General features: G+C 57.9%; 57 protein-coding genes and 1 tRNA gene (1 of these 58 running past the window's edge). 25 read left to right on the plus strand and 33 right to left on the minus strand.

All coding sequences use genetic code 11. The features are described 5' to 3' along the window. Positions 1–53: 53 nt before the first annotated feature. Positions 54–989, minus strand: a complete 936-nt coding sequence (locus tag SHIM_RS09335; protein WP_054002383.1) for a hypothetical protein — start codon at positions 987–989, stop codon at positions 54–56. A 180-nt stretch (positions 990–1,169) separates the two neighbouring features. Here SHIM_RS09335 and SHIM_RS09340 point away from each other — a divergent pair, with 180 nt between their 5' ends. Next, positions 1,170–2,045 carry a haloalkane dehalogenase gene (locus SHIM_RS09340; RefSeq protein WP_054002384.1) on the plus strand — a complete coding sequence of 292 codons (876 nt, stop codon included), beginning with the start codon at positions 1,170–1,172 and terminating at the stop codon, positions 2,043–2,045. A 77-nt stretch (positions 2,046–2,122) separates the two neighbouring features. Here the strand turns inward: SHIM_RS09340 and SHIM_RS09345 are convergent, their stop codons facing one another. Next, positions 2,123–4,597, minus strand: coding sequence for a hypothetical protein (locus SHIM_RS09345; protein ID WP_054002385.1), 2,475 nt, complete (start codon positions 4,595–4,597; stop codon positions 2,123–2,125). A 165-nt stretch (positions 4,598–4,762) separates the two neighbouring features. On the opposite strand from SHIM_RS09345, the gene SHIM_RS09350 reads away from it, so the two are divergent. Further along, positions 4,763–5,452, plus strand: a complete 690-nt coding sequence (locus SHIM_RS09350) for an SIMPL domain-containing protein (RefSeq protein WP_193749898.1) — start codon at positions 4,763–4,765, stop codon at positions 5,450–5,452. A gap of 69 nt (positions 5,453–5,521) precedes the next feature. Here SHIM_RS09350 and SHIM_RS09355 read toward each other — a convergent pair whose 3' ends face one another. Beyond that, positions 5,522–6,814: an O-acetylhomoserine aminocarboxypropyltransferase/cysteine synthase family protein gene (locus SHIM_RS09355; RefSeq protein ID WP_054002387.1), complete on the minus strand. Its 1,293-nt coding sequence runs from the start codon at positions 6,812–6,814 to the stop codon at positions 5,522–5,524. A 154-nt stretch (positions 6,815–6,968) separates the two neighbouring features. Continuing rightward, the gene (locus SHIM_RS09360) at positions 6,969–7,973 is read right to left on the minus strand and encodes a hypothetical protein (RefSeq protein WP_054002388.1); all 1,005 of its coding nucleotides are present in this window, start codon (positions 7,971–7,973) and stop codon (positions 6,969–6,971) included. Positions 7,974–8,073: 100 nt separating this feature from the next. On the opposite strand from SHIM_RS09360, the gene SHIM_RS09365 reads away from it, so the two are divergent. Then, the gene (locus tag SHIM_RS09365) at positions 8,074–8,520 is read left to right on the plus strand and encodes a hypothetical protein (RefSeq protein WP_054002389.1); all 447 of its coding nucleotides are present in this window, start codon (positions 8,074–8,076) and stop codon (positions 8,518–8,520) included. Here SHIM_RS09365 and SHIM_RS09370 read toward each other — a convergent pair. Further along, positions 8,517–9,134, minus strand: a complete 618-nt coding sequence (locus tag SHIM_RS09370) for a TetR/AcrR family transcriptional regulator (RefSeq protein ID WP_241488826.1) — start codon at positions 9,132–9,134, stop codon at positions 8,517–8,519. The two genes, SHIM_RS09365 and SHIM_RS09370, sit on opposite strands and share 4 nt — an antisense overlap. A 120-nt stretch (positions 9,135–9,254) precedes the next feature. Here SHIM_RS09370 and SHIM_RS09375 point away from each other — a divergent pair, with 120 nt between their 5' ends. Genes SHIM_RS09375 through SHIM_RS09390 form a run of 4 tightly spaced genes read left to right on the plus strand, consistent with a single transcriptional unit; the run spans position 9,255 to position 13,178 of the window. Next, the gene (locus SHIM_RS09375) at positions 9,255–10,574 is read left to right on the plus strand and encodes a flavin-containing monooxygenase (protein ID WP_241488827.1); all 1,320 of its coding nucleotides are present in this window, start codon (positions 9,255–9,257) and stop codon (positions 10,572–10,574) included. After that, a complete protein-coding gene (locus tag SHIM_RS09380; RefSeq protein WP_054002392.1) occupies positions 10,571–11,488 on the plus strand; it encodes a bile acid:sodium symporter family protein in 918 nt (305 codons plus the stop codon). The genes SHIM_RS09375 and SHIM_RS09380 overlap by 4 nt, the downstream gene beginning before the upstream one ends. After that, positions 11,485–12,423 (plus strand): SDR family oxidoreductase, encoded by a 939-nt coding sequence (locus SHIM_RS09385; RefSeq protein WP_054002393.1) that lies wholly within the window; start codon positions 11,485–11,487, stop codon positions 12,421–12,423. The genes SHIM_RS09380 and SHIM_RS09385 overlap by 4 nt, the downstream gene beginning before the upstream one ends. Then, positions 12,420–13,178 (plus strand): SDR family NAD(P)-dependent oxidoreductase, encoded by a 759-nt coding sequence (locus SHIM_RS09390; RefSeq protein ID WP_054002394.1) that lies wholly within the window; start codon positions 12,420–12,422, stop codon positions 13,176–13,178. The genes SHIM_RS09385 and SHIM_RS09390 overlap by 4 nt, the downstream gene beginning before the upstream one ends. A 105-nt stretch (positions 13,179–13,283) precedes the next feature. On the opposite strand, the gene SHIM_RS20170 is transcribed toward SHIM_RS09390, so the two are convergent. Further along, a tRNA-Tyr gene (locus SHIM_RS20170) sits at positions 13,284–13,367 on the minus strand. Between the two features lie 136 nt (positions 13,368–13,503). On the opposite strand from SHIM_RS20170, the gene rlmB reads away from it, so the two are divergent. The 3 genes from rlmB to SHIM_RS09405 all read left to right on the plus strand — a co-directional run bounded on the left by rlmB (position 13,504) and on the right by SHIM_RS09405 (position 15,219). Then, the gene (gene rlmB, locus SHIM_RS09395) at positions 13,504–14,283 is read left to right on the plus strand and encodes a 23S rRNA (guanosine(2251)-2'-O)-methyltransferase RlmB (RefSeq protein ID WP_054002466.1); all 780 of its coding nucleotides are present in this window, start codon (positions 13,504–13,506) and stop codon (positions 14,281–14,283) included. Positions 14,284–14,381: 98 nt separating this feature from the next. Then, the gene (locus tag SHIM_RS09400; protein ID WP_152926504.1) at positions 14,382–14,636 is read left to right on the plus strand and encodes a hypothetical protein; all 255 of its coding nucleotides are present in this window, start codon (positions 14,382–14,384) and stop codon (positions 14,634–14,636) included. A gap of 115 nt (positions 14,637–14,751) precedes the next feature. After that, positions 14,752–15,219 carry a CoA-binding protein gene (locus SHIM_RS09405; protein WP_054002396.1) on the plus strand — a complete coding sequence of 156 codons (468 nt, stop codon included), beginning with the start codon at positions 14,752–14,754 and terminating at the stop codon, positions 15,217–15,219. Here SHIM_RS09405 and SHIM_RS09410 read toward each other — a convergent pair. The 8 genes from SHIM_RS09410 to hisA form a co-directional block, all read right to left on the minus strand. After that, complete coding sequence (locus SHIM_RS09410; protein ID WP_193749899.1) at positions 15,153–16,835, minus strand: ATP-binding protein; 1,683 nt, start codon at positions 16,833–16,835, stop codon at positions 15,153–15,155. The genes SHIM_RS09405 and SHIM_RS09410 overlap by 67 nt on opposite strands. A 216-nt stretch (positions 16,836–17,051) precedes the next feature. Further along, the gene (locus SHIM_RS09415; RefSeq protein ID WP_054002398.1) at positions 17,052–17,585 is read right to left on the minus strand and encodes a hypothetical protein; all 534 of its coding nucleotides are present in this window, start codon (positions 17,583–17,585) and stop codon (positions 17,052–17,054) included. 66 nt (positions 17,586–17,651) lie between these two features. Continuing rightward, entirely contained in the window at positions 17,652–17,966 is a 315-nt protein-coding gene (locus tag SHIM_RS09420; protein ID WP_054002399.1) for a phosphoribosyl-ATP diphosphatase, read from the minus strand. Further along, positions 17,963–18,760, minus strand: coding sequence for an imidazole glycerol phosphate synthase subunit HisF (gene hisF / locus SHIM_RS09425; RefSeq protein ID WP_054002400.1), 798 nt, complete (start codon positions 18,758–18,760; stop codon positions 17,963–17,965). Before hisF ends, SHIM_RS09420 begins: the two co-directional genes overlap by 4 nt. Before the next feature lie 38 nt (positions 18,761–18,798). Then, positions 18,799–19,263, minus strand: a complete 465-nt coding sequence (locus SHIM_RS09430) for a DUF2867 domain-containing protein (RefSeq protein WP_054002401.1) — start codon at positions 19,261–19,263, stop codon at positions 18,799–18,801. Between the two features lie 70 nt (positions 19,264–19,333). After that, positions 19,334–19,621 carry a hypothetical protein gene (locus SHIM_RS09435; protein WP_152926505.1) on the minus strand — a complete coding sequence of 96 codons (288 nt, stop codon included), beginning with the start codon at positions 19,619–19,621 and terminating at the stop codon, positions 19,334–19,336. A gap of 19 nt (positions 19,622–19,640) precedes the next feature. Then, on the minus strand, positions 19,641–19,943 hold the full coding sequence (locus tag SHIM_RS09440; RefSeq protein ID WP_054002403.1) for a hypothetical protein: 303 nt from the start codon (positions 19,941–19,943) through the stop codon (positions 19,641–19,643). Continuing rightward, the gene (gene hisA / locus SHIM_RS09445) at positions 19,940–20,662 is read right to left on the minus strand and encodes a 1-(5-phosphoribosyl)-5-[(5-phosphoribosylamino)methylideneamino]imidazole-4-carboxamide isomerase (RefSeq protein WP_054002467.1); all 723 of its coding nucleotides are present in this window, start codon (positions 20,660–20,662) and stop codon (positions 19,940–19,942) included. Before hisA ends, SHIM_RS09440 begins: the two co-directional genes overlap by 4 nt. Before the next feature lie 136 nt (positions 20,663–20,798). Between hisA and SHIM_RS09450 the strand changes: the two genes are divergently transcribed. After that, positions 20,799–21,191: a DUF2147 domain-containing protein gene (locus SHIM_RS09450; RefSeq protein WP_054002404.1), complete on the plus strand. Its 393-nt coding sequence runs from the start codon at positions 20,799–20,801 to the stop codon at positions 21,189–21,191. A 70-nt stretch (positions 21,192–21,261) separates the two neighbouring features. On the opposite strand, the gene SHIM_RS09455 is transcribed toward SHIM_RS09450, so the two are convergent. Then, positions 21,262–21,801: a peroxiredoxin-like family protein gene (locus SHIM_RS09455; protein WP_054002405.1), complete on the minus strand. Its 540-nt coding sequence runs from the start codon at positions 21,799–21,801 to the stop codon at positions 21,262–21,264. 106 nt (positions 21,802–21,907) lie between these two features. On the opposite strand from SHIM_RS09455, the gene SHIM_RS09460 reads away from it, so the two are divergent. Next, positions 21,908–22,633, plus strand: coding sequence for an AraC family transcriptional regulator (locus SHIM_RS09460; RefSeq protein WP_054002406.1), 726 nt, complete (start codon positions 21,908–21,910; stop codon positions 22,631–22,633). 72 nt (positions 22,634–22,705) lie between these two features. Here SHIM_RS09460 and SHIM_RS09465 read toward each other — a convergent pair whose 3' ends face one another. The 3 genes from SHIM_RS09465 to SHIM_RS09475 all read right to left on the minus strand — a co-directional run bounded on the left by SHIM_RS09465 (position 22,706) and on the right by SHIM_RS09475 (position 26,271). Further along, positions 22,706–24,490, minus strand: a complete 1,785-nt coding sequence (locus tag SHIM_RS09465; RefSeq protein ID WP_054002407.1) for an SLC13 family permease — start codon at positions 24,488–24,490, stop codon at positions 22,706–22,708. Between the two features lie 85 nt (positions 24,491–24,575). Next, positions 24,576–25,451, minus strand: a complete 876-nt coding sequence (locus SHIM_RS09470; RefSeq protein WP_054002408.1) for a DMT family transporter — start codon at positions 25,449–25,451, stop codon at positions 24,576–24,578. Position 25,452: 1 nt separating this feature from the next. Then, positions 25,453–26,271: a TIGR00282 family metallophosphoesterase gene (locus SHIM_RS09475; RefSeq protein ID WP_054002409.1), complete on the minus strand. Its 819-nt coding sequence runs from the start codon at positions 26,269–26,271 to the stop codon at positions 25,453–25,455. Positions 26,272–26,494: 223 nt separating this feature from the next. Here SHIM_RS09475 and SHIM_RS09485 point away from each other — a divergent pair, with 223 nt between their 5' ends. Then, positions 26,495–27,286: an alpha/beta fold hydrolase gene (locus SHIM_RS09485; protein ID WP_054002411.1), complete on the plus strand. Its 792-nt coding sequence runs from the start codon at positions 26,495–26,497 to the stop codon at positions 27,284–27,286. A gap of 55 nt (positions 27,287–27,341) precedes the next feature. Here the strand turns inward: SHIM_RS09485 and SHIM_RS09490 are convergent, their stop codons facing one another. After that, a complete protein-coding gene (locus tag SHIM_RS09490) occupies positions 27,342–27,905 on the minus strand; it encodes a 5-formyltetrahydrofolate cyclo-ligase (RefSeq protein ID WP_054002412.1) in 564 nt (187 codons plus the stop codon). A gap of 6 nt (positions 27,906–27,911) precedes the next feature. After that, positions 27,912–29,306: a magnesium transporter gene (mgtE, locus tag SHIM_RS09495; RefSeq protein ID WP_054002468.1), complete on the minus strand. Its 1,395-nt coding sequence runs from the start codon at positions 29,304–29,306 to the stop codon at positions 27,912–27,914. 149 nt (positions 29,307–29,455) lie between these two features. On the opposite strand from mgtE, the gene guaD reads away from it, so the two are divergent. Further along, entirely contained in the window at positions 29,456–30,751 is a 1,296-nt protein-coding gene (gene guaD, locus SHIM_RS09500; RefSeq protein ID WP_054002413.1) for a guanine deaminase, read from the plus strand. Here guaD and SHIM_RS09505 read toward each other — a convergent pair whose 3' ends face one another. After that, positions 30,752–31,132 carry a nuclear transport factor 2 family protein gene (locus tag SHIM_RS09505; protein WP_054002414.1) on the minus strand — a complete coding sequence of 127 codons (381 nt, stop codon included), beginning with the start codon at positions 31,130–31,132 and terminating at the stop codon, positions 30,752–30,754. A gap of 21 nt (positions 31,133–31,153) precedes the next feature. Then, on the minus strand, positions 31,154–31,393 hold the full coding sequence (locus tag SHIM_RS09510) for an Lrp/AsnC ligand binding domain-containing protein (protein ID WP_054002415.1): 240 nt from the start codon (positions 31,391–31,393) through the stop codon (positions 31,154–31,156). A gap of 147 nt (positions 31,394–31,540) precedes the next feature. Here SHIM_RS09510 and hisB point away from each other — a divergent pair, with 147 nt between their 5' ends. Further along, entirely contained in the window at positions 31,541–32,128 is a 588-nt protein-coding gene (gene hisB / locus SHIM_RS09515; protein ID WP_054002416.1) for an imidazoleglycerol-phosphate dehydratase HisB, read from the plus strand. On the opposite strand, the gene SHIM_RS09520 is transcribed toward hisB, so the two are convergent. Then, a complete protein-coding gene (locus SHIM_RS09520; RefSeq protein ID WP_054002417.1) occupies positions 32,125–32,742 on the minus strand; it encodes a DUF2306 domain-containing protein in 618 nt (205 codons plus the stop codon). The two genes, hisB and SHIM_RS09520, sit on opposite strands and share 4 nt — an antisense overlap. Positions 32,743–32,838: 96 nt before the next feature. Here SHIM_RS09520 and SHIM_RS09525 point away from each other — a divergent pair, with 96 nt between their 5' ends. Both SHIM_RS09525 and hisH read left to right on the plus strand, forming a co-directional pair. Further along, positions 32,839–33,450 (plus strand): TetR/AcrR family transcriptional regulator, encoded by a 612-nt coding sequence (locus SHIM_RS09525; RefSeq protein ID WP_054002418.1) that lies wholly within the window; start codon positions 32,839–32,841, stop codon positions 33,448–33,450. Positions 33,451–33,508: 58 nt separating this feature from the next. After that, complete coding sequence (gene hisH, locus SHIM_RS09530) at positions 33,509–34,147, plus strand: imidazole glycerol phosphate synthase subunit HisH (protein WP_054002419.1); 639 nt, start codon at positions 33,509–33,511, stop codon at positions 34,145–34,147. Positions 34,148–34,434: 287 nt separating this feature from the next. Here the strand turns inward: hisH and lpdA are convergent, their stop codons facing one another. From lpdA to puuE, 6 genes are all read right to left on the minus strand, one after another. Further along, positions 34,435–36,168: a dihydrolipoyl dehydrogenase gene (gene lpdA, locus SHIM_RS09535; RefSeq protein WP_082358347.1), complete on the minus strand. Its 1,734-nt coding sequence runs from the start codon at positions 36,166–36,168 to the stop codon at positions 34,435–34,437. Between the two features lie 11 nt (positions 36,169–36,179). Continuing rightward, on the minus strand, positions 36,180–37,433 hold the full coding sequence (locus tag SHIM_RS09540) for a 2-oxo acid dehydrogenase subunit E2 (RefSeq protein WP_054002421.1): 1,254 nt from the start codon (positions 37,431–37,433) through the stop codon (positions 36,180–36,182). Positions 37,434–37,457: 24 nt separating this feature from the next. After that, complete coding sequence (gene aceE, locus SHIM_RS09545; RefSeq protein WP_054002422.1) at positions 37,458–40,112, minus strand: pyruvate dehydrogenase (acetyl-transferring), homodimeric type; 2,655 nt, start codon at positions 40,110–40,112, stop codon at positions 37,458–37,460. A gap of 189 nt (positions 40,113–40,301) precedes the next feature. Then, positions 40,302–41,627 carry a uracil-xanthine permease family protein gene (locus SHIM_RS09550; RefSeq protein WP_054002423.1) on the minus strand — a complete coding sequence of 442 codons (1,326 nt, stop codon included), beginning with the start codon at positions 41,625–41,627 and terminating at the stop codon, positions 40,302–40,304. Between the two features lie 83 nt (positions 41,628–41,710). After that, positions 41,711–42,196, minus strand: coding sequence for an ureidoglycolate lyase (locus SHIM_RS09555; protein WP_054002424.1), 486 nt, complete (start codon positions 42,194–42,196; stop codon positions 41,711–41,713). Then, the gene (gene puuE / locus SHIM_RS09560) at positions 42,193–43,608 is read right to left on the minus strand and encodes an allantoinase PuuE (protein WP_054002469.1); all 1,416 of its coding nucleotides are present in this window, start codon (positions 43,606–43,608) and stop codon (positions 42,193–42,195) included. Before puuE ends, SHIM_RS09555 begins: the two co-directional genes overlap by 4 nt. Before the next feature lie 160 nt (positions 43,609–43,768). Between puuE and uraH the strand changes: the two genes are divergently transcribed. Continuing rightward, positions 43,769–44,122 (plus strand): hydroxyisourate hydrolase, encoded by a 354-nt coding sequence (gene uraH / locus SHIM_RS09565; protein WP_054002470.1) that lies wholly within the window; start codon positions 43,769–43,771, stop codon positions 44,120–44,122. Here the strand turns inward: uraH and SHIM_RS09570 are convergent. Continuing rightward, positions 44,119–45,045: a LysR family transcriptional regulator gene (locus SHIM_RS09570; RefSeq protein ID WP_054002425.1), complete on the minus strand. Its 927-nt coding sequence runs from the start codon at positions 45,043–45,045 to the stop codon at positions 44,119–44,121. The genes uraH and SHIM_RS09570 overlap by 4 nt on opposite strands. 114 nt (positions 45,046–45,159) lie before the next feature. On the opposite strand from SHIM_RS09570, the gene SHIM_RS09575 reads away from it, so the two are divergent. The 4 genes from SHIM_RS09575 (at position 45,160) to SHIM_RS09590 (ending at position 49,636) form a co-directional block, all read left to right on the plus strand. Continuing rightward, complete coding sequence (locus SHIM_RS09575) at positions 45,160–46,392, plus strand: urate hydroxylase PuuD (RefSeq protein ID WP_054002426.1); 1,233 nt, start codon at positions 45,160–45,162, stop codon at positions 46,390–46,392. A gap of 23 nt (positions 46,393–46,415) precedes the next feature. After that, positions 46,416–47,075 (plus strand): phosphoglycolate phosphatase, encoded by a 660-nt coding sequence (gph, locus tag SHIM_RS09580; RefSeq protein ID WP_054002427.1) that lies wholly within the window; start codon positions 46,416–46,418, stop codon positions 47,073–47,075. Positions 47,076–47,166: 91 nt separating this feature from the next. Then, positions 47,167–47,742 carry a PA14 domain-containing protein gene (locus SHIM_RS09585; protein ID WP_054002428.1) on the plus strand — a complete coding sequence of 192 codons (576 nt, stop codon included), beginning with the start codon at positions 47,167–47,169 and terminating at the stop codon, positions 47,740–47,742. A 256-nt stretch (positions 47,743–47,998) separates the two neighbouring features. Then, positions 47,999–49,636 carry a SulP family inorganic anion transporter gene (locus tag SHIM_RS09590; protein ID WP_054002429.1) on the plus strand — a complete coding sequence of 546 codons (1,638 nt, stop codon included), beginning with the start codon at positions 47,999–48,001 and terminating at the stop codon, positions 49,634–49,636. Between the two features lie 209 nt (positions 49,637–49,845). Here SHIM_RS09590 and SHIM_RS09595 read toward each other — a convergent pair whose 3' ends face one another. Continuing rightward, positions 49,846–50,364 carry an NADAR family protein gene (locus SHIM_RS09595; protein ID WP_054002430.1) on the minus strand — a complete coding sequence of 173 codons (519 nt, stop codon included), beginning with the start codon at positions 50,362–50,364 and terminating at the stop codon, positions 49,846–49,848. Between the two features lie 566 nt (positions 50,365–50,930). On the opposite strand from SHIM_RS09595, the gene SHIM_RS09605 reads away from it, so the two are divergent. Next, positions 50,931–51,842: an AEC family transporter gene (locus SHIM_RS09605; protein WP_054002432.1), complete on the plus strand. Its 912-nt coding sequence runs from the start codon at positions 50,931–50,933 to the stop codon at positions 51,840–51,842. 54 nt (positions 51,843–51,896) lie between these two features. Here SHIM_RS09605 and SHIM_RS09610 read toward each other — a convergent pair whose 3' ends face one another. Then, positions 51,897–52,502 carry a flavin reductase family protein gene (locus SHIM_RS09610; protein WP_054002433.1) on the minus strand — a complete coding sequence of 202 codons (606 nt, stop codon included), beginning with the start codon at positions 52,500–52,502 and terminating at the stop codon, positions 51,897–51,899. 97 nt (positions 52,503–52,599) lie between these two features. Between SHIM_RS09610 and SHIM_RS09615 the strand changes: the two genes are divergently transcribed. Both SHIM_RS09615 and SHIM_RS09625 read left to right on the plus strand, forming a co-directional pair. After that, positions 52,600–53,094, plus strand: a complete 495-nt coding sequence (locus SHIM_RS09615; protein WP_054002434.1) for a GNAT family N-acetyltransferase — start codon at positions 52,600–52,602, stop codon at positions 53,092–53,094. Positions 53,095–53,612: 518 nt separating this feature from the next. Further along, positions 53,613–54,392: an EcsC family protein gene (locus SHIM_RS09625; RefSeq protein WP_054002436.1), complete on the plus strand. Its 780-nt coding sequence runs from the start codon at positions 53,613–53,615 to the stop codon at positions 54,390–54,392. A gap of 9 nt (positions 54,393–54,401) precedes the next feature. Here the strand turns inward: SHIM_RS09625 and ptsP are convergent, their stop codons facing one another. Further along, on the minus strand, positions 54,402–56,173 hold the 3' portion of the coding sequence (gene ptsP / locus SHIM_RS09630) for a phosphoenolpyruvate--protein phosphotransferase (protein ID WP_054002471.1). 472 nt of this gene lie beyond the right edge of the window; the window shows 1,772 of its 2,244 coding nt (coding positions 473–2,244); its start codon lies off the right edge, out of view; its stop codon occupies positions 54,402–54,404.

The following is a 56,173-nucleotide window of genomic DNA, read 5'->3' on the forward strand; positions in this document are numbered from 1 at the left end:
GGTCCAACGGAGCGAGGGGAGACGCCGTCCACATCAGTGGGCGGCGTTTTTTACTATTTCCCGTTTTCAGTTTTTGCCGCCTTTGCGGGAAGTTTTTCTGTCTTCTCCTGCTCTTTCTTTTTGGCCTTGGCCTTTTTTTCTGCCTTTTTCTCGGCGTCAGTCACGGGGCTTGGGATGGTCACATTGTTCTCACGCAGGTAGTCGAGGAAATTGTCCGAAAATGTGCGCCGATAAAGCTTTGGCGGGACAACTTCGATGATCAGCTTCACTTTGCTCACCGTCAACGCGGCGATTTCGTCCCAGATATTAATCGCATCCGTCACGCGGCAATGCGGCTGCACGGACGTGTCCACGGTTTGGCGCCCGCGCAACAGCGTCGCGTTGCGAATGCGATAGGTTCGAATGTTGCCCTGCGCCGCATTGCTTGCGCTCACAACCCAATCCGCCTCATGATCGTCGCTGCCCACGTTGCAAACAAGATGGGTTTTGGCAAACGCCTGTCCAAAGGCATTGGGATTATAGGTTTTGTCCTCGGTGGCATTGGACACCAAACCGCGAGCTTCCACCGATAGGGTGGACAGGATCACCACTTCGTCCACGCCGCAGGTTTCTATTGGAAAGGTCATGCGCACAGCCGTGCCCGGCTTGTTCTCGGTTTCGATAATGGCCTTGAGCGTGTCGATCCCGTCCTTGATTCCGTTTACGATCACCCCCGGCGACGGCGTGCCGGTGATAACTTGCGGAATGACCTTGGTCAGGAATTTTAGAACATCCTCAAGGTCTGAAGTGTCTGATGCAACGGTGGAATACTCGGCCGCCAGCGTAATCTCGGCGCGCCCAAGGCAGTCGCCACCACTGATCGGAGAAAGCACGATCGTTAGGTAGTTGTCCAGGTTTCCGCGGCCTGGAACATACCCGCGCAAAATCAGAGTAAGGTCGTTGCGGTTCAAGGCTTGTTTGATTTCAGCTTCGGTCACTTTGAATCCCATGGGACACCTCCAGAGAAATAAAAATTGCAAATCTGCTCAATGAAATAAGGCTATTCATAGCATAAATTGGCACAGCCGACAAATCGGCGCCCTCGCAGGAACGGCGGTGGCACGAACGTTGCGTCAGCAATCTCGACGGCGCAAAGCATTTGCGGCAAGCTGTCAAAAGGGAGAATTATCATGACTGACGCACCGCTTGAAAAACAGTTTGTGACCGTGAATGGCAAACGAATGGCCTATGCCGATATGGGGCAGGGTGATCCGATTGTGTTTTTGCACGGCAATCCGACGTCATCTTATCTGTGGCGCAACGTGGTGCCGCATGTCGCAGGGATGGGCCGCGTGATTGTGCCCGACCTGATTGGCATGGGCGACAGCGACAAACTCGATGATGTCGGGCCGGACAGTTATCGGTTTGTGCACCATCGCGCTTATCTGGACGGGCTTCTTGATCAGGTGATTGGGGAGGCAGGCAACGTGACGCTGGTAATCCACGACTGGGGCTCGGCCCTAGGCTTTGACTGGGCCAACCGCCACCGCGATCGGGTGCGCGGCATCTGTTACATGGAAGGCGTGGTGCGCCCGGTTCCATGGACCGATTGGCCAGACGCCGCCAAGCCGATTTTTGGGGCGTTCCGCTCCCCTGCGGGTGAGGAGATGATCCTTGAAAAAAACCTCTTTATCGAAGCTGTCCTGCCGGGGTCCATCCTGCGCAAGCTCAGCGATGCCGAAATGGACGCCTATCGCAAACCCTTTGCCAATACAGGCGAAGACCGCCGCCCCACCTTGACGTGGCCACGGCAAATTCCAATTGATGGATCACCCGAGGATGTTACTGAAATCGTTGCAAACTATGCCGATTGGATGGCCGAAAATGAACTGCCCAAGCTTTTCATAAACGCAGAACCCGGCGCCATTTTGACAGGTCCGCAACGGGATTTTTGCAGAAGCTGGAAAAACCAGTCCGAGGTTACCGTGGCCGGCAGCCACTTCATCCAAGAGGACAGCCCAGATGAAATCGGCGCCGCGTTGCGGGATTGGCTGGCAGCAGTCTAGACCGATTTTTGCGGAAAAAAAGCGCCACGTATTGGATTACAGCGCTCAGGAGCCCGCCCGCGCGGCTGGTTTCCGTCTTACCCTTTTGGCATCTTCAGGATGATGTTCTTGCCGGATTTGATATAGCGCAGTTCGGTTTCGTCAATGGCTGCAACTTTGCCGCCATCAATGCGGTCACCGACTTGCACCTTTTTGTATCGCCCATTGCTCAACCGAACGAGCGCGCGTCGGTTGGAACTGGTACCGTAAACGCCGATCAGGTTTATTTTCCTGAGGTTGATCGCGTTCTGAATTGTGGCCTGCCGCGCAACGGACGCTGTGGTCGGGATGGTGGGCGCGATCGCCGCAGAGGCGGGAACAGCCTCAACAGAGGTCGTCAGTGACGGGGTTTGACGCTGCGCCAGCTGGGCAATGTTTGCAGGCTTGGCGCGTGGGCGCAAAGACGTCGCCACCGCAAGGGCCGTCGGCGTCGTGTCAGCTTCGGCCTCGGCTTTTTGGTTTGGAGGGCGCGGGGTTGGGCGAATGCGGCCCAACTCATTCAGCGTTAGCCCCCCCAACGTGGCACGCTGGTTGCTTTCCAGCAAATCAAAGGGCCGCACACGCGGACGACGCGTTGCAAGCCGGTCTTCGGTCTGCGCAGCCAGTGCAGTCGCGACAATGATGCGTTTGGGATAGGCTGGCGGCTCGACTGATGGGCGTCCGGCAAACACCAGAATGCCATCCGGGCTCAGCGCGCCATCTGCGGTGGCAACCACAAGCCCGCGGGCGTCAAAATCAAATTGGGTTCCGGCAATCGGTGGATTGCTTTGTGCAGCAGGTGCCGCATCGGTGTTCAGCCCCCCCGGCGCCGGAAGCGCGATGGCGTCCAGCGCACCAAGTTCCAGATCGATTGAGGGGGTGTAGATGTCGTTAACAGACTCGCTGTTGACGTCCAGCGGTGGTAGCGGCGCTTTTTGCCAGATTCCGGTCACGGCATATCGTGCCTCCGCCTCGGAGTCGGTCAAATCAAGCGGATCAATGCCATCCAGCATCGCTTCGATCTCAGCACTGTCGGTGATTGTTTCAGCCGCTGAGGGCGGCAATGCTTCGGTGTCAACGCCGTCGGTTGGGTCGACCGCCGCGATCTCGATTTCGGGTTGCGGCCGTGGCGCGTCGATTTGCGGGACGTCAGCTGCTGGGCTTGGTGTGGGCGTCTGGATTGGGGCAGGGGTCACAGGCTGTGATGCCTGCGGTTCCAGCACTACAATTTCAGTGTCGCTCTTGCCAAACAAGCCAGCCACGCCGTCGTCAAGGAAATAGGTTGCCCAGACAGCCACCCCGGCCAGAAACGCCAGCAAAAGTGTCATCAGGATCAAACCCAGATGTCTGGGTTTGCCGCGCACTTCGTTTTTGCGCGAGCCGAAGACCGTCAGCTTCTCTTTTTCCTGCGACACGGCCTTACGCCGATCGCCGCGCCGGGATCGGGCCGGCTCGGGCAAGTCAGCCACCAGTGTGTCGCTCGCAGCAGTCGCAGCTTCGGCGGTCGAGTGTGCCTGAAGGGCTTTGTCGGCCGGCTTTTTGCTCTTCTTAGCGGCCTTGGTCTTGGCCGCTTTCTTTTTCGTGCCGCTCTCAGACGATTTGTTGCGGCTTCGGAACATCCCGCTTGCCACACCGCTTGGGGTGTCGGAAGTTTCCGCCCCATCATCAGCACCGTCATCGGACTTTAGGCCGGCAACCACACGGGCAGGGTCGAACCGCAACTTCGGTTCGGTTGTGGCGCGCGCTGCGCCGACATCCAGTGCATTGGTGCCCGCGACGCCTGGGTCGCGAGACGCGCCTCCCAGCTCTGGCGCGCCGGACGTGGTGTCTCCTTGGCGGCGGCTGGAGAAGGACATCGGAACGCGCGCTTCTGGCGCAGCTTCAATGTCTTCGGAAGTCGACGGCTCAGGTGGCTCAGCCACCTCCGGAGCAGCGGCGGTTGCGTGCGCGTCCTCTTGGGGCACGTCCTCGGTCGGCGCAGGACGTTTGTCGGGCAAGGGGCCGGAGCCCACAACAACCATAGGCGCGCCATCATGATCCACATGGGGATCTTTTGCGCCTTGCGTGGGCCCGAAATCCGGGGTGCCGCCAAACATCGCGGGATCCGGCATCGCCGCAAACCGAACCGGATTGAACTGATGTTCGGCGGCAAAGGCTTCGGCCTCTGCAAGGGTTTCGCGCGCAACGGCGGCGACTTGAGTTTGGCCGTTCACAACGCGGGAATCAAACACCAGTTGGTCCGCACCATAAGGCGTCTGTTCCTCTAGAATCCGCACGATTTCAGTTTGTTGTTTGCTGGCGCTCAACCGCCCCAGATCCAATGACAGTACCTTGATCTGGTCATTGGGCAACACCAAAAGCGTCGCAAAATCCACGCCAGCCCGCACCGCGGCCACATCATGCAGCTTGGCCAATTCGCCGGCCAGATCGTCACTGTCCAGCCCCACTTCGCCAAGCAGATGCCACCCGCCGTCAACGCGGGTCAGAAGGCCGATGCCTTCGAAGGAAAGTGTCAAAGCAAGACTTGGCGACATATATTAGACCTAGCATCCGAGCGGGCGGGAGATCCCCATTCCCTTAGATTTGCAGAATTTATAGCAAGTTCTTGCCGACATGGAAGAAAAAGCCGTACCGAAGTTCCGCTCAAGCGCGCTTTGCCCTTAGGTTGTTTCCATCAAATGAACAAAAGGGAGAACCGCATGCGTTTGACGGCAATTATTTTGGTGGCTTGGTGTGGATTGGGGGCCGGCGTGGCCCATGCGGAGGACCGCCAAATCACGGTGATTGGCGAAGGGGTGATAACACAGGCACCCGATCAGGCGGTGATTTCGGTTGGTGTGTCTCATCAAACCAGTTCGGCACAGATGGCGATGGAAATGGTCAACGACGCGGCGCGCGCCATGATCGTGGCTTTGGACGACGCAGGTATCGAAGCGCGCGACATGCAGACCAGCGGCCTAAGCCTGCGAGCAGTGCATGACCGAAACCGCAATGGCGACGAGCGGCCGCTGCTGCTCGGGTTTTCGGCCTCCAACCGTTTGACTGTCAAAGTCCGCGACCTTGAGGCCGTGGGCGGCGTCTTGGGCACTTTGGTCAAGGCGGGCGCCAATGACATCGGCGGTATAACTTTTGGTTTGCGTGACCCGAAACGCGCACAAGACGACGCACGGCGCAACGCAGTGGCGGATGCACAGACCAAGGCCGCGCTTTATGCCGATGCGGCTGGGGTCAGCTTGGGCAAAGTTGTGTCCATCTCCGAGTCTGGCAGTGCAATGCCGCGTCCGGAGATGATGCGTGCATCGATGGCAAGCTTTGATGCGGTGCCGGTGGCGCCAGGAGAATTGTCAGTGACGGCGCACGTGACCATGGTTTGGGAACTGGCAGACTAAGAGGGGGCTTTCGCCCAAAGAAAAACGCGCCGCAACAGGATCGCGGCGCGTTTTGTTTGTTTCCAAGGATCAGCTGTGCGCGGCGTTCAGCGCCCGATCCAGATCCGCAATCAGATCTTCGCTGTTCTCGATTCCGATGGAAATCCGCACCACGTTTGGTCCCGCTCCGGCCGCTTCCTGCTGTTCTGGCGTCAGCTGACGGTGGGTGGTGGAGGCCGAGTGGATCACGAGGCTCCGCGCATCGCCAAGGTTGGCGACGTGGCTGAAAATCTCAAGGCTGTCGACGAATTTGATGCACGCGTCATAGCCGCCCTTAAGCGCAATGGTGAACAGGCCACCCGCGCCTTTGGGGCACACTTTGGCGACCCGCGCTTTATAGGGTGAGCTGTCCAGACCAGCGTAGGTCACGTAGTCCACATGTGCGTGCGACTCCAACCATTTTGTAATGGTTTCAGCGTTTTGCACATGACGCTCCATGCGCAGCGACAGAGTTTCGGTGCCCATCAACGTGTAATGCGCCGCTTGCGGGTTCATGGTCATACCAAGATCGCGCAGGCCAATGGCAATGCCGTGGAAGGTGAACGCCAACGGGCCAAACGTCTCGTGGAACTTCAGGCCGTGATACGCGGGCTCAGGCTGTGACAGCGATGGGAACTTGTCCGACGCAGACCAGTCAAATTTGCCGGAATCCACAACACAGCCACCGGTGACAGTGCCGTTGCCGGTCAGGTATTTGGTGGTGGAATGCACAACCAGCGTGGCGCCGAGGCTGATGGGGTTGCACAAATACGGCGTGGCAGACGTGTTGTCGACAATCAGTGGCACACCCGCGGTTTCGGCAATCGCCGCAATTGCAGGAATGTCGGTGATATAACCGCCTGGGTTGGCCACAGATTCACAAAACACCGCGCGGGTGTTTTCGTCGATAGCAGCGGCGACAGCGGCTTCATCGTCAAAGTCCACAAAAGTCGCCGACCAGCCGAAGCGTTTGATGGTCTGGCTGAACTGCGTGATCGTGCCTCCATAAAGACGGGTGGAAGCCACCACGTTGCAGCCCGGCTGCATGAGTGGGAACAATGCCATCAACTGCGCCGCGTGACCGGATGAACAGCAAACCGCGCCAACGCCGCCTTCGAGTGTCGCAATGCGTTCTTGCAGAACGGCAACGGTGGGGTTGGTCAGGCGCGAATAGATGTAGCCAACTTCTTGCAGGTTAAACAGCGCCGCCGCGTGTTCGGCATCGCGAAACACATAAGCGGTTGTTTGATAGATCGGCGTTTGCCGCGCACCGGTCGCCGGATCAGGGCGTGCACCGGCGTGAATTTGCAGCGTGTCAAAACCGTAGGTTGGGCCGTCGGTCATTGGAAATCCTCCCATAAAATGTTGGGGACAAGTGTTAGGCGGTGAGCGCGCATGGCGCAACGCCGCTTGTGCAACTTGGGGCAGGTTTCCTGATTTTCGCGGGTTGCAAAGAACCCTGTGTCGGTTCCGAGCCCATGCCGGGGAACGAGCGGCCTTAGCGCAACCAATACCCGTTGCGCCGCAACGTGTTGCGGATCACCTGTTCGCGGCGCGGCAAGTGGTCTCGATCAAACAGCGCGCGTGCTTTGTGCCCGCGCCCCTGATAAATCATGCGCTTGAAAGGGTCGTATTGCTTGAGCACCTTTTTGACCTTGTTGGGCGCCGCAACCTCTTGGAGCGTTTCTACCGCCAGATCGCTTTCGCGCGCATACATCAGCGGGATCAAGCGGTAATGCGTGCTGACCGTACCATCAAGAAACCCGTCTGGCAGCGCATCACGCCCGCCGCCAAGCTCGTGGATCACCAGCGGCAGCACCACCTGATCAAGCCACGGATCCAGGGATTGGCAGGCCAGCTCCTCGGGCGGGTCGGTGCGGATCTGCAACGCGTATTTTTCAAACCGCGCGCCAAATTCATGCGGGCAGCGGTAATAGAAAAAACCTGCGTTGAAATAGAGATAGCGCCGCCAGTATTCATCCGGTTGGCTCAGATCCAAGGTGCTCTCGAATTCGATGTCGAACTTGTCGTACAGAGATTTCCAGATGGCAGTGTATTGCGGTCCATACAGCGGCGGCTCGGGCCATGTGCCTTCGACTTTGAGCGAGGCCGAGGGACGGTCAAAATCAAACGGCACCTTGCTGATGTCACCAGTGATCAACGTGTCGGTGTCAAAAAACACAAACGGCTCACCGGCGGGCAATTCACGCAAAAGTTCAATTTTGTTGCCATTGGGATAGCTTTCCCCAAAGTGGCGGCTTTCAAATGGCAGGATTTCCGCATCCATCTGATTGAGCAGGGCCACAACATCGGGATTGGACATGCGCGGGTCTTTGGTCCAGCGCGGGCCGGGCTGGGGTTCAGCCACAAAAACACGCCCTGAAAACGCCGGAGATTTGGCCCGCAGCGAGGCGACAAACAGCACCGCCTCATATTGCAGACGGCCGTTTTGACCAACCACAACGATGTTAAAGGACGCGTTTTTTTGCGCTTTGCTTGCCATTTTGCCTGATGCCCTGCACGATCTTTGTAAGGACTATAGGCCGCGAACGCGCCGCGCAAAAGGCGGCAAAAGCTGAATTTTTTGAATCGGAGGGATTGATATGAAGATCACGACGACAATTGCCTGCATCGTCGGGCTGGCCGCAAACGCCGCTTGGGCGGACGATCATCGGGTGGCGGAGGATCAAACGCCAACAGGCAAATTCCTCACCGCCACCGAGGTGCGCCCGATCCTTGAGGCCACCAAAGGAAGCTGGATCGGGGTGCGGGAATTCAACGGACAGGATCTGGTCTATTTCACCCATCTGATGAGTTGGCGCTGTGGGCTTTACGAGGTGCACTACTCCATCAACGGCGGCGATCTGGAAGCGTTTGCCATTCCCGAATGCCCCCCCGATATTGCTAATGCCATGGCCATTCCCGAAGATGCACAGGTCTATATCAGCCGTGAACTTGGGTCCGTGCAAACCGTTGAGGTGAGCATCCTCTACGATGATCTTGGAACGGATGTTGTTTCATTTGATCGCGCGGCGGTTCTGTTGCCCTAGACACCGCCGTCAGCGCTCAGGCTGGCGTCCAAACCTGCGGCGCAAAACCGGACGAGTTCTTCAAACCGCTCTGCCAGCGAAGACCGCGTATCGCCAAGCGCTTGCATCCGCCATTCCGTGGTCAGCAGTGCAAGCAGGGCAGACACCGAATAGACAAACCCCGCCGCTGCCGCACGTTGTGAGGCCGCGGGGTAAAGTCGCACCAACTCATCGACAAACACTTGCGCTGTCGGGTCAAAACAGATTTTGGCCAGATCTTCCCACCGCGGATCAGCCGACACCATCGCCACGAGACGCGCGTAGGCAAACCAACCCGCACCGCCGGTTTCCGCCTTTTCGAGATAGGGCGCAAAAAAGCACTCGACTATGGCATGCACGGTCAAAGGCCCGCGAAAGCGGCGCATCTCAAGCGCATCGATGCGGGCTTGGGACAGATCATTCGCGCGTCGCGCAACAACCCGCCAAAACAGCTCTTCCTTGGACCCGCCATGATGGGTGACCAAGGCCACCTGCACACCGGCCTCCTGAGCGATCTCGCGCATCGAGGCCGCATCGAATCCATGACGCGAAAACACCAGCTCTGCGGCGTCCAAAACCTTGGAACGAGTCGCCAAAGCGCGTTGGGAAGGCGCCCTTTTCCGTTGTTTTTCTTGTAAAAAATCCTGCTGCATCGAATTATCTTGCCTTATTTTGTACGTTTGTTCAATTTAAAAATGGGAAGAGGAGAGCAAGACGTGAAGTCACAAACGGAAAAATACGCCCTAATCGGGGCCGGACCGATGGGGTTGGCCACGGCCAAAGTGTTGGCCGAACAAGGGATCGCCTTTCAGGGATTTGAGCTACATTCGGACGTCGGCGGGCTTTGGGACATCGAGGCGCCGAAGTCGACAATGTATGAGAGCGCGCATTTGATCTCGTCCAAGACGATGACCGAATTTGCCGATTTCCCGATGGACGAAGACGTCGCCGAATACCCGTCCCATCGCGAAATGGCCCGCTATTTCCGCGACTTCGCTGACCACTTTGATCTGCGTAGCCATTATCGGTTTGGTGCTGAAGTCACCGAAATCACGCCAGTGGGCGCGGATGGCGAGGGCTGGCGTGTGGCTTGGCGTGACACTGATGGCGCTCATGAGGAAACGTTCGCCGGTGTGATGATCGCTAACGGCACCCTATCAGAACCCAATATGCCGGACTTTCCCGGTCAGTTTGACGGCGAGCTGATCCACGCCAGCCAATACCGCCACCCCGAGCAGTTTGCCGGAAAACGGGTGCTCGTGGTGGGGGCGGGCAACTCGGGCTGTGACATCGCGGTGGATGCGGTGCACCACGGCCAAAGCTGCGATCTGTCGATGCGCCGTGGTTACTACTTTGTGCCAAAATACGTCTTTGGCAAACCGGCGGACACCATGGGCGGCGCGATCAAGCTGCCAATGTGGCTCAAGCGGCCGATCGACAGTTTGATCCTGCGCTGGTTCGTTGGCGATCCGCAAAAATATGGCTTCCCCAAGCCTGACTATAAACTCTACGAAAGCCATCCGGTGGTGAACTCGCTGGTTCTGTACCACGCGGGCCATGGCGATTTGACTATCCAGAGCGATATCAAGGACATCCAAGGCAAAACCGTGACCTTCACCGATGGCCGCAGCGCGGATTATGACATGATCCTCGCCGCCACCGGCTACAAGCTGCACTACCCGTTCATCGCGCCTGAGTTGCTCAACTGGCAAGGCAGCGCGCCGCATCTATATCTGAACGCAATGCACCCGACGCGCGACGATATCTTTGTGCTTGGCATGATCGAGGCGACGGGGCTGGGTTGGCAAGGCCGCCACGAGCAGGCCGAGATGGTGGTGCGCTACGTCAAAGGGCTGCGCGCCAACACCGCGTCAGCCCGCACGCTTAAAGCGGAGAAGGCCAAAGGCTTTGAACGCGCCACCGGCGGGATGCAGTATCTCGATCTGGCCCGCATGGCTTATTACGTCGACAAAGCAACCTATCGTGGTGCGGTCACAGGTTGGATCAAGAAACTTGCCGGGGAGGGAACACCATGAATACGACAGCTTATGCTGGTCTGGACGAAGTTGTGCTGAACTTCAGCGCCGGGTCGTTAACACTGCTGAACGGCATTCTGGCCGTGGTGATGTTTTCCATCGCAATTGACCTGACGCCCGCCGATTTCAAACGCCTCGCCAAAGCGCCCAAGCCGGTGATCACGGGGCTGTTTTCGCAGTTCATTGTGCTGCCGGTGCTGACGTTTTTGCTGGTGATTTTGGTGCAGCCGCGCCCGTCTATCGCGCTTGGCCTGATCCTTGTGGCGGCCTGTCCGGGTGGCAATATCTCAAACTTCATCACCCACCGCGCCGGCGGCAACGCCGCCTTGTCCGTCAGCATGACGGCCTTCGCCACAGTCGGCGCGATCCTTTTGACGCCTCTCAATATTGCGTTTTACGGCAACCTATATGCGCCCACCCGCGAAATCTTGATGGCCACCCAGATCGATCCCGTCTCGGTGGCCATCACCGTAGGCTTTATGCTGGTGCTGCCTTTGATCCTTGGCATCACTCTCAACGTGCTGCGCCCCGAATTCACCACCCGTCTGCGCAAACCGCTGCAATATCTGTCGATGGCGATCTTTGTGGCCTTCATCGTCGCGGCCCTTGCCTCCAATTGGGACTACTTTAAAGCCTTCGCAGGCGCCGTAGCGGCCCTTGTGGTCATTCACAACGCGCTGGCGCTGGGCGGCGGTTTTGTCACTGCAACTCTGGCCAAACTCAGCCCGTTTGACCGCCGCGCCATCACCATCGAAACCGGCATTCAGAACTCGGGCCTGGGCCTGATCCTGATCTTTGGCTTCTTTGGCGGGTTGGGCGGCATGGCCGTGGTCGCGGCTTTCTGGGGCATCTGGCACGCGATTTCCGGCATTGCATTGGCCGCAGTCATGAACCGGACGGAGGCCCAACGATGAGCCTTATTCTGATCACTGGCGCCGCCGGTCTGGTCGGGCGGGCCCTGTTGGATGTTCTGGCCGACACCGACCACTCGGTTGTGGCCACCGATCTTGCTGCGCCGCCGGACTTGCCGGTCAATGCCCGATTTGAGCGGATGGATGTGACCACAGATGATCCGGCCCGCGTTATCAAAGATGTCGCGCCGGACGTGATTGTGCACCTCGCTTCCATCGTGACCCCGCCCAAAGGCAGCAGCCGCGATTTTGCCTATGCGGTGGATGTCACCGGCACCCGCAAAGTCATCGACGCAGCACTTGCGGCAGGCACGCGAAGGCTTGTGGTTACAAGCTCGGGCGCGGCCTATGGCTATCATGCTGACAATCCGGTCCCGCTTACTGAGGGCGATCCGGTGCGAGGTAACTCAGAATTCGCCTACGCCCATCACAAACGCCTCGTCGAAGACATGCTCGCCGAGACCCGCGACACCAACCCTGAACTGGAACAGGTGGTTCTGCGGGTTGGCACCGTATTGGGGCAGGGGACCGACAACCAGATCACAGCGTTGTTTCACAAACCCCGCTTGCTGGCGATTGCCGGATGCGACAGCCCGTTTGTGTTCATCTGGACCAACGACCTCGCCCGCATTCTTGCGCGCGCTGCCACCGACGGGCCTGCGGGCATCTTCAATGTGGCGGGCGACGGGGCCATGGCGATCGATGACCTCGCAAGCGCGCTTGGCAAACCTGTGCTGCGCCTTCCGGCTTGGGCGTTGCAGGCCGCGCTGGGCATCGCGCGTCCGCTTGGTCTCAGCCGTTATGGACCGGAACAGGTGCGGTTTTTGCAATACCGGCCGGTTTTGGACAACGCCGCGCTTAGAAAGCTTTTTGGCTACACGCCGCAAAAAACCAGCCGCGAAGTATTTGACTATTGGAAAGAGAGCGTGGGCTTATGAAAACCGCTGTAATTTCCGGAGGCGCAGGCGGACTTGGCCAAGCGCTCAGCGCAGCTTTGCAGGCCGAAGGATGGCGCTGCGTTTTGCTGGATCTGGACACGTCGACATTGGTCGAAACCGCCACCCAGATGCCGATTTCATGCGACTTGACGGACGCGGCGCAACTCTCTGATGCAGTTGATAAAACCCTTGCGTCCTCGGCCTCTATTGATCTTGTGATCTATAACGCGGGCATCACCCAAATTGGCGCTTTCTCTGACACGCCGGACGCCACACACCGCAAGGTGTTTGAGGTAAACTACTTTGCCGCCGTGGCCATGGCGCGCGCGTTCCTTGTGCCGCTGCGCAAGGCCAAAGGCACCCACATCGCGATCAGTTCGGTCGCCGGATTTGCGCCGCTGTATCAACGCGCGGCCTATGCCGCGTCCAAACACGCACTCGAAGGCTTCTTTGGCTCTTTGCGTTCTGAGGAATCCGCCTATGGGGTCACCACCCTGATCGCGGCGCCATCATTTGTGGCGACCAATATCGGCAATGATCAACGTCAGACCGACGGCATTGCACGGCCCGGGTCTGCGGCGGACGGAATTGATTACATGACGCCGCAAGACGCGGCCAAAATCATCCTGAACGGCCTCAAGCGCAGCACACCGATGATTGCTGTCGGTCGCGTTGCACGGCTGTCTTGGCTGATCAACCGCGCCAGCCCACGCCTGTTTCAACGCCTGATGGAGCGCAACATCAAAGGTGGCTGACATCTGTGCAGGTGGCGCCGCTTCGCGTTGAGCTTCAAGCGACTTTGAGTCGCCGCAAAACCACGCCTGGTGGCGTTACTTGGGTCTCTGGATTTGGGGAGAAAGTGGTGGGCGACCCTGGAATCGAACCAGGCGTGCGTCTCCGCGAGGGAGTTACAGTCCCCTGCCACACCTTGCGGCCTGTCGCCCACTTTCTTTGGTCTTGCGACCGTGGTGTGAGGGGCTGATTACTGTGATGCGCTCAGGGCGTCAACAAGAAAATACCTTGCACACGGCGGCTGAGCGGCGCATTGATGCTGCCTCAGCTTTTCAAGGGGTGCAGGCCGTGAAAAAACCTAAGTGGGTGGTCGAAAAAGAGCAGGCAAAACGCAAGACGGCGTCGGAAACCGTTTGGCTTTTTGGCCTGCATGCGGTGCGCGACGCTTTGGCGAATCCTGCGCGCGAGAAACTGCGCCTGATCGTGACCCGAAATGCTGCCGACAAGCTGGCCGAGGCAATCGCAGAATCAGGTATGGAACCGGAAATGGCCGACCCGCGCAGGTTCACCGCGCCGCTTGATCCGCAGTCGGTGCATCAGGGCGCCGCGCTGGAGGTCAAGCCGCTGGAGTGGGGCCGTCTGGCAGATCGTGCAATTGCCGATGACGACCGCCCGCAACGCCTTCTGTTGCTGGATCGCGTGACCGACCCGCACAACGTTGGCGCCATTTTGCGCTCCGCCGAAGTGTTCGGCGCGCTGGCCGTGATCGGCACCCGACACCATTCCGCGCCCGAGACCGGCGCGCTGGCCAAAACCGCCAGCGGCGCATTGGAGCGTCAACCGTACCTGCGCTTGCGCAACCTCGCGGACGCCATCACCGAATTGCAAAACATGGGCTATCTGGTTCTGGGGCTGGACGGTGACGCGGAGCAGACCATCGAAACCGCGCTGGAAGGCCGCAAAGATCAACCCATCGCGCTTGTGATGGGGGCTGAAGGGCCGGGCCTGCGGGAAAAAACCAAAGAAACCGTCGACCAGTTGGTGAGAATCGATTTCGCGGGGGCCTTTGGCTCACTCAACGTGTCCAACGCCTCTGCGGTGGCGCTTTATGCGTCTTTGCCGCACTAACCTGAAATCACACTGAGTGATGGCCGCCAGAGGCCCTGCGACCACACCAAAGCGGCTGCGGCCTGCCATCACGCCTTCTGTGCAAAGTGGCGGCATCTGTGCGTCCGGCCATCGGCAACATTCCCCGCTCTGAGCAGTTTTCTGCCCATGCCGTGACGGCTGTTCTGCTGAAGAAAAAAAACAAATTCCGCGGCTTTCCTTTTCGTAGTGCGCTGAAAATCAACAAAAAAGTCTCCACGCCACAGACAGCGATGAAATTCACTTCCGTTAAAAACCACATTGCTGCGGCGCTTCGTAATCACAGCTGCTTGATTGCCTCTTTAATCCGCGGGGCCAACACATACGTACTCTAATGAGAAACACAGACATGGAACCCTGTGTTTCGCTTCACTGTCCCTCGTTCCGAACTGGCGCCCAAACATGGTTTGGGCGCTTCTTTTTTGCGCGCACACAGGCTAGCGTCGCTCCATGAGCTATCCTGACACACATCTCAAAACCATTCTGAAACGCACAAAGGTCGTGGCCGTTGTTGGCGTTTCCATGAATCCCGTTCGGCCAAGCTATTATGTGGCGCGCTACCTGTCCCTCAAAGGGTATCGGGTGATACCGGTCAATCCGGGGCACGTGGGCAAAATTCTGTTTGGTGAACCAATTGTTGCAGACCTGTCTGACATCAGCGCACCGGTGGACATGGTCGATATTTTTCGCCGATCTGAGGCGGTGCCGCCGATTGTGGATGCTGCGTTGGAACACTTACCTCATCTCAAAACCATCTGGATGCAGATCGGCGTCGAGCATGCCGAGGCCGCCGCCGAAGCAGAGGCAGCAGGTATGGATGTGATTGAGAACCGCTGTCCCAAGATCGAATATCAGCGGTTGTTTGGTGAGCTCAGGATGGGTGGCTTTGCGACCGGCGTGATTTCGTCCAGACTTTGAGCGCTGTTTGAGGCGTCTGATCGCGGTGGGATCAAATTTGACAGGACATCAGCAAGTTCCTGTTTGCGAAACGGCTTGCCCAAACACGCGATCATGCCAGCACGGATATAGCTCGCGGTCTGTTCCGGCATGATGTTGGCTGACAGCGCGACGATGGGGGTGTCTGCGTTCAGCGCGCCATGTGTTTTGATAATGGCGCAGGCCTCGATCCCGTCCATTCCGGGCATTTGAATATCCATCAGGATGACGTCGAATTTGGTGTCTTCGCAGCGCTGCACCGCGTCCAGCCCGTTTTCGACGGTGACGGGCTCAATGCCCATCGATTGCAAGAACCGCTCAGCGATGATTTGGTTGGTTCGGTTGTCTTCCGCGACCAATATTTGCGCGCCGTCAAACCGCATCGGGGTCTGTGCTTGTTCAACTTGCTGGTGCGCAAGCGGGGCATCGGTTTGGGCCGGCGCATTGGCAGGCAGTATCGGAACGGTGAACCAGAAGGTGCTGCCTTGACCCGGTGTGCTGTTCACACCGATTTCACCGCCCTGCAGTTCCACCAGTTCTTTGGAGATAGCCAGACCGAGACCGGTTCCGCCGTAGGTTCGATTGGTTGACGTGGTGGCCTGTTCAAATTTGCGAAACACACGCTTCTGGGCGTCGTCGGTCATGCCGATGCCGTGGTCGGTGACGCTGACGTGGATCATATCATCATGCCTCGACATATACACCGAAATGGTGCCCTTGCCTGAGAATTTGATGGCATTGCTTACCAGATTGCTGACCACCTGCTGCATTCGCGCGGGATCGGCTGAGATCCACTCAGGTAGGTCGGGATCCTGACTGTATTGAAGCGTCAAACCCTGCGTTTCGGCGTCCGCCGTCAGGGCATGCACCGCGGGCATCGCCAGATCCGCCGGAGCGCAGGTCATCCTCTCGAAAGTTACTCCGCGCGCGGCGATCTTGGAATAGTCCAAAACATCATTGATCAACCGCAAAAGCGTGTTGCCGGACCCTTGTCCCATTCGGACCAAGTCGCGCTGATGTGGTGTCAGATCGGTCTCATCCAGCAATTGCAGAACACCCGAAAGCCCATTCATCGGGGTGCGGATTTCGTGGCTCATGTTGGCTAGAAAGTCGGATTTGGCGTGGTTGGCGTCTTGGGCTTGGTGTTTGAGGTCCACCAGATTGGCTTCGGCATGTGCCAGTTCGCGGTCAAACAGGGCCAACCCCCAAATGAAGGCGCAGATCACAATGGAAAGGACCGTGGCGGATTCGAAAGGCAGGGTGTCAAAGGCCGCAAACAAGAACAAATTTGCGAAAGTAAGAAATGTCACAATCCAGGCTGCACGCGTGCCAAGCACCAACAAGGCAATCACAGGCGGGCCAATCAGGAATGTCTCCCGCAGCCAGACCGGGCTTTCTTCGAAATACATCAACATGTTGGTGTGTGCCGACAACATCACAATAAGTGTAAGCCCGGCCGCCGTCGTGCTTCCGGTTCGGTGCAAAACATTGGGCACCAGAAAGTAGACCAATGATAAAATGATGCTGATTAGCGCTACGCTTTGTGGCAGGCTGGTGTCCAGCGTTTGCAAATGCAAGTTGTGCAGTACTCCAGCCACGCCAATGACAAAGGAGAAGCTGCAAACCAGTCGGTTGCGTGCGCCGGAAAATGTAGACTCTGAGACCCTTGCTGGCCAAAAATATGGCAGCATCCAGGATTTGGTTTTGGAAAATAGGCGTCGGGTCATTGATTCAGGAGTGCTCAGAGTCGGGCTGTAGTTGGGTCACCAAACGTCATGCACCATGAACTCTTAACACCAGATAAAAACGCTGGGTCAATTGCGTTTGTCGAGAAACACCTGCGCGCGGCTTTTCCAGCGATACCGCGTGTCTTCAGCCACAGGCGCCCAAAACAGATAGCCGCCATAGCGCCATGGATCGAGCACCACGCCGGTCTCCATCGGTGCGCCCCGCTCGGCGAGGATCACGGTGCTGTGCTCAATCCGCAAATTGTCTGAATTGGCGATCGCCCGGTAAAGGCTGAAAGTCTGAAGGTCCTCACTGCGCAGGCGCGCCTCCAGATCATCGGCCCAATGCCAACACAACCCCCGTGGCTTGCGGCCTTTATTGACCTTGGCGTTGTGGACGAGGGGCGGGTCGCTAACCTGATACTCCGCCCGCAATTGAAGCGAATACGCATAAGACAGGCGGGCCACTGTGTCGGCCTCATCAGCCGCCACAAAATCGCCCATCGCCACAAGCGCCCGCCGCAAACCGTCCACGTCAGGGGTCTGTGCGGCCTTAGGCACGGCGCAGGCCGTCAAGGCAAGCACAACAAAACACGCCAACAGTTTGAAAATTCGCGTCATTTCGGCGCCCTGTGGATCAAAACACCCCGACTATAGGCGCAGCACGCCACGCGTCAAAGTCACAGTTCAGCTATCGCGCGCGGCCTTTTCGGCAATCCCGCTCAAGCCTTGGCGTCGCGCCAACTCGGCCAACACATCGTCAAGCGCCACGTCGCGGGCCTGCAGCATCACCAGAAGGTGGTAGAGCACATCGGCGGCCTCATAGGTCAGCTTCTCACGATCCCCTTTGACGGCTTCGATGACAGCCTCAATGGCCTCCTCGCCAAACTTCTCGGCGCATTTTTCCGGCCCCTTGGCCAACAGCTTTGCTGTCCAGCTGCTGTCGGGATCGGCCTTGGCGCGGTCAGCAATGGTTGCCGCCAGATCGTTCAGAATACTCATGTCAGCCTCATCGGAATGCCAGCGTCCTGCATGTGTTGCTTGGCCTCTTGCACAGTGAATTCGCCAAAGTGGAAAATTGACGCCGCCAAAACTGCGCTCGCGCCACCCTCGGTCACACCTTCTACAAGATGATCCAACGTGCCAACACCGCCGGAAGCAATCACCGGCACGCTCACTGCGTCGCTAATCGCGCGTGTCAGCGGCAGGTTGAACCCTGCCTTGGTGCCGTCACGGTCCATCGAGGTCAGCAAGATTTCACCTGCGCCCTTCGCAACCACCAGCTTGGCAAATTCCACGGCGTCAATCGGCTTGCCGTCTTTGTCGAGCGCCTCTTTGCGGCCGCCATGGGTGAAGATGCCCCATTTGTTCGGCACGCCGTTTGCGTCGTGCCCGATGGTCTTGGCGTCAATCGCACAGACAATGCACTGGCTGCCAAACTGTGCGGCGGCTTCGGCGATCACATCCGGGTTGGCCACAGCGGCGGAATTGAAACTCACCTTGTCAGCCCCCGCCAACAGAAGCTTGCGCACGTCGGCCACGGTGCGCACACCGCCCCCGACCGTGAGGGGCACAAAACACTGCTCGGCAGTGCGCCGCACCATGTCGATCATGACGCCGCGATTGTCATGCGTGGCGTGAATGTCCAGAAAGCAGATCTCATCCGCGCCAGCCGCATCATAGGCCCGCGCCGCCTCAACTGGGTCGCCTGCATCGCGCAGGCCAACAAAATTCACGCCTTTGACAACGCGCCCGTCGGCCACGTCCAGACAAGGGATCACTCGGGTTTTCAGCATCTTGGTCCGCCTTCAAGTCTCGCCAGCGGTTCTAGGACTTATGCCGCCATTTGACCAGTGCTTGCGACGCGGCGCAAAGCATCGCGGGCAACGGCGATGTGAAACGGCATGATCGTCGCAAGATAAGCCCGGCCCAACAGATTGTGCCGATGCACCCAAGTGGCCAAAAGAATATCGCCGCCATCGCGCATCACCGAAATGCGGAAATCCAGATGCCGGTCATTGAAACCGGCTATGATTTCCTGCTCGGTCTCGCTTTCCACCGGAAAGATGCCAATCCTGTCCATACTGCCGGCCACATCGGCCTGCAGCCCGAAGGGCGCCACCAAAAGGTTGCGCAGCCGCACCAATGCCAGCGCCCAACCGGGGAAATCGGCAATGGTGTCTGCGGCTTGGCGCAACGGCAACGTGCTGGACACGCGGAAGCAATCAACAAAATCTCCGGCGCGGAAACGGTTGTGCAGCGCGCTGAAGGGCGGGAGAGGGGAGGGTGTCACAGTCATGGTCAAATCCTTGTCCTGTTCGCAGTGCCAAGATGGGGCCCAACGGCGCGCGGATCAATTCGGCCCATTGTCACAGTGCCCAACGCGCAATCACCCATCGCCCAAACCGAATAAGCCCCATCAAGATCAGCCCAAGCAGGGCCGCAGCTGCCACCGGCGCCGTCACAAGAAAGAACCAGCCGGATACAAACATATCAGCAAGCGTTGGGCCAAAATCCAACCCTGCAATGGTGCATTCGTTTACGGCACCTTCGTGCAAGGTGCACCCTGCAAGGCTGGCAATGTACGTGGAGGCAAGCACGCTCAACATTGGCAAAATCGAAAGCAGAAGCACGACCAACAGAAAACGGACCAACATAGTCCGGTTCCGGCCGGGCTCACTTTTCTTTTCGGCGCTCATTTGAGGGTCTCCTCGCGAGAATAATCAGTGCGATCAGTGATGAAAGAAAGGCCACAGGCAAGGTCAATACCAAGAGCGCCACAGACGAATAGGCGCGGATCAAAGCGGGCGCGCGGTCGACGCCGCCCACCCAACAGCCATCCCGCCCCATAGCTCTGCCAAATTCACAGCCCCAACGCGCCGCCGCCCATTCTGACCAGAGATACGCACCCAGCGGCATCAGACACAGCACGATCACAAGCAGCAGCACCGACAAAATGATGCGCCGCCAGCGGATCATGCCTTCATTACCGCCAGCGCCTCGGCCAGATCAATCGCGCCATCATAAAGCGCCCGTCCCGAGATTGCGCCGTTCAAGTCCGCGCCACAGTTCTTTAACGCATGCAGATCGTCCAGCGAACTCACCCCGCCCGAGGCAATCACAGGGATCGACACCGCGTTGGCCAGCGCCGCCGTCGCCTCCACATTCGGGCCTTTCATTGCGCCATCACGCATGATGTCGGTGTAAATGATCGCCGCCACGCCCGCGTCCTCAAAGGATTTTGCCAGATCGGTGACCATCACGTCGGTCTCCTCGGCCCAGCCCTTGGTCGCGACTTGGCCGTTTCTCGCATCAATGCCCACGGCCACTTTGCCGGGGAATTCCCGCGCGGCTTCGCGCACCAGATCGGGGTTTTCCACCGCAACCGTGCCCAAAATCACCCGCGCCAGCCCGCGGTCGATCCAGCGTGCAATGGTGTCCATGTCACGAATGCCGCCACCCAGTTGCGCGGGCACATTGGTTTGCTTCAAAATCTCTTCGACAGGGGCGGCATTCACCGGCTCGCCAGCAAACGCCCCGTTCAGATCCACCAGATGAAGCCACTCACAGCCCGCGTTCACAAATTCCAGCGCCTGCGCGGCAGGGTTTTCGTTGAAAACGGTCTCCTGCGCCATATCCCCGTGCACCAGGCGCACGGCGTTTCCATCTTTCAGATCAATGGCAGGGTAAAGGATCATGGGGCGTTCCATCGCTATTTCTACAGTCAAAAGCGATGTGACATGTGTCCGGCTGAAATGCAACTTTCCCCAAAGTCAGGGTTGATCGAAAACAGGTGCTGCCTCACTCTGCGCGCAACCAATGGGAGGAATTCTGATGAAAAAGTTTGTTCTGGCCACAGCGCTGACCCTTGCTGGCGCAGGTGTGGCATCGGCTGATCCGGTTGCTGGCGTTTGGAAAACGCAGCCCGGCGAATCTGGCGGTTACCTGCACGTGACGATTGCCCCGTGCGGTGAAGCCCTATGTGGCACAATCGCCAAAGCCATTGATGAAAATGGCGCGGCGGTGGCCGATTATGAACACGCAGGCAAACGTATGCTGTGGGATATGAAGGCAGACGGCGGCGGCGCATACTCCGACGGTAAAATCTGGGCGCCTGACTCAGACAAAACCTATCGCTCCTCAATGAACCTCAGCGGCGATACGCTCAAGGTCACTGGCCACGTCGCAGTGTTCAAACGCTCGCAGAACTGGAAGCGCCTCAAGTAAGCGACCCACCTGTCACATGCATTCGGGCGCCCCTTGTGAGGCGCCCGTTTCTTTCTCAGCACAGCTACGGTCAGACAGCGCCTGAGTACTCGCCGCGCGCCGGATAGTTGTTGGCAATCGCGAAATCGAGCGCGCCAACCAGTTCGGAGAAATGCGGACGCATGAACGGCATGGTCTGCACCGAGCCGAAATACAGCGACTGATCAGGCGACACCAGGAACACGCCCGGCTCGGAAAACAGCGCGGGCTCCTCGATGCCAATCGATGTCGTACCGCGCGAAGTCGAGATATAGAGACCCCAGTCGCGCGCCGCATCCAGCTTCAGGCCATAGGCCACGCGCATGCCGTTCACCGGCGCGACTTTTTCCTGCATGGCAGTTGCGCGCTCTTCATCGTCCGAGCTCACCGCCAGAACGCTCACGCCACGCTCGGCAAACGCAGGCGCTTGCTTGTCCAGCTCCTTGAGGTAAGTGGCGCAGATCGGGCAGTGCAGGCCGCGGTAAAAGCACACCAACGTGCCGCGCTCTGACCCTTCTGCGGCCAAATCAAAGCTGCCACCTCCGACGAGGGGCAGGGCAAGTCCGGGTGTTTTCTGGCGGGGCATCAACATGTCGTTTCTCCTTCGGGACATTTTGTGATCTTTCGTTGAGTGCCCTTGTTGCAGGGATTTTGACATGATAAATCCGAATAATCTGACATCAACACCGAAAGCTCTCATGGACCGCCTCACCACCCTGATCGAAAAATTCCACCTCAGCGTTCAGCCAGCCCCCAATGGGGACGCCAATCTGATCGCGATCTGCAACGCCAAGGGCGCCCCACGCGAGGTGCGGTTTTACACACGCGGCGTGTCGGATTGGGCGGACATGGACCGTTTGATGTTTGCCGCCCGCGTTGATTGGGCGGGGCCTTCCAATCCACTGATGGCGGCCTTGCCTGACCGGATTGATTATGACCTTGCCGACAAGGGCGATACGCAGACTTTGGTGCAATTGATGTATGCCGAGGCCACCGGCGGGCGCTGCGGCGCGCAATCGGTGATGTCACGGCTGGGCGAGGCGCTGATTGTGCGCCTGCTGCGCGATCAGATGCGCGAGGGGCGCACCGAGGTCGGCTTGCTCGCAGGCCTTGCCGATCCACGCCTGTCGCGTGCGATTGTGGCGATGCACGACCATCCCGGTCGGCTCTGGACCAACGCCGATCTGGCTGAGGCCGCGGGCTTGTCTCTGTCGCGTTTTTCGGAATTGTTTTCGGACATAGTGGGCGAAACCCCGATGGGCTATCTGCGCCGCTGGCGTTTGATCCTTGCTCACCAAGACGTGCGCCGCGGCGATCGCATCGACGCCGTCGCCCGCCGCTATGCCTATGCGTCCCCCGAAAGCTTCACCCGCGCTTTTCGCAAATCTTACGGCGTTGCGCCTTCTGCTTTGCGGGCGGCCTGACAGGCTTTCTGTTCCCCAAATACCTCGGGGTGAATTGCCCCAAAGGGGCAAGCGGGGCTGGCCCCGTCTGCGCTACAGCGGCCAGAGTAGCGGGATCGCCGCCGAGGTCAAAAGACCAATCGACAGGTTCAGCGGAATGCCGATCTTCATGAAATCGCTGAACCGATACCCGCCCGGACCAAACACCAACATATTGGTTTGATAGCCGATCGGGGTGGCAAAACTGGCCGAAGCGGCGATCATCACCGCAATCACCAATGGCCGGGGATCGATGCCAATGGCGGTTGCCAGCCCCACGGCAATCGGCGTGACCACCACGGCCACGGCGTTGTTGGACACCAACTCAGTCAGCACCGAGGTCAGCAGATAGATCGCCCAGATTAGGAAGAACGGCGGCAAACCCTGCATAAACGGCGCAAGCCGGTCGACAATCAGCGCCACCGCGCCCGAACTCTGGAGCGCGGCACCAATGGCCAGCATCGAAAAAATCAGCGCCAGCAAGCGCCCGTCGACGAAAGAAAACGCTTCGTCTGCGTCGATGCAGCGGGTCAAAAGCACAACAGCAACCGCCAGCACCGACAGCAGGAAAATCGGGGCAACGCCCAGTCCAGCCAACACAACCACGCCCGCCATCGCGGCCAGTGCAATCGGCGCATGACCACGTCTGTATTCACGCTCGGACGGGTGAGAGACGTCCACCATATCCATCTCCACGGACAGACGCTGGATGTCCTCCGGCGCGCCTTCCAGCAACAGCGTATCGCCCACGCGCACCACCAACTGATCGAGCTGCTGGCCGATATTCTGGTTTCGACGGTGCACCGCGAGCGGATAAACCCCGAACCGGCGGCGCAGTCGCATCGCGCCAAGCCGACGGCCAACCATCTTGCACCCCGGCGTGATCAACGCCTCAACGGTTGTGGTTTCCACCGCGCCAACCTGATCCAGCCGTTTCAGTGATTTATCACGCTGCAGGCTCAGCAACTCGGTCATACGCGTGCGCAGCACGACCCGGTCACCCACCCGCAATTCAACGCCCTTAAGATTACGTCGCAGCGATTCATCGCCGCGGATCACGTCAATCAATCGCACACCCTCGCGCTTAAACAGCTGCACCCCGGCAACCTCGCGCCCGATCAGGTTGCTTTCCGGCGGGATCACCGCTTCGGTGAAGAACTTCATCTGGCTGCGGTTTGATCCGGACAACATGTCCGCCATGCTGGCGCGCTCCGGCAGCAACTGGTCGGCAAACAGGTAAAGATACAACATGCCCCAGCCGACCACGATCAGGCCCAGCGGTGTGACCTCGAAAATGGTGAAAGGCTCCAGCCCCTCGGCGCGGGCGACACCATCCACCAGCAAGTTGGTCGAGGTCCCGATCAACGTCAGCGTGCCGCCCATGACGGCGGCATAACTCAGCGGGATCAGAAACTTTGAGGCAGGTTTGTCCAAGGTGCGCGCCAATTGCGTGAACACAGGGATCATCACGACCACAACGGGCGTGTTGGACACAAAGGCAGAGGCCACAATCACAAAGGCCAAAAGCATGACAATGGCCAGCTTCGGATTGGTGCGCGCCTGCTTGTCGGCCATATGGGTGAACGCACTTAGCGCGCCGGTGCGCACCAAGGCGCCCATCACGATAAACATCGCCGCAATGGTCCAGGGCGCGGGGTTGGACAGCACCGACAAAGCCGCTTGATAGGGCAACACACCCGTCAGCAAAAGAAAGGCCACGCCGCCGATGGCCACCACCTCGGTTGGGAAGGTCTCCCGCATAAACAGGAAAAACATCGCGGCGACTGTGCAGAGCGCCAGAATGGCCTGCACGGTCTGTGATAGGTCAAAAAGCTGCATCAGCGCTCCGGTGTCACAATCGGCCCAGATGTATCATGCAGCCCTTTTCGAGCAAGCAGTTTTGCATCTGCAGCGACGTCGCTGATCATTCGTCGCGCGGTTGCACCAGAAACATTCCCATCAGGATCAACCCCATCGCGCCCCAAACCCAGAGCGAATAGCGTTCTCCCAACATCAGCATTGACCAGATCACACCGGATCCGGTGACCACATAGGCGACCTGTGCGGCAAAAACTGACCCAGCGCGCGTGACCAGCCAGACATAAGCTGTGTAAACCGACACATGGATGATCGACGACAACACCAACGCATATTCAGGCGCCGCCCATTCGGTGCGCGGATCAATGAATTGCCCCGACGCCACCGCCAACGGCAGCGCCACAATAGCGCCCACAATCGACGCCCCATAAAGCACGTGCCCAGCGCCAAGCCCGTGCATGCCCCATTTGCTGACGACGTTGCCCTCTAACGCGTAACACAGCGGCGCGATGACGGCGATTGGTAGCCACGCGAGCATGGCCGGATCGGGCAGGGCTTCCGGCTCTGACAGCACATACACACCGCACAGCCCCAGAACCAATCCGCCAAGCCGTAACCAGTTGAATCTGTCCACGCCCAGCGCCAGCGCCACAGGAAAGGCCAGCATTGGCACAAGCGAAATCACCAGTGACATGATGCCAGCAGGCAATTGCGCGGCGGCGCGAAAGGAAAAACTGTTGGGCACCACCGTGCCCAGCGCAGCAATCAGCAGAAAGAACCACAACAGGCGCGGGGGCAGCGCAATCGGCTTGCCTGTAACGACGCGCAGCACAAACATGAACACCGCGCCGATCGCCAGCTGCCAGAATATCAACCCCAACGGTTGATATCCTTGCGACACCGCAATCTTGGTCAGCGGCTGCGTCAGTCCCCAGCCAGCGCCAATTGCCAGCAGGATGCCGAACCACCGCAAACGGGTCATTTCAGAGAGGTCCGGATTGGCTGAGACGGCCACCCTGACGCACCATCTCGATGCGCGTGGCCTGACCTGTGCGGTCATCGGTTTCCACATAAACGCCCGACAGCGTGGCCTCTTCCAAGGCGGGTGTGAACCGTGCCTTGGGCATTCCGGTCACAAACCGGCGCATTGGCTCGGTTTTTTCCATACCGATCACGGAATTATAATCGCCGCACATGCCCGCATCCGCCTGAAATGCGGTGCCTTTGGGCAGGATTTGCGTGTCCGCTGTGGGGACGTGCGTATGGGTGCCCACCACAAGGCTGGCGCGGCCATCACAGAAATGCCCCATGCCCATTTTCTCAGAGGTGGCTTCGCAATGCATGTCGATGATGGCTGCCTGCACCATGCCGCCGCGCGGATGGCTGCGCAGCACTTGGTCCATCGCGGAAAACGGATCACCATAGGGCTGTTTCATAAACACCTGACCAAGCGCCTGCGCCACCAGCACTTTGCGCCCGCCACGTGCTTCAAACACGCGATGGCCTTTTCCCGGCACATCGCCACGGCCAAGGTTCACCGGGCGGATGATGCGCGGCTCGCTCTGGATGAACTGCATCATGTCTTTCTGGTCAAAGGCGTGATCGCCCAGTGTGATGCAATCCGCGCCTGCTTCAAGAATGCCTTTGGCATGCGCGCCCGAAAGCCCCATGCCATTGGAGGCATTCTCGCCGTTCACCACGACAAAATCGAGTTTCCAGTCCTCGCGCAGTTTCGGCAGCCGTTCCGTCACAGCTGTCCGGCCTGCACGGCCCATTACGTCACCAAGAAAGAGTATTTTCATGGGTCATGGTCCTAGGCCGCTGGCGCAGAGTTGGCAAGAGGGTCGGTTCGGGCGCTGCCAAAGCAAGGCTTTGGCAATAGGGGAACACTGGATTGTTCTGGCCACATTGATTGTCTGGTATGCGGACTTTGCTGCCGTTAAAGACTTGCCTAAAGCCCAGTCATTTTGGGATTCACCAATAGTCTGCTAAAGCTCGTGAAATAGCTCTTCTGGAGGTTGATCTATGAAGCAAGAAACGGCGGACTTCATCGAAGCGGGAAGTGGCGAAAGGGTAATCCTTGTCCACTCAAGCGTTGCTGGTGCCAAACAATGGCGGAGCCTGATGGAGACGCTTGCCGACGACTTCCATGTCATAGCGATTAACTTATTCGGCTACGGAGATACCCGTGCTTGGGCAGATGATGGCACGCAGCGTTTGAAGGATCAGGCTGGGCTTATCGAACCTTTTTTGCCGGAAGGCGCCGACAGGGTGTCTATTGTTGGACACTCGTTCGGCGGCAGCGTTGCGATGAAGGCGGCTGCAATGTTCAAGACGAAAGTTCGTCGATTGGTCCTTATCGAGCCTAACCCGTTCTATCTTTTGGAGAAGAATGGGCGGTCTGAGGCTTACCAAGAAGCCATCGCTTTAAGAGATGCGATCAGGTCAAACGGTAAGGCTCGAACATGGGACGTCGCTGCTGAAGTGTTTGCGAATTATTGGACAGGTGCTGGAAGCTGGGATGCCATGCCTGACGACCGAAAATCCAAATTTTCGCAGGCCTTGAAACCAAATTTCCATGAATGGGATGCGGTCATGAACGAACAAACGTCATTTTTGGAATGGGAAAGAGATTTACCGAAACACACGACTGTCGTGTCAGCACAGGACACCGTTCGGTCCATTAGTGAGATTGTCGAATTGATGAAAGAGAACGCATCCGAATGGCGCTTTGAACAGATTGAGCGCGGTGGGCACATGGCGGCGATGACCAAACCAGATCTAATCAATCCGATTGTCGTAAGTGCATTAAATTAGCGGTCGCTTCGGGCTCGAAACAGACCTTCGCCGCAACACGATATTACCCGATCCCCTACCGCTGAAACTCAAGTATCCGGCTCTCCGTCACCATCATGTCCAGCGGCTGATCTGTTTGCTCCAGCGGCAACGTCTCCGCCTCTTGCGCGTCAAAGGCAAAGCCAATCGCCAAGGTCCCCCGCCGTGCGCGCAGCCGCTCCAACGTGCGGTCATAAAACCCGCCGCCATAGCCCAGCCGCCCGCGGTTGCGATCAAACGCCACCAGTGGCACAATCACGATCTCAGGGTCAAAATAGTCATCCACCACAGGCACCTGCGCCCCAAATGGCCCGTCGCGCAACGCGCCTTCCGGTTCCCATCGGGAAAACTCCAGCGGCTGCGCTTCCCCCTGAATGACCGGCACGCCTACAGGGCCGTGCGCTGCGGCCTCTGCCATTGCGGCCAATGGGCTGATTTCTGTGCGGATCGGCATATAGCCCGCCAATGGCACCCCGCGATAGCCTGCCAAAATCTCGCTCAGATGCGCCGATTGCCCGTGACCAGCGGCGTCAAAAGCTGCTTTGCGCCGCGCGAACGCGGCTTTGCGCGCCGCTGTCTTGATTGCTGTCAGGTCCATCATGCGCCTCTACAACAGAACATGGGCCGCCAACCCAAGGAATGCAAAAAAACCGATCACGTCGGTGATTGTCGTTACAAACGGCCCCGACGCCAGCGCCGGATCAATGCCGGCCCGGTCCAACGCCATCGGGATCAGCACGCCGCCCAAGGCCGCCGCGATCTGCGTCACCACCATGGCCACGCCAATCACCACCGCCAACATCGGCACACCGAACCAGACCCCCGCCACCAGCGCCATGACAAAGCCAAACAGAAGGCCGTTCAAGGCCCCCACCGACAGTTCACGCCGTGCGACGCGCAATGCGTTTTGCGCGGTCAAATCCTTGGTCGCCAGTGCCCGCACCGTGACCGTCATGGTCTGCGTGCCCGCGTTGCCACCCATCGAGGCGACAATCGGCATCAACACCGCGAGCGCCACCATCTGATCGATGGTCTCCGCGAACATATCGATAACCATCGAGGCCAGAATGGCCGTCAGCAGGTTCACAAACAGCCATGTCGCGCGGCCCTTGGCTGCCTCAAAAATCGTGTCCGACAGGCTGGTTTCTTCGCTCACACCCGCCAGTCGCAGAATGTCTTCTTCGTGCTCTTCATCCAGCACCACCATGGCGTCATCAATGGTGATCATCCCGATCAGCCGCTCGTCCGCGTCCACCACGGGCGCAGAAATCAGGTGATACTGGTTGAACGCATAAGCGACGTCTTCCTCGTCCTGCGTGACGGGAATGGTCTGAAATTCCTCTTCCACGATCTGGTGCAAGGCCACGTTGCGGTCCGACGACATCAGCTTGCCCAAAGTCACGTTGCCCACAGGTCGCATGCGCGGATCGACAAGGATCACGTGATAAAACTGCTCCGGCAATTGTCGCGCGTTGCGCAGATGATCGATGGCCTGACCGACGGACCAGTCTTCTGGCACCCACACAGTTTCGCGCTGCATCAAGCGACCAGCGGTGTTCTCCGGAAAACTCAGCGCCTGTTCAACGGCCACCCGGTCGGCATCTTCAAGCTGGTCAAGAATGGCTTCCTGCTGCGGCTCGTCCAGATCCTCAACCAGATCGACGATGTCGTCGCTTTCCAGCTCGCGCACCGCTTCGGCCAAGACGTCAGGTGACAAGATCGCAAGGATCTCCTCGCGCAGGCCCTCATCAAGTTCGGGCAGGATGTCGCCGTCGAACTCTTCGCCATAAAGCTCCACCAGACGCCGCCGGTCATACGGGTTGATCTGCTCGATGATGTCGGCGATGTCGGCAGGGTGCAGCGGCTCCAGCAGCGACACCAGCGTGTCACGGTCTTTGGCGTCGAGCGAATACAGGATGCCCGACACCAGCCGCCGGTCCAGCATATAGGCGTCGTCTTCGGTTTGCGGGTCCGGGGCGGTCTGATCATCAAGCTCTGTCATGACGCTCCCTTTTTTGGCACCCGCTGACCGGACGTCGCCAGCTTGACGCGACAATAGGCCAATCGGTTGATACAGTTCAACGAAAGACGACGATTTACACGTCAAAAAAGCCGCGATAGGAGAGCGCGTTACGCTGTTGGGAGACCGCAATGACTGCTGCCAAATTGCTTCTGGGCCAAACCCTCTCGTTTGAGGGCAACCCGTTTGAAACCGCCGCCGCAGACGCCGCGCGCCATGAACGGCGTGGTGCGGTGCTGATCAGGGATGGCCGCATTGCCGCCGTGGGCACCTCTGATGCCCTGCGCGCCGCGCATCCACAAGCGGATGTCACCGACTATGGCGACGCTTTGCTGTGCGCAGGTTTTGTCGACGCGCATGTGCATTATCCGCAGACCGGCATCATCGCCAGCTGGGGCAAACGCCTGATTGACTGGCTCAACAGCTATACCTTCCCGGAGGAAATGCGGTTTGGGGATCGGGCATATGCCGATCAGATCGCGAACACCTATCTGGATCTGACCGCCAATCACGGCACCACCACCACGGTCAGCTATTGCACCATCCACCCCGAAAGCGTCGATGCGATTTTTTCCGCCGCGCAGACGCGTGGTCAGCGCATCGTGGCCGGCAAAACCTGCATGGATCGCAACGCGCCCGACGGGCTGCGCGACACCGCGCAATCTGCCTATGACGACAGCAAGGCGCTGATCGCCAAGTGGCACGGCGTGGATCGTCTGGATTATGCAATCACCCCGCGATTTTCGCCAACCTCAACGCCAGAGCAGCTCCGTGCGCTGGGCGATCTCTGGGCCGAGCACCCCGATTGCCTGATGCAGACGCACCTGAGCGAACAAACCGACGAAATCGAATGGGTGCTTGGCATGTTTCCCGACGCCCGCGATTATCTGGACACCTATGAGGCCTTTGGCCTCTTGGGAGAAAAGGGTCTTTACGGTCACGCGATTCATCTCGAACCCCGTGAACGCGCCCGCCTGCGCGAGGTCGGTGCTGGCTTGATCCATTGCCCAACGTCCAACACCTTCATCGGTTCGGGGCTGTTTGAGATGCAAAGTCTGATGGATGAGGGGCAGCGCGTCGGCCTTGCCACTGACACCGGCGGCGGCTCATCGTTCTCGATGTTGCGCACCATGGCTGCGGCCTATGAAGTTGCGCAGCTGCGCCACACACCGCTTCACGCCGCGCAATTGATGTGGCTGGCCACGCAAGGTTCGGCACGCTCTCTGCATATGGAAGACAAGATCGGCAACCTTGCTGCAGGCATGGAAGCCGACATTGTTGTGCTGGATCTCAGCTCAACGCCTGACATTGCTCAGCGCAGTTCCCGTGCGAATGACATCTGGGAAGCGATTTTCCCAACCATCATGATGGGCGATGACCGCGCTATCAAAGCAACGTGGATCAACGGTCAGCCCGTCAAAGGCTGATCAGAACAACCCGTTGTTGTTGGCGGAATTTACAGGGATGGTTTGCAGCACATCCCAGTGCTCCACAACTTTGCCGTTCTCATCAAAGCGGAAAATGTCGATGCCGGCGTAGTCCTCGTCGCCAGGCCATTCCTGATGACAGTGCAGAACGACATGGTTGCCTTCGGCAATCACGCGTTTGAAATGCACGGTTTTGCCCGGAAACTCTGTGGCCATGCGCTCGAAATAGTCGATGAAGGCCTCTTTGCCGTCGCCAACATGCGGGTTGTGCTGAATATAGACGTCGCCCACGTAAGTCTCGATCGCCTCGCGTGGCTTACATTGATTGAACATCATGTCGTAAAACGCCATGGCGTTGGCTTTGTTCTCCGCAAGTCCCATCGCGCACCTCCTGCTGCCGGTCTAAAACGCCTTAAACGTCAGCGTTGTCAGGGACCGTTCAATTCCCTCAATATCCAGCAGATGCTCATTGATGTATTTGCCCACATCGGCGTCCTCGGGGATGTAGAGCTTCATCATCAGATCAAAATCGCCAGAGGTCGAATAAAGCTCCGAATGAATTTCCTTCAAGGCAATTTCTTCGGCCACGCGATAGGTGGTGCCGGGCTTGCAGCGGATCTGGATGAATACACAGGTGGTCATCGGGCGGCCTCTTTTCTGATTGGCTCTGGTTGATCGCGCTTAAGCTGGCACAAATGCCACCCGCTGCACAATCCGAAATACGCCCCCTTGGCCCGCGACATGGCGGCTCCTATAAGGGCGCGCACAAGACTTGCAAAGGACATCCCGATGCGCACAGCCAGCGTCACCCGCGCCACTGCGGAAACCGATATCAACGTCGAGATCAACCTCGACGGCTCAGGCACATATGACAACCAAACCGGTGTGGGCTTTTTTGACCACATGCTAGACCAGTTGTCGCGCCATTCGCTGATTGACATGACCGTGCGTGCCAAAGGTGACTATCACATCGACGACCACCACACCGTTGAGGACGTGGGCATCGCGCTGGGGCAGGCCCTGACGCAGGCGCTGGGCGACAAACGCGGCATCCGCCGTTATGCCGCCTGCCACCTGCCAATGGATGACGCGCAGGTCCGTGCGGCGCTGGATCTGTCGGCGCGGCCATATCTGATCTGGAACGTCGAAATGCCGACCCAAAAGATCGGCACGTTTGACACCGAACTGGTGCGGGAATTTTTTCAAGGGTTTGCGACGCACGGCGGCATCACGCTGCACGTCGACCAAATCCACGGTTTCAACAGCCACCACATCGCCGAGGCCACGTTCAAAGCCGTGGCCCGCGCTCTGCGCGAGGCGGTCGAGGTGGACCCGCGCAAAGCGGATGCCGTGCCCTCGACCAAAGGCGCGCTTTAAGCAGGTTGCGCTGCCCCCATTCGGGTGGGGCGGCGCACAATCCACTCCGCGATCAGCAGGTTGGGCACCCAGCACAGCCACGCCACAAGCGGATAGCCGTCTTCCAACCCCACCGTCATCGCCAATATCGGCAGTTCCAGCCGCAACGTGACCGCAGCAAAGGTGAGCGCTGCACTGCGGATCATCCAGGCTTTGTGCTCGGCCACACGTTTGTTACGGATGTGGGATACCGCCACCGCAGTTGTGCCGATCCATGCAAATCCCAAAAGCGCAAAACCCACCGCCGCAAACTGTCCCGCATTGGTGCCAATCGCCATCAGAATGGCGCCAACACCGGCGATCAATATCGTCACTGCATACGTGCGTCCCAGCCAGCGGTGCACGGCAGGGCGGCGCAGTCGCAATCCGGCCCAAAACTGCAACGGCACCAAGGCCAAAGCCACCGGTGCCAACCCCACATGGGCAAAGAATGCCAGCTGCCGTTCAATGGCGTGATAGGCGACAAATTCCATCGACGTCTCGACCCCTATCAACAGAAACCGCAAAGACCACAGGGCGACGGCCATGCAAAAAAACCACAGGAAAAATGTGCGTACAGTCAACAGAGCCTTCATGGGGTCTCTCCCTTGTGTGTAATTTGACAGTGTAAAGTTGGCGCAACTTGACACTGTCAACTTGACGCTGTCAAGCAGGTATCGCACTATGTTTACATGACGTTGAAAACACCCAAGAAATCCCACCACCACGGCGATCTGCGCAACGCGTTGATCAAGGCTGGCATTGAAATTCTCGAAGAGGGGGGAATCGATGCGCTCAGTCTGCGCAAGTGTGCTGCCCGCGCTGGGGTCAGCCATGCAGCCCCCGCTCATCACTTTGACGGGCTTCCGGGATTAAAGGGCGCCATCGCCAGCGAGGCCTTTGCCGTTTTTTCCCGTCACATGTTGGAAGCCGCCCAATCGGAAGGCGACAGTCCGCAAGCGCGTCTGAAAGGCATCTGTCGAGGGTATGTGCAATTTGGTCTTGCCCACCGCGCGTTGTTGGACACGATCTTTGGTATCGATATGTCCGACTTGCGGCGCGAGCCGATCGAACATGATGACAGTTCCGCTTATCAGATCCTGCGCGACGCCTGCGCGCCTTTCGTTCCAGACGGCACGCAGCCCGAGGTCGTGGAGTTTCAGGTCTGGTCACTGATCCATGGCTACACCATGTTGTTTGTGCGCGGCCATTTGGGGGAAATCATGCCAACCGATGTGACAGATGGTCCGTTTGAGGAGGTCATGGCGCTGCTGGATCGTGTTGGAACAGCGCCAAAGTCTTGACCTCCGCCGCCCGCTGGGTCAGGTGAGGGGCAGACGATTTTATGGGACACCCTGCGCCATGCTGACAGCCATCATCGATTATGAATCCGGCAATTTGCACTCCGCTGAAAAAGCCTTTGAGCGGATGGCGCGAGAGGTCGACGGCGGCGAGGTTGTGGTTACGTCAGACGCGGATGTTGTGGCACGTGCCGACCGACTGGTGCTGCCCGGCGACGGCGCTTTTCCGGCCTGTGCCGAGGAGCTGCGCGGCCACAAAGGCATCTATGACGCCATGGTCGAAGCGGTGGAACAAAAAGGCCGACCGTTTCTGGGCATTTGCGTTGGCATGCAGCTGATGGCGACGACCGGTCACGAATACGAGGAAACCTCGGGTCTCGGCTGGATCGCCGGCGACGTGCGCAAAATCGCGCCCAGCGACGCGTCTTTGAAAGTGCCGCATATGGGATGGAACAATCTGGTGATCGACCATCCGCACGCTCTATTGGACGGGATCAAAGACGGCGATCACACCTACTTTGTGCACAGCTACCAATTCCATGTTGCCAACCCCGCTGAACGGCTGGCGCACGTGGACTACGGCGGCGATGTCACAGCCATTATCGGGCGCGACACGATGGTCGGCATGCAATTCCACCCCGAGAAAAGTCAGGACATCGGCCTGCACATGATCGGAAATTTCTTCAACTGGAAACCCTAGGCCCCGCGATCGGGCAGGGCGCTCCCGCCCGTTGCACGGTTGGGCATGGCTCAAGCCGAGGGCTTGAGCCTGCGCGTGTTGCACCCGTTGCGCGCCTCAACACGCGCTCGGCGTGTTAAGTTCGTCCAATTTCAGAGACCTCTCAACGGAACCGACGCAATACCGACGTCATACCGTCGCGATGCCGATGGCAATTTTGGCCAGACACCGATGTTAACCCGAATGTGACCCTAAACGCGAAGCGCCGCCCCAAAGGACGGCGCTTCGGAAAGTTTAATGCGTTGAAATCACTTCTTTTTGCGCGGCGGCATCAGGTCTGTGATCGTGCCTTCAAACATTTCCGCAGCAAAGTTCACAGTTTCGCTAAGTGTTGGATGGGGATGGATGGTGTGCCCCAGATCCACGGCATCAGCCCCCATCTCAATTGCCAGCGCAACTTCGGCAATCAGGTCCCCTGCGTTTGGACCAACGATACCGGCGCCAATCACGCGCTCGTGCTCATCAAAGATAAGTTTGGTCAAACCCTCACTGCGTCCCAACGACAGCGACCGTCCCGACGCGGCCCAAGGAAACACGCCCTTGCCAACCTTCAGCCCTTCGGCCTTGGCCTGCGTTTCAGTCATGCCAACCCAAGCCACTTCGGGATCGGTATAGGCCACCGAGGGGATCACGCGCGCATCAAAGTGACGCTTGTGACCCGATGCAACTTCGGCCGCAACTTTGCCTTCATGCACGGCTTTGTGCGCCAGCATCGGCTGACCAACAACATCGCCGATGGCAAAAATGTGAGGAACGCCAGTGCGTTGCTGGCTATCCACCGCGATAAAGCCGCGCTCATCCACCGCAACCCCCGCAGCCGCACCATTGATTTTTGCGCCATTCGGACGCCGTCCGACGGCAACCAGAACCTTGTCGAACGTATCAACGGTTTCGCCGTCTGGACCTTCCATCGTGACCTTCACACCAGCATCCGTAGCTTCCACGGCGATGACTTTGGTCTTGGTCAAGATCGCCTCGTAGCGGCTCTCGACGCGCTTTTGTAGCGGCTTAACAACGTCTTTGTCAGCGCCGGGAATGATCTGATCCATGAACTCAACGATGGTCACTTTGGACCCCAATGCGTCATAGACGGTGGCCATTTCCAAGCCGATGATCCCGCCGCCCAACACCAACAACCGTTCGGGAACGTCTTCAAGCTCCAGCGCGCCAGTGCTGTCGATCACCCGCGGGTCGTCATGGGGAATAAACGGCAGGGTGACCGGCTCAGACCCAGCAGCGATCACACATTGATCAAAACTGACGGTGGACTTAGCGCCGTCGTTGTCGACCTCGATCATATTGGGTCCAGTGAACGTGCCAAAGCCGTTAACAACCTGCACTTTGCGGGCCTTGGCCAAGCCGGTCAGTCCGCCAGTCAGCTGATTTACAACGCTTTCCTTCCATCCGCGCAGTTTGTCCAGATCGACTTCAGGCTTGGCAAAGGTCACCCCATGCGCGCCCATGTCTTCCGCTTCCGAGATGACTTTTGCTGAATGCAGCAATGCCTTGGACGGGATGCAGCCGACGTTCAGACAGACGCCGCCTAGCGCGCTGTCTTTCTCGATCAACACAACTTTTTTGCCAAGATCTGCGGCGCGGAAGGCTGCTGTATAGCCGCCCGGACCGGACCCCAGAACAACCACCTCGGCGTGCACATCCCCCGCGCCCGATGCGGTGCCAGTGGCTGCGATCGTTTGGGGCGTGGCGGGTGCCTCGGCTTTGGGGCCCTCGACGGCCTTCGAAGTCGATCCACTTTGGGCTTCAAGCACAACAATCAGGCTGCCCTCGGACACAGAGTCGCCTTCCGCGACTTTGATCTCTTTCACCACGCCAGCTGCGGGCGACGGCACTTCCATTGTGGCCTTGTCGCTTTCCAGCTCAAGAAGCGGGTCTTCGGCGGCAACAGTGTCGCCGACCGAGACCAGAATTGAGACCACCGGAACTTCGGAAAAATCTCCAATATCAGGTACTTTGATGTCCATGCTCATTCTCCTCACCACATCAACTTGCGCATGTCACCCAGCAGAGTTTTCAGCGTCACAGTGAACCGTGCAGCCAAAGCTCCGTCGATGGCACGGTGGTCGTAGCTGAGAGACAGGGGCTGCATCAGACGTGGTACAAATTCCTCGCCGTTCCAGATCGGTGCCATTTTACTACGGGTCAGGCCCAAAATTGCCACTTCGGGTGCGTTCACAATTGGGGTGAAAGACGTGCCACCTATGCCCCCAAGCGAAGAGATGGTGAATGTCGCGCCCTGCATGTCTGGCCCCTTCAGGTCCCCAGCGCGAGCTTTGCCCGACAACTCCATGAGATCCTTCGAGATTTCGACGATACCCTTGCGGTCCGCATCTTTGATCACTGGCACAACAAGCCCGTTGGGCGTGTCGGCTGCAAAGCCGATGTTATAGTAGTTTTTCCTGATGAGCTTGTCGCCGTCAGGATGGATCGAGGCGTTTACTTCCCAATGCTGCTTGAGTGCGGAAACAGAGGCCTTGATCACAAACGACAACAGCGTCACGCGATAGCCGTCGTCCTTGGCCATTGTGTCCATTTCCTTGCGGTATTTGTCCAGATCGCTGATGTCCGCTTCGTCATTGTGAGTGACATGCGGGATGTTGAGCCAGCTGCGATGAAGTGCCGGGCCGGAGAGCTTCTTGATCCGCGGCATTTCTACATCTTCGATAGGACCGAACTTAGAGAAATCCACCACAGGAATTGGGGGTATTCCCATGCCGCCCGGCGCCGCGGCAGACGCGGGTGCGATTGTGGTCGATGACTTTAGGAACGCGGTCACGTCTTCGCGCAGAATGCGGCCTTTGCGACCGGAGCCGTTCACCTTGGCCAGATCCACGTCCAATTGGCGGGCAAAGGCACGCACAGACGGCGATGCGTGGGCTTTTCCAAATCCAGCGTCTGTCACTGCCGCAGGGGCCGCTGCTGGTGCTGCGGGCATCGCGGTTTCAGGGGCAGCAGCGGGTGAGGAGACCTCGACGGTTTCCGAGACTGCGCCATTTTCAGCTTCAAGCAAAAGGATCAACGTGCCTTCCGACACAGAGTCGCCCTCACTGACCTTCAATTCGACCACTTTACCTGCCGACGGCGAAGGCACTTCCATCGTCGCCTTGTCGCTTTCGACTTCAATCAGTGGGTCTTCCTCAGAGACAACGTCGCCGACGCTGACCAGAACGGTTACCACAGGCACATCAGAAAAATCGCCGATGTCGGGAACTTTGATTTCAATTGTCATTTCGAAATTCTCCTCTCTTCCCGATCACACCAGGCGCGGGTTCGGCTTGGCGCCGTCGATGTCATATTTGGCCAATGCGGCCTCAAGCTCTTTTTTGGTGATGGACCCTTCGCGGAACAAGCCCACCATGGCCGCCGCTGCGATGTGATTTGCGTCCACCTCAAAGAAGCGGCGCAAGTTCACACGACTGTCGGACCGACCGAAGCCGTCCGTACCCAGCACTGTGTAGCTGTGCGGCACACAGGTGCGGATCTGTTCGGCATAGTTTTTCATATAGTCAGTGGCGGCGATCACAGGACCATTGGCCTTGCTTAGCTGCTCCGCCACAAACGACACTTTCGGTTCGGCGAGTGGGTTCAGGCGGTTGTGGCGGGCCACGTCCTGACAATCCCGAGCGAGTTCATTGAAGCTGGTTGCGGACCAGATTTCGCTGGTTACGCCAAAGTCTGCCTCAAGCATCTCGGCTGCCTTGATCGCCTGCACCAGAATGGTACCGGATCCCATCAGCGTTACATGCTTCTTAGTCGGTTTTTTGACCTCTTTGAAACGGTAGAGGCCTTTGATGATTTCCTGCTCCACGCCCATGGGCATTTCAGGGTGAGCGTAGTTCTCGTTCATCAGAGTGAGGTAGAAGAATACGTCTTCCTGATCCTCATACATGCGCTTCAGACCATGCTGCACAATCACGGCGACCTCATGCTGGAAAGTCGGGTCGTAGGTGATGCAGTTCGGGATGGTGCTGGCGAGGATGTGGCTATGGCCGTCTTCGTGCTGCAAGCCTTCTCCGTTTAGCGTCGTGCGTCCAGCGGTGCCACCCAACATAAAGCCACGTGCGCGGCTATCGCCTGCGGCCCAAGCCAGATCGCCGATCCGCTGAAAACCAAACATTGAGTAGTAGATGAAGAACGGAATCATCGGCACGCCGTGGTTGGAATAAGACGTCGCCGCCGCAATCCAGTCTGCCATCGCGCCCGCTTCGTTGATGCCTTCTTGCAGAACCTGACCATTGGTCGATTCCTTATAATACATCATCTGATCCGCATCTTCTGGCGTGTATTTCTGCCCTTCGGGGTTGTAAATCCCGACTGACCGGAAAAGCCCCTCCATGCCAAATGTACGGCTTTCGTCGGGTACAATGGGCACCACCTGTTTGCCGATCTGCTTGTCGCGCAAAAGCGTGGTCAGAATGCGGACAAAGGCCATGGTCGTGGAAATCTCGCGTTCGCCAGTGCCCTTAAGTTGGGCGGCAAATTTGTCAAGATCGGGGATTTCCATCTTGGGCGATTGGCTCTCGCGTTTGGGGAATTCACCACCAAGCTCTTTGCGGCGGTCGGCGAGATAGGCCTTTTGCGCGTTGTTCAGTTTGACAAACGGCGCGTTGGGCAGGTCTTCGTCGCGGACCGGGATTTCAAACCGGTCACGGAACGCGCGCAGCTGATCTTCGGCCATTTTCTTTTGCTGGTGCGTGGTGTTCTGACCTTCGCCGGCGGAGCCCATGCCGTAGCCTTTGACGGTTTTCACCAGCAAACAAGTCGGCTGGCCTTTGGTGTCGCTGGCACGTTTGAAGGCGGTGTAGACCTTTTGCGGATCATGCCCCCCACGGCGCAGTGCCCAGATCTGCTCATCGCTCCAGTCTTTCACCAGTTCCGCAGTCTCAGGATATTTGCCGAAGAAGTGCTCGCGAATATAGGCGCCGTCTTTGGATTTGAACGTCTGATAGTCACCATCCACGGTCTCGTTCATCAATTGCCGCAGCTTGCCGGAGGTGTCTTTTTCCAGAAGCGCATCCCAGCCTTTGCCCCACAGGAGTTTGATAACGTTCCATCCGGCACCGCGGAAGTCGCCCTCAAGTTCCTGCACAATCTTGTGGTTGCCGCGAACGGGTCCATCAAGGCGTTGCAGATTGCAGTTGACCACAAAGATCAGATTGTCGAGGCCTTCGCGGGCAGCAAGGTCGATCGCCCCACGGCTTTCGGGCTCGTCCATCTCGCCATCGCCCAGGAAGCACCAGACTTTGCGGTCGGCCATGTCGATCAGACCACGGTTGTGCATGTATTTCATGAACCGAGCTTGGTAGATCGCCATCAGCGGGCCGAGGCCCATAGAGACAGTCGGAAATTGCCAATAGTCGGGCATCAGCCAAGGGTGCGGATAAGACGACAAGCCGTTTCCGGCCACTTCGGAGCGGAAGTTTTCCAGTTGTTCTTCGGTAATGCGACCTTCCATAAATGAGCGTGCATATATGCCCGGGATCACATGGCCCTGAAAGAACACGAGGTCGCCGCCGTGGATCGCAGACTTGCTGCGCCAGAAATGGTTCAGCCCTATATCATACATAACGGCAGAGGAGGCGAACGAGGCGATGTGGCCACCATACTCGCTGCTTTCTTTGTTGCGGCGTACCACCGTGGCCATCGCATTCCATCGATTGATTGTGCGGATGCGCCATTCCATGTCCGTGTCACCGGGGAACTCTTCCTGATCGTCGGCAGGGATGGTGTTCTGGTACGGTGTGGTTGCCGAGAACGGAAGTGTGGCGCCGGAGGCCCGTGCCTGTTGTACGGCTTTGTCCAACAGGTAATGGGCTCGGTCAGGTCCGTCCCGTGCAATCACATCCTCGATGGCGTCCTGCCATTCTTGGGATTCTACCGGGTCGATATCGGGAAACTCGTTCGCCATGCTGGCGTCTCCTCCACTGAAGTCCAAGTTGGGAAAACTTATAGTTTAATATTAAACTATTGTGGTAGCCTTTGTCACGCATGGCTCCCATGCGCTGAAGGAAAAGCTTACGTTCGGGTTAAGCACTGGCCTCCGAGCACAAAAAAAGGGGCCCGAAGGCCCCTTGGGAAATGCTTTAAAGTAACTGCGTCAGTCTTCTTGCGGCAGCACCAGGTTGAGTACAATCGCGCAAAGCGCGGTTGGTGCAACGGCCGAGGTCATAAGTGTTTTCACAACGCCCGGTAGGTACTGCACGGCTGTCGGAACAAGGTTCAGACCTAAGCCAACCGCCAACGAGATCGCGATGATCACCATGTTGCGGCGGTTCATTTTGACTTCGGTCAGGACGTTCAGGCCTGCCGATGCCACCATGCCGAACATCACAATCACGCCACCACCAAGCACAGGCAGTGGCATGGAAGCGATTATAGCGCCGATCTTGGGCACAAGCCCGCAAACGATCAGGACAATGCCGCCAATAGTCACCACATGGCGACTCATGACGCCCGTCATACCGACAATACCAACGTTCTGGCTGAAGGATGTGTTCGGCAGGCCGCCAAACACACCGGCAATTGCAGTGCCCAAACCATCCGCATATGTCGCGCCAGCGATTTCTTCATCGGTGGCGTCGCGCCCGGCACCTGCCTTGGCTGTCGCTGAGGCATCGCCCACGGTTTCAATGGCCGAAACGATGGAGACCAACGTGACCGCAATCACAGCGCCGAGGTTGAATTCAAACCCGTAAGGCAGAGGGGTGATGCCCGTGATCCAGCTTGCCTTGCCAACTGATGCAAAGCTGACCATGCCAAGGATGAATGCCAACGCATAGCCCGCCAGCAAGCCAACCAGAATGGCCGCGCTCGAAAGAACACCTTTGGTAAAGAACTTGAGGCCCAAAGCAACAATCACCACGGTCAGAGCAACTGACCAATGTTTTAGGGAGCCAAAGCTTTCGGCTTCCATTTGGAACGAGGCGGCACCGCCGGCCGCGTACTTGATCGCAACGGGGATCAGGTAAAGACCAATCGCCAGAATGACGAGGCCCGTTACCAAAGGTGGGAACAGCCAGCGCAATTTGCCGATCACTGAACCCAGCGCGAAATGGACCACGCCGCCAATGATACAGGCGGTCAAGGCCACGCTTAGGCCTTGTGTCGCAGCGATGCCGGCCAGAACGCCAACAAAGGCAAAGCTGGTGCCCTGCATGATTGGCAAGCGTGCACCCACAGGGCCAAAGCCCACGGTTTGAAACAGCGTTGCAATACCCGCAAACAGCATCGCCATCTGGATCAGATAGATCTGCTCTGGCCCGCCAAAGGCCAGACCTGCCGCGCCCGCGACGATTATTGAGGGTGTGACGTTGGAGGCAAACATTGCCAGAACGTGTTGGAATCCAAGGGGAATTGCTTGCCCTAGGGGTGGGGTGAAATTCGGATCTGATATCTGTCCCGTGTTTGCTGATGTGTCAGCCATTACTCTTCTCCTGTTGAGTGTGTGAGGCGCCGCTCTTTTCGGTTTGGCGGCTGTGTGGAAGCCGGGTCGTTGCCCGGCGGTCTTCAGGCTGACACAATTTTGTAAGGTGTGTCGAACCAGAATTCTTCGAGATTGGGGCCGTCGCCGATCCGATCGATCACAGCAAAAAGCCCAGGCGCATGCAGAGGTGTCAGCACCCCATGCCATGTGTTGCGATGGAAATTGATGCCCTGTCCGGGCGCTGTAAGAAAGGCCTGCGGTGTGCCCGGCTGGCCGGCGGTGTCGGGCGCGACGATCACCAGAAACGCGTGTTGCGTCATCGGCAGAAAGGCTTGAGAGCCGTCGGGATGGCGCTCCATCATGTTCAGGTCGTAGGGCAAGCCGCGCGGTTCTGCATCAAAAAGCGAAATCCCTGCTCGCCCTCCTGAGAAATCCATCTTTGCGAGGTCGTGATGCCGCCCGCACAGGCCTTGGTTGATGAGTTTGTCGGGAGAGTCCCGAAGCGTGATCGCCTCACCAAACGGCGCAAAATCCTGAACTGTCAGCGGTTTGATGAGGATTGTGGTCACGGCAACACGGCCAATAGACGGAAATAGGCGATCCGTTCGACCTGCTTACAGGCCTCGTCGAATTCGGTATCGCTGTCGTGCCCGATGCGTCTTTCAAACGCGGCCATGATCGAGTTTTTGTCGTTGTCACGAACCGCGATGATGAAAGGAAAGCCGTGTTTGGCGACGTATTCGGTATTGAGACGCGTGAAGATGTCTCGTTCCTGATCCGTCAGGATATCAAGGCCCGCGCTGGCTTGCTCAGTTGTGCTTTCGGCGGTCAAGCGGCCTGCCGCAGCGAGCTTGCCCGCGAGATCGGGGTGCGCCGTGAGCACATCCATCCGCGCAGAGCGGCTGGCGGTGCGGAAGGTGCGGCAGAGCGCGTTGTGCAAGCCGACGGCGCTGTCATGGGCGGGGCCAAGCTCAAGTTCAAAGGCGCCTTCGGCAACCCATTTGGAATGCTCAAAAATACCGCCGTAGGCGGCTACAAAGTCGGTCTTGTTCATCTGGCTTGGGCGCGCGTAGCGCTGATGTGGGTGGGTTTTGGCCCAGTGTTTGGCAATGTCGATCCGGCGAGGCGTCCAGACATCCTCGTAGCCTTGGATGTAATCGATGAATTTCTTCAAACCCGCCAATTTACCCGGACGCCCGATCAAGCGGCAATGTAGACCGATTGACATCATCTTAGGCGCGCCCTCGCTGCCTTCTTCATAGAGCACGTCAAAGGCGTCTTTTAGGTAAGTGAAAAACTGTTCGCCGGTGATGTAGCCCGGTGCGGTGGCAAACCGCATGTCGTTGGCTTCCAGCGTGTAAGGAATGATCAGCTGATCGCGGTCCTCGACCTCCAACCAATATGGCAGATCATCGTCGTAGGTGTCTGACACGTAGTCAAAACCGCCCTCTTCGGCGACAAGTCGGACCGTGTTTTGCGAGCAGCGCCCAGTGTACCAGCCGCGAGGGCGTTCCCCGACAACTTCGGCGTGGAGCCGGATCGCCTCGGCAATCGCCGCGCGCTCCTCATCCTGCGGCATATCCTTGTGTTCAACCCACTTGAGCCCGTGGCTTGCGATTTCCCAATCGGCGGCTTTCATCGCCGCAACCTGTTCAGGGCTACGGGCGAGGGCAGTGGCAACGCCGTAGATCGTTATAGGTATGGAGGCTTCAGTGAATAAGTGGTGCAGGCGCCAGAAGCCTGCACGGGCACCGTATTCGTAGATCGACTCCATGTTCCAGTGACGCTGTCCGGACCAGGAAGCCGCGCCTGGGATGTCGGAGAGGAAAGCCTCGGATCCTGCGTCCCCATGCAGAACGCAGTTTTCGCCGCCTTCTTCGTAGTTCAAAACAAATTGAACAGCGACTTTGGCCCCGTCGGGCCATTGGGCGTGCGGAGGGTTGGGGCCATAGCCCCGCATGTCACGAGTGTAGCGGTTCACCATAGGTCGTTAGTGGCCCTGTTTGCGTTTGCTCTGTTTTATCCGATAAAACGGGGCAATACTTTCTTATTATTTTTGAAAGAGCTATCGGAGCGCGCACTCTGCACTTGCCGCAGCAATGGGCGCTAAAACCGTGGAACGATTGAAAAAGGGGCGAATGATGGCTGGCTATCTTACCACTCATATACTGGACACTGCACGAGGGGTGCCGGCCGAAGGCATCAAGATCGCGCTTTATCGCGTATCCGGCAATTCGCATCGCATGATTGCCGAGGCCGTCACCAACAAAGATGGGCGCACCGACGGCCCAATCCTGCCGGAAGGTAAATTCAAAACAGGCAGCTATGAACTGATCTTTTTCTGCGGCGACTATTTGCGGAAAACGGGACAAGTCGAAGGTGAAACCCTGTTTTTGGACAGCATACCGATCCGGTTTGGCATGGACGCAGAGGATCACTATCACGTGCCCCTTTTGCTATCACCGTTCGGATATTCTACCTACCGTGGAAGCTAAACTGCTGCCGTCGCTAAGTTTTTCTTCAGTTCCGTCTGGACGCGTGGCGTCATCCAGTCGATGAACAGTCGCGTTTTGGGATCCTGATGGCGGCGATGCGTGTAGAGCAACGCCATTTGGACTGGAACTGGGGGCGTGTCTGTAAGGACGGGCGTCAAAGACCCTGAGGCGAGGTGCTCGGCGATCTCAAACACTGGTTTGAGCGTGATGCCCAATCCGTCCAGAGCCCAATTGGTCAATACATCGCCGTCATCTGATTCAAAGGGGCCCTTCACTGCAAACCGTTGCACGCCATCAGCGGTTTCGAGCGGCCACTGAAATTCTGGCGCGCCGGGATAACGCAAATTGAGGCAGTCGTGGGTGCCATTTGTCAGTTGCCCTGCGGCCTCTGGCGTGCCGCGCTCGAAAAGATAAGCGGGAGAGGCGCAGAGAACCCGGTCGCAGTCGGCGATCTTCTTGATGCGCAGTGTACTGTCCTCAGGCAAGCCAAGGAAGAAGGCTACGTCCAAGCCTTCGGCGGTTAGGTCAAGCTTGCGATCTGAAAGTCGCAAGCGCAAATCTATCAGCGGGTATTCCTTTTTAAATTTGGGAATAAGCGGGGCAATCAGACGCCTCCCCACACCTAGAGGCGCTGCGACATGCAGCAAACCGCGAGGGCTTTGGGTAATGGAATTCACCGCCGCTTCAGCTTCGTCAATCGATTCAAGGATCTTGCAGGCGCCTTCGTAGAAGATGTTGCCTTGTTCGGTCGGGTTGAGTTGCCGCGTTGTGCGGTGAAACAGCCGGACACTTAGATAGTCCTCAAGTTGCGAAATACGTGAGGACGCGACAGCCGCAGAAATGCGCTGATCGCGCGCCGCTGCGGACATGCTGCCAAGTTCGTAGACGCGAACAAAAGTGCGGATATTGTCGAAGTAGGACATGGTGGTAATTGGGCGCTATCTTCAGGATATTTTTGAAGCTGTTCGGAGATTTTAACGATAGAGAAGAAAGCGAGGCTGCGCTAGCGTTTATGGAACAGATTTAAGGAGCGTGACATGGCGGACTTGGCGATCATCTGGGACTGGCTGGGATTTGGCGTGCGCTGGCTGCATGTGATTACGGCAATCGCTTGGATTGGTTCCTCGTTTTATTTTATCGCGCTGGACCTTGGGTTGCGCCAGGCGCCGGACCTGCCCAAGGGCGCGCATGGCGAAGAATGGCAAGTGCATGGCGGCGGATTTTACCACGTGCGCAAGTATCTGGTGGCGCCAGCCGAAATGCCCGATCATCTGACATGGTTCAAATGGGAGAGCTATTCGACTTGGTTGTCGGGTGCGGCCCTTTTGATGGTTGTCTATTGGGCCGGGGGTGAGCTGTATCTGATTGATCAGGCCAAAGCCGATTTGGCGTTGTGGCAGGGCATCGCGATATCTGCAGCCTCCCTGACCGTGGGCTGGATTGTTTATGACGTGCTGTGCAAGTCGCGGTTGGGTGAGCATCCGACGGTGCTGATGTTGTTGCTTTTCGGGCTTCTTGTGGCGATGGGATACGGTTACAACCAGATATTCACAGGCCGCGCGATGATGCTTCATCTGGGTGCTTTCACCGCGACGATTATGACGGCCAACGTGTTTTTTATCATTATGCCAAACCAGCGGATCGTGGTGAAAGATTTGCAGGAAGGCCGAACGCCGGACGCCAAATACGGCAAGATCGCCAAACTGCGTTCTACCCACAACAACTATCTGACGCTTCCGGTTGTGTTCCTGATGTTGTCCAACCACTATCCCTTGGCTTTTGCGAGCCAATACAATTGGTTGATTGCCGCTCTGGTGTTTTTGATGGGCGTCACGATCCGTCATTTCTTTAACTCGATGCACGCTCGCAAAGGCAAGCCTTATTGGACTTGGGCGGTGACGGCGATCCTATTTATAGCAATCATGTGGTTGTCGACTGCGCCTTTGACGCAGAGTGATCTGGAAGACGAAGAGGCGCGTGCGTTGACGCCGACTGAGCAGGTTTATGCGGATGCGGCTGGGTTTGAAGATGTGACCGATATCGTGCTGGGACGCTGTTCGATGTGTCACGCGCGGGAACCGGGGTATGACGGTATTCATCGCGCGCCAAAGAACGTGCTGTTGGAAACTCCCTCCGAGGTGGCGGCCTATGCACAGCAGATCTATTTGCATGCCGGTGTAACGAACGCGATGCCTCCGGCCAACGTAAGCTGGATGGAACCGGAAGAGCGTCGCGCGATTGTGGCTTGGTATAGGGCGGCGCGCAGCTAGGGATGATGTCGTGAAGGAATTTTATGGCTAAGGCGGTTATTTTTGATTTGGACGGGACGCTTGTTGATAGCGCGCCCGAAATTCAGGATTCGGTAAATCGGGTATGGATGGCGCGAGGTTATGCGCCATTTGATTTACCAACAGTGATCTCATTTGTTGGGAAAGGATTGCCGAATTTAATTCGGTTGGCGATGGCCTCTCGGGGTGTTGATGACGCTGAGTACCAGAGCCTGCACGATGAAGTTCTGGCAATTTACAACGCTGCGGACGGCTCCTTAACGAGACCCTATCAAGGCGTAGCTGAAACGCTGATCAGCCTGCAAACACACGGCATTCGGCTAGGTATCTGCACCAACAAGCCAGAAAATGCAGCGCGGCATGTGTTGCAGCTGCTGGGGTGGGATCAGGTGTTCGATGTGGTTATTGGTGGCGACACACTGGCTTGGCGCAAGCCTGACCCGCGACCACTTGAAGCTGTTTGGAACGCTATGGGCCGCGGGTCAGCGCTGTATGTCGGCGACAGCGAAATCGATGCAGAGACTGCGGCAGCGGCTGGAGTGAAGTTCGCTTTGTTTACAGAGGGCTATCGGAAAAAACCTGTTGATGAATTACCGCACGACTATGTGTTTTCCAACTACGACGCCCTTGCGGCAATCGTTGATGATGCCCTGCGAGGGGCCTAAACTTACGGCTCGTCACGCAATCGTCGCTTGCCCCCATGCGGCAATTGTCTCTAGGCTGGGCATAACTGTGACTTAGCTGGGAGATTTTTCCATGAAATCCTTTTTTGCCAAAGGCTTGGCTGCTCTTTCGTTGATGGTTGCCGGAGCTGTGAGCGCGGCGGAGATCGAAGTTTCGCCTGCAAACCCGCAACCAAGCGGGCTGAAAAGTGGGTTGAAAGTGTCTTACTATACAGGTGAGCGCTCGGTTCGGACTGTGAGCAACGCCAAGCAGCGGTTGAGCAAGGCCAAGCCGGGCACGCCGCTTTCGGGGTTCAACTACCCTGACAAAGGACGCGGCGCCGAGGTGCTGACTTCGGGGCTTGCGGAATTGGTGGTCGCGGATATTTCCGGCTATATCAAGTTTCCGGCGGCTGGCACCTATGACCTTGAATTCTTTAGCAATGATGGCTCGGAAATCTGGATCGACGGCAAGCAGGTGGCGAAGCTGAACGGGATCTCGCCATGCGCCAGCGCGGGACGGCCAAAGATCAAAGTGCCTAGCGCGGGCTGGTATGATTTCAAAGCGGTCTATTTCCAGAAAGAAGGTACAGCCTGTCTGGAATCAGAGTGGAAAGCCCCTGGCGGCAAGCGTCAGCTGATCCCGAATTCGGCATTTGGCTATAAGTGACGTTCACCTAGATTGGTGCACAGAAGGGGGCTTTGGCCCCCTTTTTCGTGCGACAATGTCAGATAAGTATTGCGACGGTATTGCGTCCGTATCGCGTAGGTGGCGTTTTGAAAGCCCAGAAAGCAGGCGAAAACGGGATTTTGCGCAACGGGTTTTGCGCTGACGGCTGGTTCGAGAGGGCCGTCGCTTGTGTGACCAGCGGAAAACCGTTAGGCACGCGACAAGCGAACACTCCTTACAGACGCAGGTATCCGATATGAGACGCGCGGCGCTGGCCATGCTGGCTAAGAATATTTCTCCCCCAAACTTGTCGATTATGCAGGACGAAGGTCTGACGGTGGGACGGGTAAAAACCGAAGTGCTTTCCGGTTTGACCGTGGCCTTGGCGTTGGTGCCAGAAGCGGTGGCTTTTGCCTTTGTGGCTGGGGTGAATCCGTTGGTGGGTCTTTATGCCGCCTTTATGGTTGGTTTGATCACCGCGATTTTCGGTGGGCGTCCGGGAATGATTTCCGGCGCGACCGGTGCGCTGGCGGTGGTTATGGTGGCATTGGTTGCCCAACATGGCGTGGAATACCTGTTTGCCACTGTGGTTCTGATGGGCATTTTGCAAGTCATCGCGGGTGTGATGCATTGGGGGAAATTCATCCGCCTTGTGCCGCATCCAGTGATGTTGGGCTTTGTGAACGGTCTCGCGATCGTGATTTTCCTGGCGCAAATGAGCCAATTCAAAGTGCCCGGCAGTATGGTCAGTGACGGCCATGGCATGAGTGGTGGCGAATGGTTGGAAATGTCACAAATGATGGTCATGCTGGGGCTTGTGGGGCTGACGATGGGGGTCATTTATTTGATGCCCAAAGTGACCAAAGCCTTTCCGGCGCCTTTGGCGGGGATCGCGATTACAGCGCTTGTTGTAATCGTGTTTGGCTTGGATGTGCCGCGGGTGGGCGATATGGCGTCGATCGAAGGTGGGCTGCCGATGTTCCACATTCCGGCGGTGCCGCTGACGTATGAAACGTTCCGCATTATCTTGCCCTATGCGGTGATTTTGGCCGCGATTGGCCTGATTGAAAGCCTGCTGACGTTGAACCTTGTGGGGGAAATGACCGGCAAGCGTGGTGGCGCCAGCCAAGAATGTATTGCGCAGGGCGCGTCTAATGTGGCGACTGGTTTCTTTGGCGGCATGGGTGGCTGTGCGATGATCGGTCAGTCGATGATCAATGTGAAATCCGGCGGACGTACGCGGATCGCAGGCATCGCGGCGGCGCTGTTTTTGCTGGCGTTTATCCTTTGGGCCAGCAGCCTGATTGAGCAGATTCCACTGGCGGCGCTTGTGGGCGTGATGTTCATGGTGGTAATCGGCACATTTGCGTGGAACAGCTTTAAGATCATGCGCAAGGTTCCGGCAATGGACGCCTTTGTGATCGTGCTGGTGACAGTGGTGACTGTGCTTGAAGATCTCGCGGTGGCCGTTGTCGTTGGCGTGATCGTCAGCGCGCTGGCCTATGCATGGCAAAACGCGCGGCGCATTCACGCGATCACCCGTGAAAGCGAAAGCGATCCGGGTGCGAAAGTCTATGAGATCGAAGGACCATTGTTCTTTGGTTCGGCCGATGGCTTTGGTGAGTTGTTTGAGATCGAGAGCGATCCGGCACATGTGATTGTGGATTTTGCCCGATCCCGCGTGGTGGATCAGTCAGCGTTGCAAGCGATTGAGGCTGTGGCTGGCAAGTACGAAGCCGCTGGCAAGCAGTTGGTCCTGCGCCATTTGAGCCGGGATTGCCACGAGTTGCTGAGTCGGGCCGGAAACCTGATTGTCGACAGTGATGATGATCCTGAATACGAGGTTGCGGTGGATTATTCCGTCCGCACCGGGGTGTTTGGCGGCGGTCACTAAGCGCCGCAAAATGGGATTGAGAAAGGGCTGGCCGAGGGGCTGGCCCTTTTTGTTTGGCGATGCCCGCCATTTTGTGTGAGGTCCGGTCTCTCAGAAGCAGACATAAGGCAGGACGCAGCGTATTCGCGGTTTGAGCCCCTTGTGCTTAATGCTGCGGAATACACCAGTGGCCGCATTTTTCACTGAGTTTGTGTTCTTCAATCACCTTATCATGAGTTTGATGAAATCTGGACAATCTCATCGGGAAAGGTTGCCCTTAACTCATCTCGCACTTTGGTTAGGATGTCCCCCAGAAGATTTTGCCCAGGCCAGTGCGCTTCGGGTGTTAAATTGGCGACGGAAGCTTCGAGCCCGATACCCCAAATGGTATCCACCGGACTGGCTTCCACTAGTTTCCGTTCTCCGGTCTGGAACAGTTTTCGCCGAAGCCCTTTGTTCTGCCGAAACTTCTCTAGGTTAATTCGGTAGACAATCTCATATTTGCTATCATTCCATACCACTTCGCTAAATTTCCCCACGCGCCGCCCCAACGCTTTTTGCCGCCCGGGATCGGTGGCTTCTAATATCAGTGCCGCCGTTTCCTCATCGTCGAATAAGATTGCCTTCGAATACATCATGGCTTGTTCAGCCGTTACAAAGCTGACGCCGCCCAGCTCAAATTCGGAACGCTGCCACTGACTAAAGGGGCCAGACCAATAAAAATGAAATTTACCATCGGTTGAATTCATGCCGCATCGTTTATCAGTTCTGTGGGCAAACCTCTTGCTTGTTTAAAATGCAGGATTTTTTACTGCAGTCATCCGCGCAGCCGCAGCGAATTTACGCTTTGTCCGCATAGCCGACAATCAATGTGGCCAGAACAATCAAATGTTTCCCTATTGCCAAAGCGTTGCTTTTGCAGCGCCCGAACCGCCCCCGTCAAACCACAGGTTTGCCTTGGGCACAACGCGGGCGCTTCGTTTCCACCCCTCGGTTCGGACGCGGTGGGCGACGCTTATGGTGAATCGGCAGCTTCGTCCGCCAATCAGACCCAATCCAAACCGAAGCGAATGGCCGGTTTCGTGTTGCCCACACCATTTGTGGACGTGCCTTTTCTTTTCCGGCCGAAGGGTCGGGCTGTTTCTGCCTGCCCCAGCAAGCGCATCAGCGACGATCCATGATGCGCCAAGGACGACGAATTAAGCGCGCCTGCAGGACAATCGGATGTCTCTAAAGCACCTCCCCAAGCACCCGCAACCCTTGCGCTTTGAGCGAGATAAGCGCATCACTTTCCTGAAAATTGGGACCGCGCTTCATGACCTTCTTTGCAATTCTGATCGGGCTCTTGCCCTCCTTCCTGTTGGTGGGTCTTGGCGGGTTGCTGCGCAATCGCCTGAGCGCGAATGCGTGGCAGGGTTTGGACAAGCTGAACTTTGAAATCCTGTTTCCGGCGCTTTTGTTTGTGGCTGCGAGTCAGCGTGAAATCGAGGTGGGTGCGATCATCACCATTGCGCCCATTGTTTGGGGGCTGTTGGCGGTCGGACTGGGTGTCGGGTATCTGGCGCGCAAACACGGGCCAGAGCGGTTTCTGGATTTCGCGGGCGCGTGGCAAACATCCTGGCGGTTCAACACAGCACTGGCGTTTATCGCCATTGCCACAACGGACAAAGCAGACGCTGGCGTAATGGCGGTGTGCATCGGGATGGCAGTGCCGATGGCCAATGTGTTTGCGGTGGCGGGCTTGTCACGTGGCGGCAGTCTGGGCCTTTGGGGCACGGTCAAGAAGGTGGCGCTCAATCCGTTTTTGTTGGCGTCTTTGAGTGGCGTGATCGTGGGCGTGAGCGGGATCAAAATTCCGGCACCGGTTCTGGCGCCTTTGGAAATGCTGGCAGCAGCGGCGATCCCGATTGCCTTGATTTCGGTCGGGGCGACGATGAACTGGGGCGCTTTGGCGCGGCTCAACCGATTTAGCGGACATATCTGTGCCACCAAGCTGGTGGTGATGCCAGCGGCCGCTTTGGCGGTGTCAATGGCGCTGGGGCTCGGCCCCGCATTGGCGGTGGTTCTGGTGATCTGGGCAGCCTTGCCGACGGCGAGCGCGGCGCATGTGCTGGCGGCGGGGTTTGGCGCGGATCGTGAATTGGCGGCGACATTGGTCGCGCAGACGACGTTGTTAGGCGCCGTGAGCTTGCCGATTTGGATTACTGTGGCAACGGTGGTGTTTTAGAAGGTGCGATGTGCGCCGCGCCCTCCGGTGGGGAGAGCGGGCAGAGGCATCGGATCACTCGTCAGGGCGGGCCAGCGTGAAGGTGTTGTCGACCACAGAGTAGTCGCGATAACCAAGGCGCGCCAACGGGCGGAACGTGGTGACGTCAAATTTACCGTCGACCATGCAATCGTTGCGCATGTGGATGCCGGTGACTTCGCCCATGATGATAAAGTTGTTTTCACCAAGCTGTTCAACGATCTGCGTCATGCGGCATTCCATGCTGGCAGGTGCCCTAACAAGGCGTGGACAAGCGATGGTGTCGCATTGCGCGGCCTCAAGGCCGGCGCGGTCAAATTCGTCCACATCTTTGTCGAAAATGGCGGTGGAGACGTTCATCGCGTCGCGCATCGTTTCCTCGACCACGTTGATACAGAACACGCCGGTTTCGCGGATATTGGCGAGGCTGTCTTTGCCTTCGGTTTGGTCGGCTTTGGTGCCGGTCGAGGCAAACATCACTTGCGGCGGGGTGTAGGCGGTGCCGTTGAAAAACGAATAAGGCGCGAGGTTGCGCACGCCGTTTGCGTCTTGGGTCGACACCCAAGCTATTGGGCGCGGGGTGATCAGCGCGTTGAACGGGTTGTGTGGCAGATCATGGCCGTCGGCGGGTTTATAAAACATCGCGAATTTCCTATTGGTTTGCGCCCAGACGTACCGTCATGCTAGGGCCGAGGAAATAGCAAAAAGACCACAAAGAGCCGCGAAGGGGCGCAGTAACGTGTTCACGGTTGCACAGGAAACAGCGGACGACTGGTGGGAGGTCGAAGCGCTTTACGACCTCTGCTTTGCGCCGGGCCGCGAAGCGCTGAGTTCTTATCGGCTGCGCGATGGCGTGGATCCGGTGGCAGAGCTGTCGCTTATGGCGCGCGATGGCGACGGTACTCTGGCGGCGGCGATCCGGTATTGGCCCGTGGCCATCGGGACCGCAAAGGCGTTGCTGTTGGGGCCGATTGCCGTGCATCCAATCCACCAAGGCGAAGGGCTGGGACACATGTTGATTGATGACAGCCTTGCGCGGGCTGTCGATAGAGGTTGGGCGCGGGTGATGTTGGTTGGCGATGCGCTGTATTATCAGAAATTCGGGTTTGAGAAGCTGGATGCAGTGATAATGCCGCCGCCGACAAACCCCGAACGCGTTTTGGGGCGGGAACTGGTTGAGGGCGCTTGGGACGGTGTTGTCGGGGCGGCGGAGAGTGTATGCGGCGCGGTTTAAGTAGCCATTCTATCTTCTAGCTTTGACTTCTTAGGGATAATAGCGCCTCTTCTACGCAAGCCTTGGCGCCCTGTTCGAACAACCAATCAGGTGTGTCGACTTCAGACCAACGGTAATCGATGAGAGCTACAACAATAGAGTGGCTTTTTAAGCCGCGTGTTTGGACCGCTGCCGATACGCCTTTTTTATTTGGTTAAGCTGGTCCTGAGGGAGTCGGCCGTCTGTCGACCAGTTCTCAAATCTATCCGACACCGCAGGATCGTCTACACCAACGAGCATCTTTAACTCGATGAATTCACCTGCGCCCTGCCTAGTTTGCTTTTTGTGACTGTAGGTGTGCTCGACTAACATGTGAACCTTATAGACGTGAACCCGAGCTATGTCAGCACTGTGCGAAAGGCGCGAAATTGCTAGACGTATTTGAGTTAGCTGCGCAATTGCAAGCCACTAAAGGAGCATTCTATGCGGTTGTTGCCCGAAAAGGTTGAAGCTGCGAGTTTCGCAATTACTTCTAGTCCATGACACAAATCGAGATTTTGCCGGATGTTTCGGCGCGAGAGATTGACGTAAGTTCTAAATTGGATGCGCTGGCGGCGCAATACAAAGGCGCGAGCGGCCTTGGCATTAAGGTTTTGGGCCTGTTGGGCTTGCCCGTGTCGGGGCTGATATCCTCTTTGCCTAAAGAGGTGCAAAATGGCCTGGGCTCCGGCACTGGCATGGCGTTGACACAAGCCGTGAAACTGGCGGATGGCTCGCGTGGAGTGCTCAAGGACCAGCCCGACTGGGTCAATGCGTCTCTGACGGCGGCTTTGGGAGCCGCAGGTGGATTTGGCGGCGTCACGTCTGCTTTGGCTGAGCTGCCCGTGACCATCACGGTTCTGTTGCGCGCCATTCAGGCGGTGTCGGTGCAGCATGGGTTTGATCCAAGTCAGGAGAGCGTCCGGTTTGACTGTTTACAGGTGTTGGCCGCAAACGGGCCTTTCACCGCAGACAAGGGCGCGGATCTGTCGATGTTGGAGCAGCGTGCGGGTCTGGCCATGGGCGGTGCCGGATGGATCAAGGCGGTGATCGTGCCGCGTTTGGCGCCGGTCTTGGGACAGAAACTGGCGGCGCAAGCGGTGCCGGTGATCGGGGCCGCGATGGGCGCGGCGACAAATTATGCCTACACCAGTTATTATCAGGACATTGCCCATGTGCATTTTGGTCTGCGCAAGTTGGCAATCGACGCGGATGTGCCATCAGACGAGCTTGTGGCGGGCATGTTGAAACGATTGGAAGGCAGCAAAAGCGACGCCTAGGCGGTTCCGTTAGCTCTGGCTGCGTAAGTAGGCCATGACCTCGGGTCGCACGGACTGCTCGCCGTTGGTGCGCGCCTGATCGATCACTGCTTTGAGTTCAGCCAGGTTCACCCGTCGCAGCAGGCTTTTGACAGGACCAATCGAGGCCGGACGCATCGACAGATTGCGCAGGCCGATTGCTGCCAAACAGACAGCTTCGATTGGACGACCGGCGTCTTCGCCACAAAAACTTAGCGGAGTGTCCGTATCGACGCAGCGGTTCACGATGCCTTCGAGGAAGGTCAGAAAACTGACGTTCAGGGTGTCATAGCGACGCCGCACGCGTTCGTTTTCGCGGTCAGCGGCAAAGAAAAACTGTTTCAAATCGTTGCCGCCAATCGAGAGAAAGTCGACCTCTTCGTAGAATTTCTTGGGTGCAAATCCCAGCGACGGTGTTTCCAGCATCGCGCCGACTTCGAGGCTGGCGGGCAGGGGGTGACCGAGAATGGTTTCGCGCGCAAGCGCCTTGTCCATTTCAGCCCGCGCTGCGCGATATTCGTCAAACTGAGCGATAAAAGGGAACATCACCGTCAAAGGCCGTCCATTTGCGGCGCGTAAAAGCGCCTGAAGCTGCATCCGCATCACGCCGGGTTTGTCTAGCGCTACGCGCACGGCGCGCCAGCCAAGGGCCGGGTTGGGTTCATCTTGCGGCGCCATATAAGGCAGGACCTTGTCGGAGCCGATGTCGAGCGTGCGAAACACCACGCGTTTGCCATCGGCCGCATCCATCACTCGCGAGTAGAGCTGCGCCAATTCGGTGCGGCGCGGCATTTGGTTGCGCACAAGGAACTGAAGCTCGGTACGGAACAGGCCGACGCCTTCTGCGCCCGAGTTCGCCAGACTTGGCAAATCGGCCATGAGACCGGCGTTCATCGTTAGATGCACGGTTTCGCCATCCAGCGTCGTTGCCGGCTTGTCGCGGATCGAGGCGTAGCGTTCTTGCGCTTTGGCCTCCATCGCGATTTTGTCTCGGAACGCCGTCACGACGGTGTCGTCGGGGCGCAGGTGGACAATGCCCTGATCGCCATCGATCATCACATGGTCGCCATTGAGGGCCTCGGTGGTGACGCGGTCCGCGTGGATCACCAGTGGGATCGCTAGCGCACGCGCAACGATGGCGGCGTGGCTGCCGACGGAGCCTTCTTCAAGCACAATACCGCGCAGGTTGCGGCCATATTCCAGCAGTTCACCGGGACCGATGTTGCGCGCCACCAACACAGGATCGGCCGGCATATCGGCGCCGGTTTCGGCGCCTTGGCCCGTTAGGATACGCAGCAGGCGGTTGGACAAGTCGTCCAGATCGTGCAGCCGCTCGCGCAGGTAGGCGTCGGTGACTTGCTCCATACGGGTGCGGGCGGCATTTTGTTCTTTTTCAACGGCGGCTTCTGCGGACAGGCCCTGGGCGATGTCCTGCTCCATCCGGCGCATCCAGCCTTTGGAGTTGGCAAACATGCGGTAGGCTTCGAGCACCTGAAGCTGTTCTTTGTCGCCGTTGCCCGCGCCATCCAGCATCTTGTCGACGCCGACGCGCAGGGTGTCGACGGCCTCGGACAAGCGTTTGAGCTCAACTTCGGGATCGTCGGCCACAGGGTTGGTGACAACAACACGCGGCTCGTGCAGCCAGATGTGGCCTTCGGCCGCGCCTTCTTGGGCACAGCCGCCGCGAAACATCACCGATTGCTGGTGTCGCGCCGACATAGCGGCGCCTTCGCCGACAAAAGCACCCAGTTCCGTCATTTCGG

It is taken from the genome of Shimia sp. SK013, from assembly GCF_001292625.1.
Classification (GTDB): Bacteria; Pseudomonadota; Alphaproteobacteria; order Rhodobacterales; family Rhodobacteraceae; genus Shimia.

Coding starts and splice junctions, on each gene's coding strand:
- SHIM_RS09335 (WP_054002383.1), bottom strand. CDS start 989: ATGGGATTCAAAGTGACCGAAGCTGAAATCAAACAAGCCTTGAACCGC.
- SHIM_RS09340 (WP_054002384.1), top strand. CDS start 1,170: ATGACTGACGCACCGCTTGAAAAACAGTTTGTGACCGTGAATGGCAAA.
- SHIM_RS09345 (WP_054002385.1), bottom strand. CDS start 4,597: ATGTCGCCAAGTCTTGCTTTGACACTTTCCTTCGAAGGCATCGGCCTT.
- SHIM_RS09350 (WP_193749898.1), top strand. CDS start 4,763: ATGCGTTTGACGGCAATTATTTTGGTGGCTTGGTGTGGATTGGGGGCC.
- SHIM_RS09355 (WP_054002387.1), bottom strand. CDS start 6,814: ATGACCGACGGCCCAACCTACGGTTTTGACACGCTGCAAATTCACGCC.
- SHIM_RS09360 (WP_054002388.1), bottom strand. CDS start 7,973: ATGGCAAGCAAAGCGCAAAAAAACGCGTCCTTTAACATCGTTGTGGTT.
- SHIM_RS09365 (WP_054002389.1), top strand. CDS start 8,074: ATGAAGATCACGACGACAATTGCCTGCATCGTCGGGCTGGCCGCAAAC.
- SHIM_RS09380 (WP_054002392.1), top strand. CDS start 10,571: ATGAATACGACAGCTTATGCTGGTCTGGACGAAGTTGTGCTGAACTTC.
- SHIM_RS09385 (WP_054002393.1), top strand. CDS start 11,485: ATGAGCCTTATTCTGATCACTGGCGCCGCCGGTCTGGTCGGGCGGGCC.
- SHIM_RS09390 (WP_054002394.1), top strand. CDS start 12,420: ATGAAAACCGCTGTAATTTCCGGAGGCGCAGGCGGACTTGGCCAAGCG.
- SHIM_RS09405 (WP_054002396.1), top strand. CDS start 14,752: ATGAGCTATCCTGACACACATCTCAAAACCATTCTGAAACGCACAAAG.
- SHIM_RS09415 (WP_054002398.1), bottom strand. CDS start 17,585: ATGACGCGAATTTTCAAACTGTTGGCGTGTTTTGTTGTGCTTGCCTTG.
- SHIM_RS09420 (WP_054002399.1), bottom strand. CDS start 17,966: ATGAGTATTCTGAACGATCTGGCGGCAACCATTGCTGACCGCGCCAAG.
- hisF (WP_054002400.1), bottom strand. CDS start 18,760: ATGCTGAAAACCCGAGTGATCCCTTGTCTGGACGTGGCCGACGGGCGC.
- SHIM_RS09430 (WP_054002401.1), bottom strand. CDS start 19,263: ATGACTGTGACACCCTCCCCTCTCCCGCCCTTCAGCGCGCTGCACAAC.
- SHIM_RS09435 (WP_152926505.1), bottom strand. CDS start 19,621: ATGTTGGTCCGTTTTCTGTTGGTCGTGCTTCTGCTTTCGATTTTGCCA.
- SHIM_RS09440 (WP_054002403.1), bottom strand. CDS start 19,943: ATGATCCGCTGGCGGCGCATCATTTTGTCGGTGCTGCTGCTTGTGATC.
- hisA (WP_054002467.1), bottom strand. CDS start 20,662: ATGATCCTTTACCCTGCCATTGATCTGAAAGATGGAAACGCCGTGCGC.
- SHIM_RS09450 (WP_054002404.1), top strand. CDS start 20,799: ATGAAAAAGTTTGTTCTGGCCACAGCGCTGACCCTTGCTGGCGCAGGT.
- SHIM_RS09455 (WP_054002405.1), bottom strand. CDS start 21,801: ATGTTGATGCCCCGCCAGAAAACACCCGGACTTGCCCTGCCCCTCGTC.
- SHIM_RS09460 (WP_054002406.1), top strand. CDS start 21,908: ATGGACCGCCTCACCACCCTGATCGAAAAATTCCACCTCAGCGTTCAG.
- SHIM_RS09465 (WP_054002407.1), bottom strand. CDS start 24,490: ATGCAGCTTTTTGACCTATCACAGACCGTGCAGGCCATTCTGGCGCTC.
- SHIM_RS09470 (WP_054002408.1), bottom strand. CDS start 25,451: ATGACCCGTTTGCGGTGGTTCGGCATCCTGCTGGCAATTGGCGCTGGC.
- SHIM_RS09475 (WP_054002409.1), bottom strand. CDS start 26,271: ATGAAAATACTCTTTCTTGGTGACGTAATGGGCCGTGCAGGCCGGACA.
- SHIM_RS09485 (WP_054002411.1), top strand. CDS start 26,495: ATGAAGCAAGAAACGGCGGACTTCATCGAAGCGGGAAGTGGCGAAAGG.
- SHIM_RS09490 (WP_054002412.1), bottom strand. CDS start 27,905: ATGATGGACCTGACAGCAATCAAGACAGCGGCGCGCAAAGCCGCGTTC.
- mgtE (WP_054002468.1), bottom strand. CDS start 29,306: ATGACAGAGCTTGATGATCAGACCGCCCCGGACCCGCAAACCGAAGAC.
- guaD (WP_054002413.1), top strand. CDS start 29,456: ATGACTGCTGCCAAATTGCTTCTGGGCCAAACCCTCTCGTTTGAGGGC.
- SHIM_RS09505 (WP_054002414.1), bottom strand. CDS start 31,132: ATGGGACTTGCGGAGAACAAAGCCAACGCCATGGCGTTTTACGACATG.
- SHIM_RS09510 (WP_054002415.1), bottom strand. CDS start 31,393: ATGACCACCTGTGTATTCATCCAGATCCGCTGCAAGCCCGGCACCACC.
- hisB (WP_054002416.1), top strand. CDS start 31,541: ATGCGCACAGCCAGCGTCACCCGCGCCACTGCGGAAACCGATATCAAC.
- SHIM_RS09520 (WP_054002417.1), bottom strand. CDS start 32,742: ATGAAGGCTCTGTTGACTGTACGCACATTTTTCCTGTGGTTTTTTTGC.
- SHIM_RS09525 (WP_054002418.1), top strand. CDS start 32,839: ATGACGTTGAAAACACCCAAGAAATCCCACCACCACGGCGATCTGCGC.
- hisH (WP_054002419.1), top strand. CDS start 33,509: ATGCTGACAGCCATCATCGATTATGAATCCGGCAATTTGCACTCCGCT.
- lpdA (WP_082358347.1), bottom strand. CDS start 36,168: ATGGACATCAAAGTACCTGATATTGGAGATTTTTCCGAAGTTCCGGTG.
- SHIM_RS09540 (WP_054002421.1), bottom strand. CDS start 37,433: ATGACAATTGAAATCAAAGTTCCCGACATCGGCGATTTTTCTGATGTG.
- aceE (WP_054002422.1), bottom strand. CDS start 40,112: ATGGCGAACGAGTTTCCCGATATCGACCCGGTAGAATCCCAAGAATGG.
- SHIM_RS09550 (WP_054002423.1), bottom strand. CDS start 41,627: ATGGCTGACACATCAGCAAACACGGGACAGATATCAGATCCGAATTTC.
- uraH (WP_054002470.1), top strand. CDS start 43,769: ATGGCTGGCTATCTTACCACTCATATACTGGACACTGCACGAGGGGTG.
- SHIM_RS09570 (WP_054002425.1), bottom strand. CDS start 45,045: ATGTCCTACTTCGACAATATCCGCACTTTTGTTCGCGTCTACGAACTT.
- SHIM_RS09575 (WP_054002426.1), top strand. CDS start 45,160: ATGGCGGACTTGGCGATCATCTGGGACTGGCTGGGATTTGGCGTGCGC.
- gph (WP_054002427.1), top strand. CDS start 46,416: ATGGCTAAGGCGGTTATTTTTGATTTGGACGGGACGCTTGTTGATAGC.
- SHIM_RS09585 (WP_054002428.1), top strand. CDS start 47,167: ATGAAATCCTTTTTTGCCAAAGGCTTGGCTGCTCTTTCGTTGATGGTT.
- SHIM_RS09590 (WP_054002429.1), top strand. CDS start 47,999: ATGAGACGCGCGGCGCTGGCCATGCTGGCTAAGAATATTTCTCCCCCA.
- SHIM_RS09595 (WP_054002430.1), bottom strand. CDS start 50,364: ATGAATTCAACCGATGGTAAATTTCATTTTTATTGGTCTGGCCCCTTT.
- SHIM_RS09605 (WP_054002432.1), top strand. CDS start 50,931: ATGACCTTCTTTGCAATTCTGATCGGGCTCTTGCCCTCCTTCCTGTTG.
- SHIM_RS09610 (WP_054002433.1), bottom strand. CDS start 52,502: ATGTTTTATAAACCCGCCGACGGCCATGATCTGCCACACAACCCGTTC.
- SHIM_RS09625 (WP_054002436.1), top strand. CDS start 53,613: ATGACACAAATCGAGATTTTGCCGGATGTTTCGGCGCGAGAGATTGAC.